Origin of the sequence: Ktedonobacter racemifer DSM 44963 (genome assembly GCF_000178855.1) — a bacterium.
Classification (GTDB): domain Bacteria; phylum Chloroflexota; class Ktedonobacteria; order Ktedonobacterales; family Ktedonobacteraceae; genus Ktedonobacter; species Ktedonobacter racemifer.
This window is the reverse complement of the sequence record NZ_ADVG01000002.1, coordinates 864,896-922,566: the sequence shown is the minus strand read 5'-3', so window position 1 is coordinate 922,566 and position 57,671 is coordinate 864,896. Positions and strand designations below refer to the sequence as shown.

Annotated in this window: 52 protein-coding genes and 6 pseudogenes (2 of these 58 running past the window's edge); 28 read left to right on the top strand and 30 right to left on the bottom strand. The window is 52.9% G+C overall.

Annotated features, from left to right (window positions below):
- Positions 1–1,064, top strand: partial view of an aminoglycoside phosphotransferase family protein gene (locus KRAC_RS20335; protein ID WP_157506859.1) — the 3' portion only. 115 nt of this gene lie to the left of the window's left edge; the window shows 1,064 of its 1,179 coding nt (coding positions 116–1,179); its start codon lies beyond the left edge, outside the window; its stop codon occupies positions 1,062–1,064.
- Positions 1,065–1,248: 184 nt separating this feature from the next.
- Here KRAC_RS20335 and KRAC_RS20330 read toward each other — a convergent pair whose 3' ends face one another.
- The gene (locus KRAC_RS20330; protein ID WP_157506856.1) at positions 1,249–2,151 is read right to left on the bottom strand and encodes an alpha/beta hydrolase; all 903 of its coding nucleotides are present in this window, start codon (positions 2,149–2,151) and stop codon (positions 1,249–1,251) included.
- A gap of 554 nt (positions 2,152–2,705) precedes the next feature.
- On the opposite strand from KRAC_RS20330, the gene KRAC_RS71460 reads away from it, so the two are divergent.
- A complete protein-coding gene (locus tag KRAC_RS71460) occupies positions 2,706–2,861 on the top strand; it encodes a hypothetical protein (protein ID WP_007910251.1) in 156 nt (51 codons plus the stop codon).
- Positions 2,862–2,942: 81 nt separating this feature from the next.
- Here the strand turns inward: KRAC_RS71460 and KRAC_RS20325 are convergent, their stop codons facing one another.
- Positions 2,943–3,659 carry an IS6 family transposase gene (locus KRAC_RS20325; protein ID WP_007910245.1) on the bottom strand — a complete coding sequence of 239 codons (717 nt, stop codon included), beginning with the start codon at positions 3,657–3,659 and terminating at the stop codon, positions 2,943–2,945.
- A 73-nt stretch (positions 3,660–3,732) separates the two neighbouring features.
- On the opposite strand from KRAC_RS20325, the gene KRAC_RS79595 reads away from it, so the two are divergent.
- The gene (locus KRAC_RS79595; RefSeq protein ID WP_052568457.1) at positions 3,733–4,350 is read left to right on the top strand and encodes a hypothetical protein; all 618 of its coding nucleotides are present in this window, start codon (positions 3,733–3,735) and stop codon (positions 4,348–4,350) included.
- Between the two features lie 354 nt (positions 4,351–4,704).
- Here the strand turns inward: KRAC_RS79595 and KRAC_RS20315 are convergent, their stop codons facing one another.
- The gene (locus KRAC_RS20315) at positions 4,705–5,172 is read right to left on the bottom strand and encodes an SRPBCC family protein (RefSeq protein ID WP_007910237.1); all 468 of its coding nucleotides are present in this window, start codon (positions 5,170–5,172) and stop codon (positions 4,705–4,707) included.
- A 483-nt stretch (positions 5,173–5,655) separates the two neighbouring features.
- Here KRAC_RS20315 and KRAC_RS79590 point away from each other — a divergent pair, with 483 nt between their 5' ends.
- Positions 5,656–5,856, top strand: coding sequence for a transposase (locus KRAC_RS79590; RefSeq protein ID WP_420795826.1), 201 nt, complete (start codon positions 5,656–5,658; stop codon positions 5,854–5,856).
- A 722-nt stretch (positions 5,857–6,578) separates the two neighbouring features.
- Positions 6,579–7,037: pseudogene (locus tag KRAC_RS66270) on the top strand (reverse transcriptase N-terminal domain-containing protein); the annotation flags it as partial.
- Between the two features lie 60 nt (positions 7,038–7,097).
- Here the strand turns inward: KRAC_RS66270 and KRAC_RS20305 are convergent.
- Genes KRAC_RS20305 through KRAC_RS20295 form a run of 3 tightly spaced genes read right to left on the bottom strand, consistent with a single transcriptional unit; the run spans position 7,098 to position 9,731 of the window.
- Positions 7,098–9,215 carry a recombinase family protein gene (locus KRAC_RS20305; protein WP_007910233.1) on the bottom strand — a complete coding sequence of 706 codons (2,118 nt, stop codon included), beginning with the start codon at positions 9,213–9,215 and terminating at the stop codon, positions 7,098–7,100.
- A complete protein-coding gene (locus KRAC_RS20300; RefSeq protein WP_007910231.1) occupies positions 9,178–9,444 on the bottom strand; it encodes a hypothetical protein in 267 nt (88 codons plus the stop codon). The genes KRAC_RS20305 and KRAC_RS20300 overlap by 38 nt, the downstream gene beginning before the upstream one ends.
- Entirely contained in the window at positions 9,441–9,731 is a 291-nt protein-coding gene (locus tag KRAC_RS20295; protein ID WP_157506850.1) for a DUF5372 family protein, read from the bottom strand. Before KRAC_RS20295 ends, KRAC_RS20300 begins: the two co-directional genes overlap by 4 nt.
- A 113-nt stretch (positions 9,732–9,844) precedes the next feature.
- On the opposite strand from KRAC_RS20295, the gene KRAC_RS20290 reads away from it, so the two are divergent.
- Both KRAC_RS20290 and KRAC_RS20285 read left to right on the top strand, forming a co-directional pair.
- Positions 9,845–11,155 carry a group II intron reverse transcriptase gene (locus tag KRAC_RS20290; protein ID WP_052568455.1) on the top strand — a complete coding sequence of 437 codons (1,311 nt, stop codon included), beginning with the start codon at positions 9,845–9,847 and terminating at the stop codon, positions 11,153–11,155.
- Complete coding sequence (locus KRAC_RS20285) at positions 11,110–12,297, top strand: RNA-guided endonuclease InsQ/TnpB family protein (protein ID WP_052568453.1); 1,188 nt, start codon at positions 11,110–11,112, stop codon at positions 12,295–12,297. The genes KRAC_RS20290 and KRAC_RS20285 overlap by 46 nt, the downstream gene beginning before the upstream one ends.
- A 265-nt stretch (positions 12,298–12,562) precedes the next feature.
- Here KRAC_RS20285 and abc-f read toward each other — a convergent pair whose 3' ends face one another.
- The 9 genes from abc-f to KRAC_RS20235 form a co-directional block, all read right to left on the bottom strand.
- Positions 12,563–14,266: a ribosomal protection-like ABC-F family protein gene (gene abc-f, locus KRAC_RS20280; RefSeq protein WP_007910228.1), complete on the bottom strand. Its 1,704-nt coding sequence runs from the start codon at positions 14,264–14,266 to the stop codon at positions 12,563–12,565.
- 474 nt (positions 14,267–14,740) lie between these two features.
- Positions 14,741–15,073: a hypothetical protein gene (locus tag KRAC_RS20275; RefSeq protein ID WP_007910227.1), complete on the bottom strand. Its 333-nt coding sequence runs from the start codon at positions 15,071–15,073 to the stop codon at positions 14,741–14,743.
- A 63-nt stretch (positions 15,074–15,136) separates the two neighbouring features.
- A complete protein-coding gene (locus KRAC_RS20270; RefSeq protein WP_007910225.1) occupies positions 15,137–15,535 on the bottom strand; it encodes an alpha/beta fold hydrolase in 399 nt (132 codons plus the stop codon).
- A 111-nt stretch (positions 15,536–15,646) separates the two neighbouring features.
- Complete coding sequence (locus KRAC_RS20265) at positions 15,647–16,216, bottom strand: VOC family protein (protein ID WP_007910223.1); 570 nt, start codon at positions 16,214–16,216, stop codon at positions 15,647–15,649.
- Positions 16,217–16,234: 18 nt separating this feature from the next.
- Entirely contained in the window at positions 16,235–17,119 is an 885-nt protein-coding gene (locus KRAC_RS20260) for a sugar phosphate isomerase/epimerase family protein (RefSeq protein ID WP_007910220.1), read from the bottom strand.
- A gap of 292 nt (positions 17,120–17,411) precedes the next feature.
- On the bottom strand, positions 17,412–18,809 hold the full coding sequence (locus KRAC_RS20255; RefSeq protein ID WP_007910216.1) for an MFS transporter: 1,398 nt from the start codon (positions 18,807–18,809) through the stop codon (positions 17,412–17,414).
- A 182-nt stretch (positions 18,810–18,991) separates the two neighbouring features.
- Positions 18,992–21,571: a beta-mannosidase gene (locus KRAC_RS20250; RefSeq protein WP_007910212.1), complete on the bottom strand. Its 2,580-nt coding sequence runs from the start codon at positions 21,569–21,571 to the stop codon at positions 18,992–18,994.
- Positions 21,572–21,878: 307 nt separating this feature from the next.
- The gene (locus tag KRAC_RS20240) at positions 21,879–25,109 is read right to left on the bottom strand and encodes a winged helix-turn-helix domain-containing protein (protein ID WP_007910210.1); all 3,231 of its coding nucleotides are present in this window, start codon (positions 25,107–25,109) and stop codon (positions 21,879–21,881) included.
- 238 nt (positions 25,110–25,347) lie between these two features.
- On the bottom strand, positions 25,348–25,701 hold the full coding sequence (locus tag KRAC_RS20235; RefSeq protein ID WP_083814756.1) for a thiamine pyrophosphate-dependent enzyme: 354 nt from the start codon (positions 25,699–25,701) through the stop codon (positions 25,348–25,350).
- Between KRAC_RS20235 and KRAC_RS71455 the strand changes: the two genes are divergently transcribed.
- The 4 genes from KRAC_RS71455 (at position 25,676) to KRAC_RS76130 (ending at position 27,721) form a co-directional block, all read left to right on the top strand.
- On the top strand, positions 25,676–26,089 hold the full coding sequence (locus KRAC_RS71455; protein WP_052568452.1) for an alpha/beta fold hydrolase: 414 nt from the start codon (positions 25,676–25,678) through the stop codon (positions 26,087–26,089). The two genes, KRAC_RS20235 and KRAC_RS71455, sit on opposite strands and share 26 nt — an antisense overlap.
- Positions 26,090–26,390: 301 nt before the next feature.
- Positions 26,391–26,696 carry a hypothetical protein gene (locus tag KRAC_RS76140; RefSeq protein ID WP_040441687.1) on the top strand — a complete coding sequence of 102 codons (306 nt, stop codon included), beginning with the start codon at positions 26,391–26,393 and terminating at the stop codon, positions 26,694–26,696.
- Positions 26,671–27,063: a hypothetical protein gene (locus KRAC_RS76135; RefSeq protein WP_244422215.1), complete on the top strand. Its 393-nt coding sequence runs from the start codon at positions 26,671–26,673 to the stop codon at positions 27,061–27,063. Before KRAC_RS76140 ends, KRAC_RS76135 begins: the two co-directional genes overlap by 26 nt.
- Positions 27,064–27,076: 13 nt before the next feature.
- A complete protein-coding gene (locus KRAC_RS76130; protein WP_040441691.1) occupies positions 27,077–27,721 on the top strand; it encodes a transposase in 645 nt (214 codons plus the stop codon).
- Between the two features lie 114 nt (positions 27,722–27,835).
- Here the strand turns inward: KRAC_RS76130 and fes are convergent, their stop codons facing one another.
- Positions 27,836–29,113 carry an enterochelin esterase gene (gene fes, locus KRAC_RS20210; RefSeq protein ID WP_007910209.1) on the bottom strand — a complete coding sequence of 426 codons (1,278 nt, stop codon included), beginning with the start codon at positions 29,111–29,113 and terminating at the stop codon, positions 27,836–27,838.
- A 522-nt stretch (positions 29,114–29,635) separates the two neighbouring features.
- Here fes and KRAC_RS20205 point away from each other — a divergent pair.
- Positions 29,636–29,815: a hypothetical protein gene (locus tag KRAC_RS20205; protein ID WP_007910207.1), complete on the top strand. Its 180-nt coding sequence runs from the start codon at positions 29,636–29,638 to the stop codon at positions 29,813–29,815.
- A 124-nt stretch (positions 29,816–29,939) separates the two neighbouring features.
- Here the strand turns inward: KRAC_RS20205 and KRAC_RS20200 are convergent, their stop codons facing one another.
- Positions 29,940–30,512 carry a GNAT family N-acetyltransferase gene (locus KRAC_RS20200; protein ID WP_007910205.1) on the bottom strand — a complete coding sequence of 191 codons (573 nt, stop codon included), beginning with the start codon at positions 30,510–30,512 and terminating at the stop codon, positions 29,940–29,942.
- Positions 30,513–30,821: 309 nt separating this feature from the next.
- On the bottom strand, positions 30,822–31,004 hold the full coding sequence (locus KRAC_RS20195; protein ID WP_040443941.1) for a hypothetical protein: 183 nt from the start codon (positions 31,002–31,004) through the stop codon (positions 30,822–30,824).
- 116 nt (positions 31,005–31,120) lie between these two features.
- Between KRAC_RS20195 and KRAC_RS66265 the strand changes: the two are divergent.
- The 4 genes and pseudogenes from KRAC_RS66265 to KRAC_RS79580 form a co-directional block, all read left to right on the top strand.
- Positions 31,121–32,786, top strand: a pseudogene (locus KRAC_RS66265) (IS1182 family transposase).
- Positions 32,787–34,315: 1,529 nt separating this feature from the next.
- A complete protein-coding gene (locus KRAC_RS20175) occupies positions 34,316–35,512 on the top strand; it encodes an MFS transporter (RefSeq protein WP_007910187.1) in 1,197 nt (398 codons plus the stop codon).
- Positions 35,513–35,645: 133 nt separating this feature from the next.
- Positions 35,646–35,849 (top strand): annotated as a pseudogene (locus KRAC_RS79585) (DUF4158 domain-containing protein); the annotation flags it as partial.
- A gap of 77 nt (positions 35,850–35,926) precedes the next feature.
- A pseudogene (locus KRAC_RS79580) lies at positions 35,927–36,142 on the top strand (DUF4158 domain-containing protein); the annotation flags it as partial.
- Positions 36,143–36,302: 160 nt separating this feature from the next.
- On the opposite strand, the gene KRAC_RS73775 reads toward KRAC_RS79580, so the two are convergent.
- On the bottom strand, positions 36,303–36,551 hold the full coding sequence (locus tag KRAC_RS73775) for a hypothetical protein (RefSeq protein ID WP_169460900.1): 249 nt from the start codon (positions 36,549–36,551) through the stop codon (positions 36,303–36,305).
- Positions 36,552–36,750: 199 nt separating this feature from the next.
- Here KRAC_RS73775 and KRAC_RS20160 point away from each other — a divergent pair, with 199 nt between their 5' ends.
- On the top strand, positions 36,751–37,260 hold the full coding sequence (locus tag KRAC_RS20160) for a hypothetical protein (protein WP_040443935.1): 510 nt from the start codon (positions 36,751–36,753) through the stop codon (positions 37,258–37,260).
- Between the two features lie 248 nt (positions 37,261–37,508).
- Here the strand turns inward: KRAC_RS20160 and KRAC_RS20155 are convergent, their stop codons facing one another.
- Together KRAC_RS20155 and KRAC_RS20150 are read right to left on the bottom strand one after the other, a co-directional pair.
- Positions 37,509–38,147, bottom strand: a complete 639-nt coding sequence (locus KRAC_RS20155; protein WP_169460917.1) for an alpha/beta hydrolase family protein — start codon at positions 38,145–38,147, stop codon at positions 37,509–37,511.
- A 795-nt stretch (positions 38,148–38,942) separates the two neighbouring features.
- A complete protein-coding gene (locus KRAC_RS20150) occupies positions 38,943–39,437 on the bottom strand; it encodes a pyridoxamine 5'-phosphate oxidase family protein (RefSeq protein ID WP_007910184.1) in 495 nt (164 codons plus the stop codon).
- 506 nt (positions 39,438–39,943) lie between these two features.
- On the opposite strand from KRAC_RS20150, the gene KRAC_RS20140 reads away from it, so the two are divergent.
- Complete coding sequence (locus KRAC_RS20140) at positions 39,944–40,549, top strand: dihydrofolate reductase family protein (protein WP_007910183.1); 606 nt, start codon at positions 39,944–39,946, stop codon at positions 40,547–40,549.
- Between the two features lie 286 nt (positions 40,550–40,835).
- On the opposite strand, the gene KRAC_RS20135 is transcribed toward KRAC_RS20140, so the two are convergent.
- Together KRAC_RS20135 and KRAC_RS78370 are read right to left on the bottom strand one after the other, a co-directional pair.
- Positions 40,836–41,840 (bottom strand): DUF4158 domain-containing protein, encoded by a 1,005-nt coding sequence (locus KRAC_RS20135; RefSeq protein WP_075164323.1) that lies wholly within the window; start codon positions 41,838–41,840, stop codon positions 40,836–40,838.
- Between the two features lie 29 nt (positions 41,841–41,869).
- Positions 41,870–42,175, bottom strand: coding sequence for a DUF4158 domain-containing protein (locus tag KRAC_RS78370; protein ID WP_052568434.1), 306 nt, complete (start codon positions 42,173–42,175; stop codon positions 41,870–41,872).
- A 287-nt stretch (positions 42,176–42,462) separates the two neighbouring features.
- Between KRAC_RS78370 and KRAC_RS20130 the strand changes: the two genes are divergently transcribed.
- The 6 genes from KRAC_RS20130 (at position 42,463) to KRAC_RS71445 (ending at position 48,488) form a co-directional block, all read left to right on the top strand.
- Positions 42,463–43,092: a recombinase family protein gene (locus tag KRAC_RS20130; protein ID WP_007910181.1), complete on the top strand. Its 630-nt coding sequence runs from the start codon at positions 42,463–42,465 to the stop codon at positions 43,090–43,092.
- A gap of 549 nt (positions 43,093–43,641) precedes the next feature.
- Positions 43,642–44,244: a plasmid pRiA4b ORF-3 family protein gene (locus KRAC_RS20125; RefSeq protein WP_007910180.1), complete on the top strand. Its 603-nt coding sequence runs from the start codon at positions 43,642–43,644 to the stop codon at positions 44,242–44,244.
- A 999-nt stretch (positions 44,245–45,243) separates the two neighbouring features.
- A complete protein-coding gene (locus KRAC_RS20120) occupies positions 45,244–45,816 on the top strand; it encodes a TetR/AcrR family transcriptional regulator (RefSeq protein ID WP_007910175.1) in 573 nt (190 codons plus the stop codon).
- Between the two features lie 59 nt (positions 45,817–45,875).
- Entirely contained in the window at positions 45,876–46,961 is a 1,086-nt protein-coding gene (locus KRAC_RS20115) for an aldo/keto reductase (protein ID WP_007910173.1), read from the top strand.
- Between the two features lie 164 nt (positions 46,962–47,125).
- The gene (locus tag KRAC_RS20110; protein WP_007910172.1) at positions 47,126–48,307 is read left to right on the top strand and encodes an RNA-guided endonuclease InsQ/TnpB family protein; all 1,182 of its coding nucleotides are present in this window, start codon (positions 47,126–47,128) and stop codon (positions 48,305–48,307) included.
- A 37-nt stretch (positions 48,308–48,344) separates the two neighbouring features.
- On the top strand, positions 48,345–48,488 hold the full coding sequence (locus KRAC_RS71445) for a hypothetical protein (protein WP_007910170.1): 144 nt from the start codon (positions 48,345–48,347) through the stop codon (positions 48,486–48,488).
- 119 nt (positions 48,489–48,607) lie between these two features.
- On the opposite strand, the gene KRAC_RS20105 is transcribed toward KRAC_RS71445, so the two are convergent.
- The 3 genes from KRAC_RS20105 to KRAC_RS20095 form a co-directional block, all read right to left on the bottom strand.
- A complete protein-coding gene (locus KRAC_RS20105) occupies positions 48,608–49,315 on the bottom strand; it encodes a cytidylate kinase-like family protein (protein WP_007910168.1) in 708 nt (235 codons plus the stop codon).
- 115 nt (positions 49,316–49,430) lie between these two features.
- Entirely contained in the window at positions 49,431–50,273 is an 843-nt protein-coding gene (locus tag KRAC_RS62035) for a universal stress protein (protein ID WP_007910166.1), read from the bottom strand.
- Between the two features lie 114 nt (positions 50,274–50,387).
- On the bottom strand, positions 50,388–51,614 hold the full coding sequence (locus KRAC_RS20095) for an MFS transporter (protein ID WP_007910165.1): 1,227 nt from the start codon (positions 51,612–51,614) through the stop codon (positions 50,388–50,390).
- A 335-nt stretch (positions 51,615–51,949) separates the two neighbouring features.
- Here KRAC_RS20095 and KRAC_RS20090 point away from each other — a divergent pair, with 335 nt between their 5' ends.
- Positions 51,950–52,423, top strand: coding sequence for a MarR family winged helix-turn-helix transcriptional regulator (locus KRAC_RS20090; RefSeq protein ID WP_007910164.1), 474 nt, complete (start codon positions 51,950–51,952; stop codon positions 52,421–52,423).
- Positions 52,424–52,622: 199 nt separating this feature from the next.
- On the opposite strand, the gene KRAC_RS20085 is transcribed toward KRAC_RS20090, so the two are convergent.
- From KRAC_RS20085 to KRAC_RS20070, 4 genes are read right to left on the bottom strand one after another with little or no spacing between them, the layout of a single operon-like run.
- Positions 52,623–53,930 (bottom strand): RNA-guided endonuclease InsQ/TnpB family protein, encoded by a 1,308-nt coding sequence (locus KRAC_RS20085; protein ID WP_007910163.1) that lies wholly within the window; start codon positions 53,928–53,930, stop codon positions 52,623–52,625.
- A gap of 8 nt (positions 53,931–53,938) precedes the next feature.
- Positions 53,939–54,289 (bottom strand): hypothetical protein, encoded by a 351-nt coding sequence (locus tag KRAC_RS71440; RefSeq protein WP_007910162.1) that lies wholly within the window; start codon positions 54,287–54,289, stop codon positions 53,939–53,941.
- A gap of 51 nt (positions 54,290–54,340) precedes the next feature.
- Positions 54,341–54,619 (bottom strand): hypothetical protein, encoded by a 279-nt coding sequence (locus tag KRAC_RS20075; RefSeq protein WP_040443933.1) that lies wholly within the window; start codon positions 54,617–54,619, stop codon positions 54,341–54,343.
- A 43-nt stretch (positions 54,620–54,662) separates the two neighbouring features.
- On the bottom strand, positions 54,663–55,259 hold the full coding sequence (locus tag KRAC_RS20070) for a TetR/AcrR family transcriptional regulator (protein ID WP_007910160.1): 597 nt from the start codon (positions 55,257–55,259) through the stop codon (positions 54,663–54,665).
- Between the two features lie 124 nt (positions 55,260–55,383).
- On the opposite strand from KRAC_RS20070, the gene KRAC_RS79575 reads away from it, so the two are divergent.
- From KRAC_RS79575 to KRAC_RS20055, 3 genes and pseudogenes are all read left to right on the top strand, one after another.
- Positions 55,384–56,328, top strand: a complete 945-nt coding sequence (locus KRAC_RS79575) for an alpha/beta hydrolase family protein (RefSeq protein WP_007910159.1) — start codon at positions 55,384–55,386, stop codon at positions 56,326–56,328.
- A gap of 178 nt (positions 56,329–56,506) precedes the next feature.
- Positions 56,507–56,701 (top strand): annotated as a pseudogene (locus tag KRAC_RS79570) (RNA-guided endonuclease InsQ/TnpB family protein); the annotation flags it as partial.
- A gap of 739 nt (positions 56,702–57,440) precedes the next feature.
- Positions 57,441–57,671: pseudogene (locus tag KRAC_RS20055) on the top strand (RNA-guided endonuclease InsQ/TnpB family protein); its annotated part runs 939 nt beyond the window's last position; the annotation flags it as partial.

The window sequence follows — 57,671 nt, the reverse complement described above, 5'->3', positions numbered from 1 at the left end:
TTCAGGAGATTTCCGAGACCAATGGTGCTGCGACTGGTGGCGTGTACCGTCTGACGGGAACCGGGCGAGGTCAGGACCGGGAGATGGATTGGTCGCTTATTTTGAAAGTGCTGTGTCGGACACCCGCGGGGAAAGCGCCCGGGGGCCTCGAACAGGAGCATGTCCTCTATTGGAAGCGCGAAGCCCTCGTGTATCAGTCAGGCCTGCTCAATGATTTGCCGGGGGGACTCCGGGGGCCACACTGTTATGCCGTCACGGAGCAAGATGACGAGTCGGTGTGGCTCTGGCTGGAAGACGTGAAAGATCCCCACGGGCCATGCTGGCCACTCTCACAGTATTCACAAGCGGCGCGTTGTCTTGGGCAGATGAATGGAGCTTATCTGGCTGGTCGACCACTGCCCGCGTTTCCGTGGCTGGTGAGAACCAGCTCTCCGCGCGGCCTCCTCGATCACTTCAGCTGGATGTGGAAAGCTGTGCCAGATCCTACGACCTGGCAACACCCGTTCCTGCGTTCCGCCTTCCCTCTGCCCATCGCTGACCGCCTCTGGCGATTGTGGGAGGATCGCGGGGCGATGCTCGACGTGCTTGAGCGGCTCCCACAAACCTTCGGTCATCTGGATGCGTGGCGTGGGAACCTGTTTGCGGTACCGGAGGCAGATGGAGAACAGCGGTTGATCGCTATTGACTGGGCGTATCCTGGCCTGGGAACTATTGCGACGGATATCGGAGACCTGATGGCTCCCAGCTTCGGCTTGTTTAGAGTCGAACCCTGCGATCCACGGACCCTCGATAGAGTGATCTTCGAGAGCTATCTTGAGGGCCTCTCTGCCGCCGGGTGGCAAGGAGATCGCAGTGTAGTGCGCTGTGCCTTTGCGCTTTTTACGGCCCTCAAGTATGGCTGTCTCCTTTTCTGGCTGCACCAGATCACAGATGAGAGCCAGCACTCCTCCTGGGAGCAGAGAAGAGGGCATCCATTAGACGAGTGCCTCCAGCAGCAAGCCACCTTGATCTACTACTTGCTCGATCTCGCCGACGAGGGCCGTGGCTTGATCGATGTCGCATGAGAGCGAGCAAATTGGCTTCGGACTTTTCCTCGTTTGTTTACTGCTTGTCATTACACAATTATCGGGATGGTGTCTTTTTTCTTGCTTCCTTGCTGTCATCTCGTTGCGCATCCCGTGGGCTTTGGCTGTTCATTACACATCTTGGAGGAGGAAACATCTGATCTCTCCCCCATCGGGCTCTTCGTTACTTGCCCAGGACGTTTGAGAGAAACGCAGCAATCTTTTCAAGAGCTTGTTCACCCTCAGGTACTTGATCAGAAAATGAAGGCCAATCATGCCAGAGTTCAGACCATATATCAAGAACAACTTCGACGCCAGCCCCTTTCATTTTCTCAGCCATACGTCTTGAGTCATCTAATAACAACTCTGCCCCAGAGACGAGAAAATAGGTCGGTGGCAGACCAGCAACATCCCCATATAACGGGGAAAGGAACGGTTGGGTCAGGTTCCCTTCAGGACTGTAAACCCTGGCGATCGCTGCTAAAAATGCGGGAGTGATGAGTACATCAGCATCAACATTGGTCGTTATGGATTCGCCAGAACAGGTTAAATCGGTATTTGGTGACAGGCAGACCAACGCCGCAGGCTGTGGCTTGCCTTCTGCCTTGAGCCGAAGAGCAAGTGCCAGTGTCAGATTGCCACCAGCGCTATCACCCGCCACAACAATAGAAGATGCAGGCAACCCTTGCTCTAACAGGGCATCATATGCTTGCACACAATCATCCAATCCCGCTGGATAGGGATGTTCCGGAGCGAGCCGATAAGCGAGAGAATAAACGGTAATCCCAACCTTTTTTGCCAGACGCCAGGTAATCGCACGCACAGCCTGTGCTGATCCAGCACTCCAGGCCCCACCATGAAGATAGAGGATAGCCCCATTAGTATGTGATGACTGGGGTCGAAGCTGCTCAGCAGGTATCCCTCCAAGGTTTGCATCACTGATCTGTATGTCCTCCGGCGCGGGTTGTTGCGAACTTACGATTGCCTCTCCTTGAGCGCGGGTGGCTGAAATATCTAATGTTCCAGTCATATGGGGCTTGAATGTCTGACGAAGGCATTCGCTTAGTTGAGCGGCTTGTTTACTCATGCTCATTCTTTTTCTTCTTCTTTCTCATCAATAATCAGGGTTATAGCTAACGCACAGGAAGTGCGCAAAAACACGTTGGTATGACTCTCACGTAAAATAGAAAAAGCGCTCAAACCACTTCCCTGGCTTTTCCTCCTCAAGTGAGATTCAGTTCGGAGGTTCGCGAAATGCATCCACTCATCCTCACTCTTGCTTTATGCTCTTTGCTGGAAGACAGATACCCTTCATTGAACCCATTCCATCATATTCAGATCCCAGTATCACGAACATGACGATCACAGGGACCACTTGAAGCAAACACATGAAAACAGTGTAGGATTATTTGTGCTCGCCTCTATAGTAAGATGGAGATGAATATGCCACAACGACACAGACATGACAGACACCTGACAGAAAAACGAGAGACGATCACGTTTACACCCCGTGGTTTTCTGGTTTCAGCAGTTTCCGAGACGAAAACAGAACGCTCCACAATCAGCAGTGAATGAACAGATAAACAGTTATTCCCTCAATTGATAGATCATGTTTCCTTTCTGGAGGAGCATCGCGTCTGATTGCAAACCCAATGGCAGCCGCATGTGACGCTAGGGGAAGCCAAACGGGATCTCCAGCAGATCCATCACCGCTTGCTCGCTGCCTGGATCACTGAGCATGTGCTGCAAGGGACGACAAGCGAGCATATTGCTGATTTTTTGGTATTGTCAACTTGATGAAATAAGAGAAGAGCTTTTTAAGGAAGAGACAAGAGAGAGAAAAAAAAGAAGCTGAGTATCAAGGAGGTGGATTCGGGCTTATGCGACTGTTTTCCTTCTAATTACCTCATTCCACATCTGGAATCGTTCCTGCATGATGGTACGATACTTCCCGGCCTGGAAACGATGTCGTTTGGGACGAAAATGATCAGAGATCAAACCAAAAGCAGAGAGAAAGCGTTGCGCGTGACCAGGGGATTTGAAACGGCGCATCGTACGTTCACGTTGCCGTGTTGGCTGGTGCGAGTTCTCCGCTTGGTTATTCAAGCCCTTGTGCTGGCGATGCTCGATGCCTGGCATGATGTCTTTCTTTGCGGCCCCATAGCTGGCCAGTTTGTCGGTGATGATGACTCGCGGAACGTATTGGAGTCCTTTGAGCAGCTTGCGAAAGAAGCGTTTGGCCGCTTGTTTGTTGCGCCGACTCTGCACGAGGATATCCAACACATTGCCATGCTGATCGACGGCTCGCCACAGGTAATGTCTCTTCCCACCAATGGTGAGGTACACCTCGTCCATATGCCGTGTGTCACCACAGCGAGGACGGCGACGTCGCAGTTCATTGGCGTAGGTCTGACCGAATGTGAGGCACCACTGACGCACTGTTTCAAAGCTCACGACGATTCCGCGTTGTGCCAGAAGTTCCTCAACATCGCGAAAACTGAGCGAGAAGCGGAAATAGAGCCATACTGCGTGGCTGATAATCTCCGATGGGAAGCGATCGCCTTTGTAGTCCGGGGAGGTCGGGATTGTTTTCATGACGCTATTCTAGCACATTGTTCAGGTATGTGACCAAGTTGACAATACCCGCATCAGTACGATTCTTGAGAGCGTGTCCCAAGCGGGGCACACCCTGCCCTTTGAGGCCCTCGCTCGCTGTCTGCACCTGCTCAAACATCGTGGCCCTCGACCAGTGCTGCGCTGGTTGCGATGGCTGACATGTTCGTTGCTCACGGTGGGCTCCATCGCAGAAGATCTGGCCTACTTGCACAAACGCGAGGCGTGTATGCAGTATCCAGCCTACCAGGCCGCAGGCTGGCCCATTGGGTCGGGGATGGTAGAAAGTGCCAACAAGCTGGTCATGCAAACGCGCCTCAAAGGACCTGGAATGCATTGGGGGCCAGATCATGTCAATCCCATGCTGGCATTGCGCACCACGGTGTGCAACGACCGGTGGGTTCAAAGCTGGCAAGAAGCCACCTCAGCACGCATGCAGCAACGCCAGCAGAGACGCATTGCTCGTGCGCAGCAACGTCAGCGCGAGGCCACGCAACGCTTTTTCTTGGTGTGGATGCGCTTTGTGTCTCCTCCTCCCCCTCCTCCTGCACCTCAACCAAGCATGCATCCAGCCCAACCTCGTACCATTATTGCTGGTTGCCCAACTGCCAGCCACCCCTGGCGGCGTTCCTGGAGGGCTCGTTCGGCTTCGCTTACGTCTGCAAAAAATTGACGAACACCCTAGAGTAGGGGGCGGTGGGGCGGTGGGGCAAAGATTATCTTCGGCTGGATCGCGACGAGATGCTGATCCGCTTGCATTTGCCTGCCGATCAGCCATTCTCTCGCCCCAAAAGCTATCTGGTACGCACCCTCTACGAGTGTCCTATATGCACCTATATGCAGCGGTAGTGAGCATCCGTAGCTGTCGTTCTTGCCTGCTGCGCGAACAGTGTCAATAGCTCGGGTGTGCTACGGCGAAACCACGTCACATGTGTGTGCTGTTGCATCCGCTCGCCGCTGGCCCTCATCCCATCCTCTGGAAAGATTGGAGCCGCATTGCGCAACTCGTGGGATTTGCATCCACTCATCACGCCTGAGGTGAAGCCACCGAATCCGCTTCCAGGCTCTTCAACGTCTGGGCAAGACTCTGACTAAAGAGATTCCGTCCAGCGAAGCGCAATAGCGTAGCCAGCACATAGCCTTTCAAATTTTTGCCTCTTCGGTCCACATCGAGTTCAACCAGGCTCCCCCCATCTTCAGTACGTGAAATATGGTAATGCCAGTAACCACCAGTAGCAAAGGCATTCGAAGATTGCAGTGTGATGGTAACCTCTCCAGGCCGTGACCAATCGTAGGTAGAGCGTTCCCAGATGCCACCGAGGAAGGCCGAACCCTCCGTTACATCGGCAGAAGTGGCACCAACTGAATGCACCTGATAATGGCCAGGATCAATATTGGACAAGATTTTTACCCTTTGTGGGCCAAAATCAGTCAAAGCCTGAACAACGCGTTCAGGGGAAACAGATGTTTTCGCCATCAAATTAATTTTATTCATGAAATGCTTCTCCATGTTAATGTGACTGGTATACTTGGTCTGGTGCGTACACGAATGGGTTCATCCTTCCGCCCTCTGCTCTTTATGTTACTATATATAGACCTGTATGCAAATGACAATCAGGTGACAGATGTGTACCAAAAGAGAAGCTCGATCAAATTTTTTCAATATCTGCTTGCTCAACGTTCCTTGCTTTTTTCGTAATAGCTGTATCGCTTGAATGAATTACCGACCCCGCGCCCGAAAGCCCCTCTGCTTCAGCCATGGGGATGAAGGGCGCGTTCCTTGTTGGAGAGGGAAATGGGGGTATCGTTCGTCCAGAACAGATGTTCTTGACAGGAGGGAGCTCTTCATTTATACTGTTTTCTATGGGCAAAACCTACAAAAGCAACCGGAACGTGTTCTCTAGTTGCCCTTCTCACGTGGTCTGATATCCGCGCATACCGGCGAAGGGGGCATGTGCAAGGAATCGACGAACGACTCATGCACATGCTCCGTGAGGTCTGCCAGGAACATCAGGCAGAGATCGAAGAACTCGATGTCTGCCTGAACAGGTCCATCTCGCAAGTGAGCGTCGATTCCCAATGTGGCATTCATCGTCTCATGAAGCTGGTCAAAAGTCGTTCTTCCCGCCTACTACGTCAAGGATTTCCTGTCTTGACGCGAACATTGCCAACTCTGTAGACCAAGAGGTATTGTGTTACCACCACGGGAGGAGCACCGCTTGCTGTTATCAAAGAGTGCATTGAGCAACAAAAGCATGTCGAAGAACGCATCAAACAAGCCGAAGAAAGAAGCGAAACCCCGAAAAACCTATCAATTTCGCATCTATCGTGCGACCCGTTTTGCTCCAAACCATGATAAATGGGGGACGAGCAGCGGTGTTTTTTTTTTGAAAGACACTGACAACTGTTTCTCTGACGAGAGGCGCAATTCCTCTCTCATTCGATAGGAATGGATAGCATCATCCCCACTGTAGCGACTGGCCCTCAATCAGTGAAGCGGGATGAAACGGGGGATGCCTCATAAACCTGATATGAGGACACCTTCTAGCTGGCTACTACGGTGGGAAGCCTGTCTAACAAGGCAGATAAAACGAATGCATGACTGAACCATCGTTACGGAAAACTGGCTTACGCAGGATAACAAGCCAGCCCAAAACGGGAACGAGTCGAGTACACAATGGAGATGGTACAGCTCCATTGCCTATCTGTCAGGACTCCGGTGGAGAATGCACACCTACGGTAGCGCAAAACAGAGCAACGGAACGGAGTAACCGCGTGTTTGCTCTCATGGGGGTCGATACCATGAGCAGGTGCCAACCGCAAGCAGCACGACGGAAGGATTGTCCAAGAAGCGAATGCCTCTCGGAAAGCGAGAGGATAGGCTGACGTGGACACAGTTGTATGGAAAGTAGAAGATCAAGTACGATGACAAATAGGAAAGCACCCAGGATCAAGAAGAAAATTGACCCTGAGAGTGAGGCTTGGAACAAGTTGCCCTGGCGCAAGTTTGAGCAGCATGTCTACCGCATCCAAAAGAGAATCTACCGAGCCAGTCAACGTGGCAATCAACGTGCAGTCCAAAAACTTCAAAAGCTCTTGATGAAATCGGAAGCAGCAAGGCTTCTTGCTGTACGCCGCGTCTCACAGGATAACCAGGACAAGAAAACAGCGGGGGTTGATGGAGTGAAGAACTTGAAACCTCAACAGAGGCGACAGGTGGCATCGCTCATTCATCCCAAACAATGGCCGCAGAAAGTAAAACCAGTCCGAAGGGTATTTATCCCCAAGCCTGGAAAAAACGAACAACGGCCTTTAGGGATTCCGATAAGGGCAGCACACTGCCTCTCTTTCCAGGCGATGTTCGGGATTTCATGTGTCCTCCTCCTGGTGGATCAAATCTTCCGATCCACCATCATAGTATTACTTTACCACAGGCTGCTTCCCCCTTTGAGCTTGGTGCCGCTTCCACTTCCGCTTGATGGGCTTGCGTAGCGCGGAGATGATCTCAGGGGTGAGCGTGACCCAGCGCGGTCCCAGAGGGGTAGAACGAACGCTTTCCAACCGCCCCGTCTTACACCACTCGGCAATGGTCGAGACATCCACGTTGAGCAATTCCGCAGCCGCTCGCGCCGAGTAGCGCCCGTCTCCCCGCTGCCCAGTTGGAGCTGCCCTCGGACGTTCTGGACATCCGGTAGGAATGTGATAGGCATAGCGAATCCACTCGATTTTGCTCGTCGTAAACGAGCCTCCCATTCCAGCTCGCTCTCCTTCCTCATTGAGCTTGGCTGCAATCTGCGCATTGGTATGGGGCGGCGACAACTCTCGTACGCGAGCTACCACCTCTTGGCTGGTTTGACGTTCCTCCCACGATTTTTTGTGACGTAGGATGGCTAGACGCGTGAGGGCCTCGGTTTGCCAACGAATAGCTACATCGATGACGTTGCCACGCTTAGAGAGCGTCACATCCTTGATCAACCATCGCAACAGTTGTTTGCGCTGGGCAAAGGTCGTCGTCGGGGCATGCCAGATGGCTGGAAGATCCTGAGCCAAACGACGGATCTGCTCCCGTTGCGAGGCGGTGAGCGAGAGGACCGCGTGTTTGGGCTGCATGGCATATTCTCGCTCCAATTTTTCGACCTCCCCCAGCTTCTCATTCCATTCTCGCTCTAAACTTCGGGCAACCAGACGATTGTCCGGGTCGACTGCGCGATAGCGACGCCGGGCAAGGTCTGCTTCGTACTGTGCTCGCTCAATTTGACGTTGCCACTGCTGTTCTACTTGCCTGGCTTGCGCTTCCACCTGATCGAGTGCCGAGAGGGCCACCTCCAGGTGAGCAGGTTCAATGGCTTGCAGAAAACACTGCACCACGGCTTGATCAATGCGGTCTCCTCGCATGGTCTGGCAGGTTTTGCCGGCGAGTTGTGAGTGGATCTGGTGACATTCGTACATTAACAGCGAGCCATTGCGCTGATAACGAATGGTCATGCGTCGGCCACAGGAGCCACACAAGACAATGCCTTGCAAGAGCGATGGCCCTTCGCGAATCGCTCCTGGGTGCTCTTCGGCGCGCCAGGTACGGTTCTCGTCGAGTTGCCGCTGATGGTGCAGAAATTGTTCCCAGGAGATGTAGCCAGGATGCGCATCCAGCAGCACAATGGGCCAGTCTTCCTGTTTGATTCGGCGCGTTCTTCCTTTGATGCGGGGTTCTTCTCCGGGAAGTGCACGCCGTCGGAACTGAGTACGCCCGTAAACGTAAGCTCCCGCGTACAAAGGGCAATGCAAGATGTTCAAGACCCGTTCATGGGTGAGGCGGCCCCAGATCAGTTCACCGGCCTGCTTGCCTCCCCACCAGCGTGTGGGAAAACGCAAGTGCTGCTCGGCGAGGGCACTGACCACGGCCAGCGCTGAGTGGTAGTGCTCAAAGAGCGCAAAAACCAGGCGAACGGCTTCCTGAACGGCTTCATCCGGATCAAGCACGATGTTGCCCACCGGATCGTAGACCAGACCAAGAGGCAAGCGAAAGCGCAACTGTCCTTGCTCCGCTTTTGCCACCTTCCCTCCTTGCAGCCGTTGATGCAACCAATGGAGTTCGGCCTCGGACATGGTGCCCTTGAAGCCGAGCAGCAAACGATCATTATGGGCTCCTGGATCATAGATGCCTTCTTCGTCGATGACGAGCGTCTCGGAGAGCGCACAGATTTCCAGCAAGCGATACCAATCACTGCAGGAACGAGCCAGGCGCGAGACCTCCAGGCTGAGCACCGCTCCCACGTGCCCCAATCCCACTTCAGCGACCAGCCATTGAAAGCCATCACGGCCCAGAGAAGAGGAGCCCGATTGCCCTTGATCCTGATCCACTACCTGGATGCTCGCGGGCGTCCATCCCAGGTCTTGAGCTCGTTTGACCAGATCATACTGCCGAGTTGTACTGCCGCGATGTTCTCGCACCTGCAATGACGTCGATTGTCTGACGTAGATGACAGCAAGACGGTCAAGGTGGTCAGGACGGATTTTTGGCGATGACGGTCGACTGAACATAATCGACCTCCTTTCCAGTGCTGAGATTGGCAGGATGAGCCACAACGATATGCAACGCGAGCTCAGCCAGTAAAACAACAATACGAGTACGCAGATCATGAGAGAGTGTCGGCCAGACCTGGACTGGCGTTACCTGCAGGTCATGAGAACATGAGTGTGATGACATGGGTACCATATGCACCCCTCCTTGTCGAGCACCGATCAGAGCAAACACGACGAGCACGCTCATATCGTAGGACCTCCTGCAAGTGGATGACACTGGCGACGCTGCTCAATGAATTGAGCCATCTTCCACAACCCTTCAAGCAAGAGCAAGGGCAGTTCAGTCGCGCCAGTCGCGCCAGAATCAGCCTCGGAAGCTCCTGCGTAATCGGTCAAGCTGGCCGCAATCGCTCCGTGGTAGCCATCGGGCAGGCGAATGATGAGGTCAGGATCTGCGCCGCGGCGCACGCGAATGAGTTGCACGCATTGACCATGCAAGGGATGGCATGGATGAGTGACGGTCACCCATTCCACAGATGGCTTGTCAAAGGAGGTAGTGTGCTGTGAAGATGCCTACGATGTATGAGCGTGGACGACAATGTCTTGTAAAATTCGCGCTCGAACCAGAATGAGAAGCTCGCTTTGAAGTGAACAGCTATGGTTTTCGCCCTGGACGATCTTGTCATGATGCTATCGCAGCAATCTTTTCTGATATCGGAAAAAAGGCAAAATATGTCTTTGACGCCGACATCCGGGGTTGTTTCGATAACATTGACCAGGCAGCACTCTTGAAAAAACTTCAGACCTATCCACGTCTGAGACAGACCGTCCAGGCCTGGCTCAAATCGGGAGTCATGACAGAGGGAGAATTCACACCCACACCCAGCGGAACCCCGCAGGGTGGCGTGGTCTCCCCTTTACTCATGAATATAGCGTTGCACGGACTGGAAGAGGCTCTCAAAGGCGTAAAGAGGACCACAAGGGATAAACCCCAAATGGTACGATACGCTGATGATCTGGTGGTCTTTCATTCAACGTTAGAAACCATCCTTGAAGTGAAAACAAGAATCAATGACTGGTTAAAGGACATGGGACTGGAACTGAAGCCAAGTAAAACGAGAATCACCCACACACTCACACCCTATGAAGGAAATGTGGGATTCGAGTTTCTAGGATTTTCCATCCGGCAATATCCGGTAGGAAAGAACCGTACAGGGACCAACTCACAAGGCACCCCACTTGGCTTCAAAACGATCATCAAACCGAGCAAAGAAGCCGTCAAACGACACATAGCCCAGATGAAGCAGCAAATCGACAAACGGAGATCAGCGCCGCAAGGCCAACTGATTAAGGAGCTTTCTGCCATCATCAGGGGATGGTCCAATTACTACAGAACAGTCTGCTCCAAGGCTGAGTACAGTAGATGCGATTACATTCTCCAGCAACAGCTATGGTCGTGGGCAATTCGCAGGCACCCAAACAAAAACAGACATTGGATTAGGCAAAGGTACTGGAAGAGAGGCGAAGGCCAACACGGCATCTTTGCAACCTCCGAAGACTATGACCTGAGAAGGCATGATGCGACGAAGATCCAACGACATGTCAAAGTAAAAGGTGCTGCCAGCCCCTATGACGGAAACCTCTTGTATTGGAGCCAACGACTGAAAAACCACCCAACAACGAGAGGAACACTGGCGATGCTGCTTCTGAAGCAGCAAGGCAAGTGTAGATGGTGCGATTTGCAGTTCCGCGAAGGAGATCAAATCGAGATAGACCACATCACTCCTAAAAGTGAGGGAGGAGGAGAGGAACTGAGTAACAAGTGTGCTCTCCACCGACATTGCCACGACCAAAGACATGGTACCCATAACAAGGGCCATATGACTGAGGAGCCGAGTGAAGAGAAATCTTCATGCTCGGTTTTGCAGACGAGCGGATGGGGCGACCCATGCGCTTAGTTTATCCGACCCACAAGCAAGTGAGCACGCTTCAAGCGTGGCTTGGCTTGTGCTGTGAGGTCTACAATGCGGCGCTCGATGAACGCAAAAGTGCCTATCGCATGGCAGGCGTCTCCCTCTCCTATGAATCTCAATGTGCCGAATTGCCAGGGTGCAAGCGCGTCCGACCGGAACTGGGGGAGGTGCCATCGCAAGTGCTGCAAGATGCGGTGAAACGAGTGGACCGGGCATTCGATGACTTCTTCCGGCGAGTGGAGAACAGAGAGGTGCCAGGATATCCGAGGTTTCGCTCGCGTTCGCGCTATGCTTCTTTGACATTTAAACAGTACGGCAATAGCTTCAACCTTCTCCCAGGGACCAAAGGGAACAAAGGGACGCTTGTCCTCACAAAATTGGGGCATGTCAAGATGATCATGCATCGACCAATCAAAGGAACCCCAAAAACAGCCATTGTCAAACGGACCCAAACGGGAAAGTGGTTTGTCAGTATCAGTGTCGAGATCCCAAAGGAAGAGGCGCTCTCGTCGCGACTTCCAGAAGCGGGGGAAGCCGTTGGGATTGACGTGGGACTCTCTACCTTTGCCTATCTCTCGACCGGAGAAGCGATTGCCAACCCGCGCTTTTTCCGGGCTGAGGAGGCGGCGTTTGCTCGTGTCCAGCGCAAGCTGTCGAAGGCTCCCAAAGGGAGCAAAAAGCGGACGAAGAAGCGCAAAGTGGTGGCTCGGGTGTATGAACGGATTGGGAATCGAAGAAAGAACTTCATTGAGCAAGAGGTCTGCAAGCTCATGAAACGATTCGGGTTGCTTGCGGTGGAAGCGCTGGTGGTACGGAATATGATTCGCAACCCGAAACTGGCAAAAAGCATTGCTGATGTCTCGTGGTCGCAGTTTTTCGGACGGTTGCAAGCCAAAGCGGAAGAGGCTGGGCGGCAAGTCGTGCGAGTGAACCCGGCCTACACGAGCCAAATCTGCTCGGCGTGTGGGCATTGCCAGCCGATGCCGCTCTCTGTCCGGGTCTATGAGTGTCCCCATTGTGGTCTGGTCATCGACCGAGACCACAACGGGAGCAAAAACATCCTTGTAGAAGCCTTCATCGCTGTGGGACGACACAGCCGCGTCATTCCAGAAGCCCCCGGCTTGTAGCCGTGGGGAGTCGTCACCTATGTTACATGTGTATAACAGTCAGGCGTGAACGGCGGGAGACTCCTGTGGCGGTCTGTTGAGTCAATCAAGATGCGACCATACATGGTTCCTCATCTGTTGAGAGGAGCTCTCAGGCGGCTTCAGTTCTCCTCTGAGATGCTGAAGCTGTGAGTCTGGTCCAAGAACGATGGCCGTCTCTCTTGATCGGATAACAACGGGAGAAAAGGTTCTAAAAAAATTCGGGATGACTCATATTGCCTTCCTTTTAGTCGACGTCTTGCCACGTGGAGTGGAGATATCCTGAAGCTCGCTCTGTGTTTATCGAGAGCTGGCCCTGATCCAGCGTCCAGAGCTCTCCGCCATAGCGCTGAATAAACCAGCGATCGTGCGAGATAGCGATGACTGGCCCTGGAAATTGCAAGATGGCCTCTTCAAATGCCTCAAGCACATCCAAGCTGATATAGTTCGTCGGCTCGTCGAGCAGCAATACATTGGGATGTTGTGCCATCAAGCAGGCGATCTCCAGTTTACGCTTCTGTCCATGGCTGAGAGAGCGCACTTTTTTCTGCATATCTTCAAGGCGAAACAGGCCATACCCCAGCAAGCGTCCGATAAACTCTCCTTCAAAGCCTACCTGTTGATGACGATAAGCCTCGAGTACCGTCTTATCTGGATCAATCGTCTCAGCTTCTTGGGAGAGATAGCCGATGCGCACTCCGGAAGCGAGCTGGACCTGACCACTATCGGGCTGCTCCTGTCCCATGATGATCTTGAAGAGCGTTGTTTTGCCCGCTCCGTTGGGTCCTGTGAGCAGGATACGAGCTTCGGGTCGGATGGTATGGGTGATATCTTGAAAGAGTTTTTTTTCGCCAAATTGCTTGCTGACGTTAATCAGAGTGATGACTTCTTGCGAACGGAGAGGCTCTGTGGTGAACTGCGATTTGACGCGTATCAACTCAGGGGGCTTAGGAATGGGATTGGCCTCGATTCGCTCGAGCCGAACCTCGGCGGTGCGTACGATGCTTGAGACGGCATTCTGTTTGCCCTGTGCAAGGAAGTAGCGAACAAATTTGTCATTATCACGTGGCGCAGTTCGGTTGGCATGCCCAACATTGCGTTCCGCATCTTTGATGCGCTTGCGTAATTCTTGCATTTCCTCCTGTTGTCGTTCATAGTCTACCTCCCATTTTGCACGCGCGTTTGCTTGCGTCTGAACATAGGCATCGTAGTTGCCGGTATAGCTGTGCAAGCTGCGATCATTCTCGTTGATCTCGAAAATCTGGTTAACGGCCCGGTTCAGAAACTGGCGATCGTGCGAGACCATCAGGAGCGCGCCGCGATAGTTGGTCAGATAGGACTCTAACCATTCCATGCTGGCGAAATCGAGGTGGTTCGTTGGCTCGTCCAGCAGGAGCACATCGGGAGAGCGCAATAAAAGGGCAGCGAGCCCGACGCGTGCGCGTTCGCCACCAGAAAGAATCTCCACATTTCGTTCTCTCGGCAGTGCATTGATATGGAGGCCTGACATGATCTGTTCTATCCTATAATCAATTTCATAGCCGCCCAGATCCTGAAACCTGCCGGAGACATGGCTATATTCGTTCAGAAGTGGGTCGATATGATCTGCATCGGCCATAGCCATAGCCATTTCGAGTTCATGCATGCGCTCCTCAAGTTGACGCAGATTGCCGGTTGCTTGCAGAAGCAGATCCTGAATACTTGTGCCACCCCCCTGTAGATGGTCGGATGCTTGCTGTGGTTGGTAGCCGACCTCGACGTCGGGTGCGAGAGAGACTTTGCCAGACTCTGGCTCCTCCTGTCCAATGAGTATGCGGAGCAGTGTTGATTTTCCCACACCATTTGGCCCAACAACGCCAATGCGATCGGAGGCATTCAAGACAAAAGAGACATCATGTAGGACAACAATGGCTCCATAAGCCTTCGTAAGCGAGCGCACAGTAATAAGCATAGTAATGTACCCCAATGTTTTTTTGCAAGGTGAGGCCTCTTCTGGCTGCCAGGTGTTGGGGTGCTCGCAACAAATGTGATATGTGAACCCATAGAGGTGCCGTTGACAGCGCTAGGGGGGATGAAGAGGGCGCACGGATATGTAGCGCTTCCAGGAAACATGAGCACCATATGCAAGCAGTCAGTTATTGTCAGAGGCGATATCGTCAATAAAGAAGCGATTCAGCCATCTCAACGTTGCATAACGCGAGATTTTTTGTGACGAAACGAGGTTTTATCTGTGAACTGGGCTCATGTTGAAGGGTCTGCTCCTGAAGAAGTAGAGAATCAAAAGTAATTTCTTGCTCAAGTATAAAGAAGATTTCCGGGGATGTCAATCTCTCCACCGATCAAGGGTGCGGTTCAATGTTTTGCGGATAGGGGAGAAGTGAGCCCCTGAAGATAAATTGACCGGTTCATCTTCAGGGCCTTGGCGCTACTCTCTGAGAGAGGAGACGATCCTACGGATCTCTTCAATGATCAGCTCTGGTTCATCCTTGTTAATCAAATGTCCGCTGTTTTCGGCGATGACGTGTCGGCTGTTGGTTGATAAGGCTGCTTGCTCACATTGGAGTTGCCACCAGATGCGTTCCCACACATCGAGGATCTCTTGAGGCGCGTCCTCTCCAGTATTGGGATCGCGTCCCCTAGTGATAACCACCAAAGGAAGATTTCCCAAACTGGTGCAGATCCGCATCTGTTCAAAGCTGGCAACCTGATCAATGCGTTCGTCATTGATGGGCTGCTTCCATTTCTCGCTCAGGCTCAAACGCCTTTGAGTAATCCAGGGATGCTCACCAGGCTCCGCGGCAGGTAACGCGGCTAACAGCCGCTAGCGTTGGGTCTCATGAGCGGCGTCGATGAGGAGCAGAGCAGCCACATCCTGGGGATAGCAGGCGGCATACAACCTGACCAATTCTCCTCCCATCGAATGCCCAGCCAGCACAAAGGGTCCCGATACCTTCATCCTTTGGAGCAGGGTATGCAAATCCTCGATCCGATCTCGAAAGGTTCGTGGCTCCGGTGCTGGATCGCTCTGCCCTAACCCGCCTCGATCATACCAGATCACTCGCGTCCATTCCGCGATCTTCGGTGCAATATGGTCGAACATCTGGCTTGTTCCCGCCATTCCCATCTCCAGCACCACCACCGGTGTTCCTTGTCCCAGATCTTTCACCGCCAATCTTCTCACGCCAACATCAACAAACTGAGAGTGCAATGCATCGTTCATACATGGCTCCTTTCGTTCACAGGGAAACAGACGCAGGTCGCTTGAGGAATCCTAGCGTATCTCTCTCCAAAAAACACCGTCCTGCTTTCCCCGATAATGCTCAAAGAAGCATTAGGGCTTACCCTTTATCTGCCACGAATCCGCAGTATACTGCATGAACTCAATCGGGTTGCCGTCCGGGTCCAAAGCCCAGAACTGATAAGTTTGTTCCAGCCCCATAGAAACCTCAGACACTACTTTGGCATTCTCAGCCACCAACTCTTCTCTTGCCTTATGAATGTCATCCACTTCAAGCGACAGATGCATGAACCCGTGCTGGTTCGAAAAGGGCATGGGCTTGCCTTTTGAGTCCCCAGGCGTTTCAGCGCCGATCAAGTCCCTGAATTCAGGTGGCACGAACTCCTTGGGCAGAGCCACTTCTTCACCCGGGAACAATTCCAGAAATTGGCCTGGCACAACCTCAAGATACGTCAACCACACATCATCTTTGCGCGCTTCCAGCCTTTCCAGGTATTCTTTCATCCCAGGATTGTCTTTTGCTGCTTTGCTCATGGAAGCAACCAGATCTGAATACAATAATTGAAACTTCTTTTTGAGCCCCAGGCAATCCACATAAAACTCCAGAGATTTGTCCAAATCGGTTACGCGATATGCCAGGTGTGCAATATTTTTAACTTTCAAAATGTACATGCTCCTTTATTAATTAATATTTTCTCTTATCCATTTGAGGTCATCCGCCAGGCACTTGTCGTGCTCGTCATAGAAACCTTCACGCTCGACGACCCAGAAAGCGTCAAAGTCCTGCTCATCAAGCGCTTTTTTTACCTCCTTCCAATCGATATTGGATTCGGGGGCGCCTATTTTGCATTGGAGCTCCATGCCGTTCCCGCTCGCCTCGACCATCTCGCTGAGGTTTTCGAGTATTTTCTGCCGCTCCTCAACAGGCAGTTCCTTGACATTGGCAAAAGCTGCCCATCGATTATCCGGCTGATCGTGGCGTGACGCCGGAACACCACCAGGCCCCACAACCTTGCTGTTCTCCTTGACGTGGATGGAGAGGATGCGGTTCTTGTATTTGCGGATGAAGTACGGAGGATACATGCCGGCGCCCATGGCCCAGCCGCAATCAAGCTGCGAGAAGCATTTGGAACTGTTGTCGAAAAGATGCTCGAGAAGGGATTTGCCTTCGTCAAAGTAGAATTCCTGGCTGTGGTTGTGATACCCAACCTTGATGCCATAGGGTTCTGCCATTTGGGCCATTTCATCGAGCTGATGCGCAACCTCGATCGCCTCAGCCTTGTTGCAAAAGGGTGTTCCTGCCCAGATAACGGCTTTGCCGCCGAGAGCAGCCATCGCTTTGACGATATCCTCTGTCGGTTCGGCGTGAATGGAGGAGACCTCAAGGCCTGTTTCGTCCAGCCATTTTTTGATATCTTCGATATCGTTCTCAAGGTCAACAGTGAGCAGTTCAACGGTGTCAAAGCCAAGAGCCTTGATCGCCTTGAGTTTTTCAGGGAGTGTCGGGCCAAGGCCGAGATAGCTGGCTATTCCACCGAAAGCGTATGAAGCGGCGCCAATTTTCATGAAATGTTCCTCCTTTGAATAGACGGTTTTCAGATCAATAAACAGTACAGTGGGCTCTTGGTCTGTTCATTTAGGCATCGTCAACTTCCTTTCACACCATTGGGTCATGAGTGACTTTATCAAGAGCAACTAGGTAGAAAGCGACCTATTATCCCTGAAGGACTGTCTTCGCGTTTTTGTCGCCTGCCTCCTTATATGAAATGTTCAGCCCTTGGGAATTGGTGTAAAAAGCCATTTTTTCTCTCTCCTTACTTCTCTCGTTTTTTGCAACACAACCCGCATGCGTCCTAGTTCACGGAACGGATCTGGCGCACGGTGAGAGCGCCGAGGACGGCGACCACGATGCCAAAGATGAACAGCGAGTGATAGCCACCCAGGAAGGTAATGATGAGACTGGCGACGAAGGGGCAAGGGCCTGTGGCCCGGAATTGGCGATGTTCAAAATGCCCAGATCCCACGCCGCGTTTTCCACATTGGGCAACACGCGCGACATCAACGCTTGGTCGACCGAGAGGTACATGCCGAAGACGATGCCGCTGATCACCTGGGCCACGATCATCGTGGGCCAACTGGGAATAAAGAGCAATAACGCCGTGGGCACAACGAAGCCGAGGCTGGTCAGGAAGACAAAGGGCTTGATGCGTCCCACCTTGTCAGAGAGCCAGCCTGCCACTGCCATACTGGGCAGGAGGAACAGCGTGAACAGGCCACTGAGGATGACGACGGCTGTCGTGACCGGAAGGGTGGGATTGGTTTGCCCCAGGTGGAGGTAGTCGCTGAGAATGTAAAACTGGTAGGCCGACGCCGACTGCCCACCCAGAATAATCCCGAAGCGCCCGGCAAACGCCCACCAGTAGTCGGCGTTGCGCGGGAGGTCAAGCTTGCTCGACGCTCCTGCCCTCCTGGCTCTCGCGCGGGAGGCCGAAGCCCGCGCGCGAGCCTCTTGCACCTGGATAGGCTCGCGCGCGGTCAGCGCATAGAGAACACCTAGGACCAGGGCCACTCCCCCGACTGTGAGCCAGCCAGCAGTGAGAGAACGGGTTAACCCGCCGATCGCCACCCCGAGAAACGTTCCCAGCAGAGCGCCAATGCCCGTCAGAGCGGAGATGGTCCCGCGCCGCGAGATGGGGAACCGTTCGGGAATGACCGCGGAGAGGGGCGATGAGATCGAGTTGGTGGTGATCTGAACCGCGCACCAGAGCGCAATCACCAGGGGAATGGTCGCGGCCTGCCCCAGGAGCAACAGGAGCAGGGCCGTGGCAATCGCGCCGAAGAGGACCCAGATGTTGCGGCGTCCCAGACAGGAGCGCGTGCGATCCGAAAGCAATCCGGCAATGGGAGCCCACGCCATAGCCACGATGGCTGACATGCCGGTGACCAGGCCCAACACCGTCACCTTCTGCGCATTGCCAACAAGAGCGGCGACCTGTTGGGGCAACAAGACCTGCAGGCCAGCGCCCCACACCGCACTCACCGCGAGGAAGGCCAGGGACAGCCCAAGGTATTGCCAGCGTTCTGGACGGAGCTGTTCCGTCATATCGGCCGAGGTGGCAGTAGTGGCGAGCTCCGTTGCTGCCGCTGCGGCGGCAACGGGCGTGAGAGCCGCAGCCTCAAGCGGCACGGGGGTGTGTTCAACGTGCTTCACATGCTCACGCTCAGGCAGGGAAGCATCTGATTGCCAATGATCCATCGTTGCATCTCCTTTTCACCACGAAGAAATCGGCTGGCCATTCTCCGACGAAGGGACAGCATCATGCACAGAGAACATAAAAAGAAGGCCTCGGGAATCTCCGGCGAGGGTTCGTCTGAAGCGAGCGAATACTCTGCCATAGGATAAAGAGAACCTCCTCTTTGAGATGGACCTGGCGCGTTTTAGCGCCAGGCCACGGATACCTGCTCAGGCGTCAGAGCCTGAGCCTGGTTGACCAGGGTAATGGTGCGTTCTTCGCCAGCGCCCAGGTCGAAGTAGTTGTCACTGATCTTTGTCTGCTCATCGACGCCAGTGAGATGCACAAAGAAGGCATAGGTCCGGGCGCGCAAATGCACCTGCAGCTCATGCTCGCCCTGCCTGGTGATGGTATATTCCACCGCCGCCGGGGCGCGTTCCAGGTCCTTGATGGCCGCGAAGAAGTGCCGGTTGGCGGGGAAGCGGTTCTGCTGAGAGCGCACCTGGAGATACTGCCCAGCCATGTCCGCGCCCTGGAACGGTTCCGATCGCCAGACGGGCTGGCTGCCAGTGGCCGCCATCTGTACCGCCAGGGTCTGCTCCCAGAGGGTCTGGCCCGCAAAGGTGCGCACCTGGAGGGTGATGGTCTCGTGCAGTTCCTGCTGCGTATCGTTGGTCAGCCAGAGCTCAACGCTACCGTCTGGCAGCGCCTTGAACGAGGCCAGCACGGGCGCGTAGGCTCGCCGCACATAGTAATAACTGGCCTTGCCAAAGCCATAGTAGTCCAGCATACTCCAGCTCAAGCCGGGCCAGCAGTCATTGAGCTGCCAGACGAGCGACCCGGAGCAGTGCGGTTTGCGGCGCCGGAAATGCTCGATGCCAAATTTCAACCCCTCAGCCTGGGCAATCATGCTGAAGTCGATATACTCCTCCAGATTCTGCGGCAGGCCAGTGACCGATGACATCAACAAATCGCCCTTATTTTTCGGGTTATCCTTGTTATGATGATCGATCGCGGGACTATGATGATAGAGTTGATCCTCGGGAATCACCCGGCGCAGGGTCTCGGCGGTCGGGGAGGCGTGCATGCCAAATTCGCTGATAAAGCGGGCGCGATCCTCCGCGTAATGGACAAATGAGACGGCTTCAGGTGTAGGCCCGCTGGCTGGCTCCATAAAGAGGGAGAGGTCCAAGCCACCGGCGGGCAGCCCGGTCGAGGAGTCGTCAGGGGGGAGAGGGATGCCATGCCAGACATGCCAGTCGTGATAATCGCCCTCCCGCATGCCATCGCCAAAGGGGCTGCCGGGCCAGTAGGGGGTGTGGCCGTCATATTCCTGGACCAGGCGGGGCATGATCTCATCAAAGTAGAGGAGGCCCGAGAGAGGCGGAACCCCCGGAATGGATGAGGTGAGCAACTGGTGCAGCATCTGGACCTCATTATTACCAGACCAGAGGGCCATGCTTGGATGATTGCGCAGGCGCGTCACCTGGTACTGGATCTCCGCGCTCACCTCTCGCACAAAGTCCGCGTCATTCTCGGGATAGGGCGCGCAGGCAAACATAAAATCATGCCAGAGTAAGAGGCCCAGTCGGTCGCAGAGCGCGTAGAACTGGTCCTGCTCATAGATGCCGCCGCCCCAGATGCGTAGCATATTCATATTGGCATCTCGCGCCGCCGTCAGCAGGGCCGTATAGCGCTCGTCAGAGACCGAGCCGACCAGCGAGCTGGCTGGCAGCCAGTTGGCACCGCGAGCAAAGATAGGCACATTGTTGAGAATAAAGCGGAAGAACGTCGTGCCGGGCTCCTCGGGGTCGGAAGCCTGGTCCAGGCGCAGGGTGCGCAGGCCGACCTGGAGTTCTTGCTCGTTCAGCAGGAGTTCGCCCTGAGAGAGGCTGACGCGCAGCGTATGCAGGACAGGCTCGCCCAGTTCGGGGGTCCACCAGAGCCGGGGATGCTCAATACGCGCCGTAAAGTGGGCCACGGTTGACTCGCCTGGCAACAGCGTCCGGGTGCCAGCGCTGACCTCGGCGCCCTCCGGGTCCAGGAGCTGAAAGGTGACCGTCAGGGGACCCTCGCCGGCGAAGCGTTCCACCTCGGCCTTGAGGGAGATCAGGGCCAGATCCTGTGCTTGATCGATCTGCTCGGTGACAAAATGCACCCCGGCCAGGATGGCCTGGCGCTGGCGCACGAGCCTGACCGGGCGCCAGATGCCGACCGTGGGCAGATCGGGACCAAAATCCCAGCCATAGCCAAATTGCGCCTTGCGCATCAAGGTCCGCTTCCCTCCCAGCCCAGGAATCTCGTCCAGCATAGGCAGGCCCCAGGAGGGCGGAGTCAGGTCTTGAATGCGGTCATGCGGACGATCGAAGCAGAGGACCAGCGTGTTCGTGCCAGCCGGGCGAAGCCGGCTGGTCACGTCAAAAACGGCCTCGCGGAACATATTGAACGAACTGCCCAGTTCCTGGCCATTGAGCCAGATGGTCGCGAAGGTATCCAAGCCCTCAAAGATCAGGTGGAAACGCTCATCGGCCTGGAGCGTCGCCGCCTCGACAGAGGAAAATTCGAGGCGATACCACCATTCGCGCTCACGTACCCAGGCGCAGGCCAGTTCATTCCGGTCATAAAAGGGGTCCTGAATGCGACCTGCCGCAGTCAGTGCCTGGTAGACATCGCCCGGTGCCGAAATAGCAATCCACTCATCGTCCATGGTGAAATGCTCAGTAAACGCCCCCAGCGCTCGTCCCTCGCCCGGGGCAAAATCTTTGAGCTTCCAGCGATCGAACATGACTTTGTTCCTCTTTTCTTCTCTGCTGCTCTGCTTCAATCCGCCTCCATTCATCCCAAAAAGCGCTTGTCTTTTGCGGAAGGAATGGCGGTCCTTTCTTCAGAAGTATAGGTGGCTGATCGGCTGTTGTCATGCTTCCAAAGATACATTTGCTGGGTTTTCTCTTTATATGAAAATAACAGTAAAAGCGGCAAAAATGCAAAAGGAGGTGCCCGTTCTTCTCAACTGGCTGCAGTTTTGGTTACCCAACAAGAGGATGTTCACCCTTGTTGGGTAACCAAAACTGCAGTGGGCGAAAGGGATGGATTTAGAGCAGAGCAAGCTCGCGAGCGCGGGCCACCGCTTGCATGCGATTGCTCACCTGAAGTGCCGCGAGAATCGTGTTCACATGACGCTTCACTGTCCCAAGGGTAATGATGAGTTGGTTGGCGATCTCCTGATTGGAGGCGCCAGTACCCAGCAAAAGTAAGACTTCTCTTTCTCGCGGGCTCAGGATCTGCGCTCCTGCCCTCATACGTTCGCGCAGAAGCGCCAGTTGATCGGGTTGGGGAATGGATAGGGGGTTGAGACTAGCTGCGGCAAGAACGGACTGGAAAGACATACTCAGCGCAGGCGAAGACTCAGCGATCTTGCGCAGGAGCGGCCCAAGGAGCGGCAATTCGCGCACAACACTGCGCAGGTATCCTTCCAGGCGGACAGATTCCAGCACGGTGACGAGAAGATCCTGCGCGCGCGCGTGTTCTCCCAGCAAATCGTGGATCAAAGCCAGCAGCATCAAAAGCTCAAGGCTGTTTCCCGGACGGCTGCGGGCTTTTCCCTCCCGCAGCAACTGATGGAGCACGGGCAGCGCTACTCGCAGCACAGTGCGTTGTGAACGGCCTTGAACCTGCGCGAGCACCAGGCGGAGCTGGACCAGATAGCCGCTCTGTTCGTGTCTTTCAGGGAGGGAGACCAGGGAGATCCCCTGCTGTTCAGCCCAGGTGAGAGCTTCCGTAAGTTGTCCGGCCCTCAGTGAGATGGCTGCCTGCTGCGCCGAGATTTGTGGCAGCAGGGTAGATGCGATAGGAAAGGGCTCGATCAACTGAGCAAAATCGCGCAGGATCGCCTGGGCCCGCTGTGCATCGCCCTGCATACTGGCTATTTCGGCCAGCGTGCTGATGCCCTGCAAGAGAATCTCCTGCTGGATCAGAGGGAGCATTTTATAGAACTGCTTACTAAAGTATTGCCAGGTTGTATCGGCGCTGGTGGGAGAGGCAAATACCTCCTGCAAGATCTGGTATCCACGAGACAGGATCTCCTCAGCCTCTTTGATATTGTTCTGTTCCCAGCGCAAATACCCCAGGCCGAAGGAGAATATAATGTTCAGTGACGCATCTGCAAAAACCTGTTGCTGCTGCTCGAGCAACTGTGCCGCACGCTCATAGAGAGCCTGCGCGCGCCGGAGCTGGCCCTGTTGCTGGCAGGAGAAAGCGCTCTGGACCAGGCGATACAGCGTTGCGGGAAAACGAAACTCTTTCAGCATTGCATTCTCGCGCGAGGGCTCCCCTGAACGCGCCGAGCTATCCGGTGTCGTTTTTTGCATCTGTAATAACGAGCACAGGAGGCGTGCAACGATCTGTTTCTCAGGGAGGGCGGAAAGGAGCCGGACAGCCTGTTGCTCCCAGAAGAGGCTCCGCGCCAAATCGCCCTGGTAGATCGCCAGAAAACCGCGCAAGAAAGCGGTTTCGCCCAGGCGCGTCTCTTGCTCCACCATATGCTCCTCCCTCTCATACACGGAGCGCTCGATGATCTCCAGACGCGCGTCCGCCGCAGGAAACTGGAAGGTGATCAGCAGGAGCGTCGCATAGTGCAGGTGGAGTTCTGGATATTCCAGCAGCAGCGTTTCCGGCAGGGCGCGCACCCACTCCAACATCGTCTGGAGGGGCACTTCCTGGGAAAGTTCATCCTTCTCGGGCAGAATGAGGTGCAGCGCCTGGCGTGTATCAGGAATAGCCAGAGCGTGCCGCACCGCTTCCGGTATGAGCATCTGCCGGGCATACCAGGTACAGGCGCGCCGGTGCAGTTCCGGCACCAGTTCTGGCCTGCTTTGCCGCAGCTGTGCAGAGAGCATCTCAGCAAAAAGCGGATGATATCGATACCAGCGGCGTTCTTCGTCCAGGGAATACAAGAAGAGTCTGGCCTCTTCGAGCGCCTCCAGGGTCTCCTGTCCATGCGATTGGCCTGTCACCGCCTCACAGAGGGAAGCATGCAACCGCGAGAGCAGACTGGTCTGCATCAGAAACGCCTCCCACTCAGGCGGTTGGTGCGCCAGGATCTCTTCAAAGAGGTAGCGATAGACAAAGCGATGCTGGCCGGTAAAAGCGTTGAGAACCTCTCCCATGCTTGTCTGTTTCTGAAGCAGCAGGGCTGCCAATTGCACTCCCGCGACCCATCCTTCGGTACGCTGTTCCAGCAGATGCACCTCCTCGTCACGCAGGGGCCGTTGCAGCAATTCGCTGAAATAGCGGGCGATTTCTTGCGCGTTGAAGCGGAGATCACCCTCGTCAATCTCAAAAAGCTGTCGGTTGACCCGCAAGCGTCCGAGCGTCAGGGGTGGAGTCGTTCTGCTGCTCACCAGCACATGGATCTGGGGCGGCAGATGGGACAACAGGTACTCCAGCGCGTTATTGAGATCGCGTGAGGTGATCAGTTGATAATCATCCAAAACCAGCAGGCAGGCGGGCAAGGAGGCCAAGTCATGGGAAAGCGCGGATAAAACGGTTTTCCACGCCGCGAGCGGTTGGCGCTGGAGTTGTGCGGTGGCAGTCAACCCCAATGCTGGCTCAATCCGCTGGAACGCGGCAATCAGAGCGCTCAGAAAGCGATACCCCTCGTTATCCTCAGCCTCACACGTCAGCCAGGCGACCGGATGGTTATACTCGGCCAGCCATTGTGCCAGGAGCGTCGTTTTGCCAAAACCAGCGGCCGCAGAGAGGATCGTCAGGGGGTACGTCGTGCCTTGCTCTAAAAGCGTCAACAGGCGTTCACGCCTGATCAGAGGATGCTGGAGCGATGGGAGCGAAAGCCTGGTGGTGAGAAAGAGGGGCGCATCTGCTGCCACCAGAGATGCGAAGGGCGTCTGCTGGAATGCTGTGGATTTTTCCGCATGGGTGGCAGAAACAAACTGCATGGCAAAGGGAACAGAAGAGCGCTGTGCAGGTGCTACTTCACCATCTCGTACCTGCTGCAACTGTTGTGCTACTTCTTCCAGGCGCTCGACGGTCAGGTCACGAGAGCGGCCAAGATACTTTTTCACGACTTTCTGGGCACGGTGGCGATAGGCATACCAGTAACTGCCCCCGCGCCGTCGCCGCTCCTGGCAAACGGTCATCGCGCCATGTTTCCCCTGGAAAGTAAAAGAGGAACAAGCGGCAAGCCAGTCAAACCATTCCTGGCTTCCCGGCTCAAAGCTGAGCAGGTGCCTGCGCTGATCCTGGTAGATCTCATAGGCCGCGCGTTCTGAACACCAGATGACACCACAATCAGCAGCTTTGGACATAGCTCCCTCTCCTTCCTTCTCAAGAAACGAATCCTCATTATGCACCGCTTGTTGTTTCCCACCATCCCCACCATCTCGATATACCATAGCAATTGGGAAACAAAAATGCAAACCAAAGACAGAAACTGCGTGCTTCTGGCACCATATCCTCCCATTGGGCAGCCCTTAAAGGGTTCGGGCAAGGTAGCCTTTCCAGCAGAATGTGCGGCGTTCTAAGGCTTTCAAGACCGCATATTCTTCATTGTTCTTCATTGCGCGCTACGATCACGGTGAGAGACAGATGGTGCTGGGTCATCGTATAGAGTGCCTGAATGGAGTATTGAAACGCCCCATCGCCAATCACCGCAATGACCTGCCGGTTCTGGCCCGTCCGCTGTTGCGCCAGTGCCAGCCCAGCGGCAGCGGGAAGGCCGAAGCCCAAACCACTGGCAGCAGTGGTAAAGAAGGATCCCGGACTGGTTGCTTTCACATACTGCTTCAATATGCGGGTGTTCGACGCCGTTTCCGCTACACTGATCGCGTTTTCATGCTTGACCTGCGCGAGCGTAGAGAACAAAAAGTCGGGTGTGATTGGTGTCGTCGCCTTCGGCACGCGTAGCGTACAGTTTTCACCATTTGATACGCTGACCCCTGCCTGGCTGACGGAACAGGATCTCGACTACTACACGCAGCGATTTGAGCAAGCGGGGTTTCGTGGAGCGCTCAACTGGTATCGCGCTATGCAACTGAATTGGGAACTGATGGGAGCCTGGACGGATGCTGCTATTTTGACACCTGCTCTCTACATTATGGGTGAGAGGGACGTCGTGGTTCATTTTCCTGGCTATTCGCAGGTGATTGCAATCATGCTTCGCGCCGTTCCTCAGCCGAAGGAGATGATTCTTCTCCCTGGTTGTGGGCATTGGACCCAGGAGGAACGCCCACAGGAGCTGAATAGCGCATTGATCGATTTCTTGAAGGGCCTGCCGACAGACTCCTAGCCCACATTCCGCAGTGAAATTTTAATTTGGCTTCTCAGGCTACTTCAGAATGCAGAGATAAAGCGTCAGAACCCATCAATATGGAAGAGATCGTCGAAGCCTTAGCGCATCACCCCACCATATCGATGTGGATGAAGGAGATGCCTCAGTGAAGCCGAAGTGAAGCCGAGTGCACCGTTTCGGGGGAGTATGCAAACCCCCCCATACGCACCAACTTAAGAACGGCTGAGGCAAAAAGACGCTCCATCTGCGATGCTAGGAACAAGAAAAACGTGATAATCATCTCAGAAGGAGCAGTGACATGGAAAAGGTATCACCGATTGAGCTATCGCTGAAACAGGTATTGGAAGAGCGAGCCAATGTGTTGGCTTGCGAAACAGGGTGTATTAAACGGCAGAGAAAATTCAGCGGAGCCGATCTGGTTCAGACGTTTGTCTTCGGCTGGCTGACCCATCCCGATGCGAGTTTGGAAACGCTGGCCTCGATGGCGACCATCCGAGAAGTGGAGGTGAGCGATACAGCAGTCCACAAGCGCTTCACGGAGTCTTGTGCTCGGTTCGCGGCTATCGGTGCTCGAAGAAATGGTCGCTGTACTGGTGTGTGCTGAACAGCCAGTGCCACTCGAATTATTGCACCGTTTCAAGAGCGTGGTGCTTGAAGATAGCAGCAGTATTACTCTGCCAAAGGAATTGGCGGACTGTTGGGCAGGCAGCGGTGGAGGCTCGGGAGGAGGAGAGGCAGCTGTCAAACTGCATGTGCGCTGGAACCTGACACGTGGTCAAATCTCAGGTCCTTGCTTGACCGATGGACGGGTGTCCGATCAATGCAGTCCTTTCCATGAGGCGTCCCTGCCCACCGGAAGCTTGTACATCGCTGATCTGGGCTATTTTGATATCGAGGCAGCCATGCGCGCGTCGGCAATCCGGGAGCTTCACCCTCACGCGAGCACGAACGAACACGGCCTTCTTCACTGAGCAAGGTCGGCGCTTGCACTTGCAGACCGTTTTGCCTCCACGAGTGGGACAAACCAAAGAGCTGCATGTGCTGGTTGGGAAGCAGCAGCGGTATCCGATGCGGCTGTTAATGGTTCGTGTGCCTAAAGACGTTGCCGAGCAGCGACGCCAGAATCTGCTCAAGGATGCGTCGCGACGCGCACAGCCAGCATCCGCGCGTGCTCTGACATTGGCGGATTGGACGATCCTGTTAACCGATGTCCCATCCAAACGCTTGCGGCTGGAGGAAGCGTTGGTGCTCCTACGAGAACGCTGGCAAATCGAATGGCTTTTCAAGCTTTGGAAGCAATACGGGCACATTGATGAGTGGCACACGACACACTCCTGGCGGGTGTTGTGCGAACTGTATGCCAAGCTGATCGGCATGCTGATTCAACACTGGCTCATCGTCCTGCTGGCCTGGCAGAATGCGCAGCGCAGCTTGGTTAAACTGGCCCAGGTGATACGCGATACTGCTTGGACGCTGATGGAAGCTCTGGCTGGTCAGCGCGAGTTTGCGGCGGCCTTGCGCTCGATTGCGCAACGCATGCGTGCCGGATGCTCCATGAACACCCGGCACACACATCCGAATGCGGCCCAACTCCTCAAAGATGGGTTAAACTGGTCCATTGGTCCTTAAGTTGGTGCGTATGGGGGAGTATGCAACCCCCCCCACATTACTTGATTGACTATCTTGGTCCTGAATATGCATTAGAAAAAGAAGATATATTTTTACTCCTTCAGATTTCTCCGATCATAGCATCCTTTGACTCAGACGGTATTCAGACCATACCGAGCCCACAAGTGCTACCAATCCATCTGCGAGTGAGCCGCGATGGGAGACGTTATGGTGATACCCGTTAAACTCGGCATAATGTACCTCATACCCTTTGAGGCGTAACACATCGCGCAAATGCCGATTGCAGCCCACCATGAAGATCCATCCCACATCCTCCTTCAAACCGACCTCTAGGTAGAAACGAAGAGGGAAGCGGGGACTCGCGATAAACTGCTGGATAATCCACTCTTGTTGAATACCGTCCTCGGGGTCTTTATCCCACCAGAACGAGCCAGATTGCGAAAGCACATTGCCAAAGGTTTCGGAGGCGCGTAACCCGGCGAAAGCGGCTGCTAATCCGCCATAGCTACAGCCGCCAACAATCGTCTGGGCGGGATCAGCCGTGACATGATAGTGCTCATGAACCCACGGCATCAGTTCCTGGGTGAGAAAATTGACAAAGGGTTGGTGACAGGGTAACTCGCGGTTGCGTGTCTCATCATCTGGGTTATCAAGGAAGACCGTGACCAATGGGGGGATCTTCCCTTCTCGCACAAGATTGTCCAGAATGGTTGGCGTCGGAATGAGGTCAATGTAGGTCCATCCATCAAAGAGGAGCAAGAGACGGTATGGTTGACTCCTCTCCGTGTAGTCAGCAGGCGTATAAACCCAGATGCGGCGTTCATTGTCGAGGATCTGGCTGTGCAAGCGATGGGCGTGAAGCTTGCCTTTCGCTCCGTCCGGGTGAGGCACAATCCAGGTCTGAGCAGGAGCATTGGGTAACTCAAGGATAGAGAAGACGACCTCTTGCGAATCAGGCATCCCTTCGTCTTTGTGAGCCACAAACTGCTTGGGATTGAGTGGATCAGGGATGAAACGGGTACCGAAACCTCCACGTTCCTGACCGGTCAGAGAATCATTGATGGAGAGGGTATAGACCCCGCGCAAATTTGTTTGGAGCCGGTACGTTTTGTACCACAGATCAGTATTCAACAAGCGCGTCATCTGATGATCCTCGGGGTGGTCCAATCCTGCGGGTCCGCCCCAGATCACGACATTGTGTGTGTCTCCCCTGTCACGCCAGAGAAATGTGACCAGAGTATGCTTGCCATCTCCTTCAATGGCTTCCATCAGGGGTACCCTCTGTTGCGTCATTTCTTGCCAAAATGCGAGAAGTGCAGCAGAATTTCCCGAGAGAAGCTGCTGTTGCAACAAGGTGATACGAGGACTGATCTGTGCTTGTTGAGCTTCCATACAAAACCCTTTCACTGTACTATTTCTGCATCAATTGATCATGAGGTAAGTCAACTGCCAGAGACATGAACAGAAAAGCATATGCGTTGCATGAGAAGACAGGTGAGACAACGTGTAGGAAAAGGGCACACGGCATATGGAGGGGGAATGAGAATCTTAAGAGATGGTATGCCTTCATCATGACGTTGCTAACACTCTCGCCAGCATGCTGGACAAAGCAAGAGAACTGTTGTCTGGGTAACAACAACAGCATTGCTTTTCAGTCACATTCACTAGCAGATGTTAGCACTGGTCAGGCATATCTCTCCTTAATTGAAAAAAGCTTTTTGCTTGATGCAATATACAACAAAGCCTAACGGAAGATCAAGACGTTCGCCATATACATGCAGGGCTTGTGAATTATTGCTAAGTGACTTGCTTTCCCACGCGATGCGCAACGAGATACTAACTCCTAGCGAACAAGGATAAAAATGCGCTTTTTTGAGAGGGAAAAACACGACATATTTCCTCAAGGAGGTACATATGACCAGTATCGCCAATGGAGCGGTAATTATCCAGACCGCTGCGGAGTCTGTTCCCCCGACCCCTTCCTTATATGTTAAGATTTTGATAGGCCCTCTCAAACCAGAGCCGAGCAGGGTTGAGCCTGCTCAAGAGTTCTGCTGGGGAAAGGCTCCCCCCTTCACATGGCTCGACCGATAAAACCAGATCGACCTTCCCCTGGCAGTTTTCCTGGGCCTTCCCTGTCTCTGAGTACTCACTCCTCGTCCCTGGCGCGCTCCACGCAAAGGGGGGCAGATCTCTTGCTCTCTCGTGCGGTTGAAAGCTACCAGCCAAGAGCGAAGACTACGTGTTCCGTATCCAGATCAGGGCGTCGGATCAACCCAACTCGTTCGGCAGTGCGGATGGAGGGGATATTCTCTGCTCTCGTGCGAGCAACGACGGGCCACTGGGGGAGATAGGTTCGGGCCAGGCTCACTGCTGTTCGAGCAAGTTCGGTTGCGTACCCTTGCCCCCATGCACTGGGGGTGAACCGGTAGTACAAGTTCAGCACCTCTCGCTCGCACCAGACCCGATGTTCTACACCGCCAAAGCCGATGATCTTCTCCTCCTGCGCAAGGATCACCGCCCAGTACCCGAAGCCATGGAGCTCCCAGTCGTGCAGGCAGGATCGCAACATCTCTTCGCTGGTCGCCAGGTCGGGATGTGGGGCAGCAGGGCTGTAGCGGTAGGTCGCCGGGTCACCATGCACAGCAAACATCGCCGGGCCATCGGTTGGCTGTAGACGGCGCAAGGTGAGTCGCGCCGTTTGCACCCAGGACCAAATGGATGTCAGCTCGCTCAGAGGCTCAACTGGGACATTGCGCGAATCCTGTTCGTCTGTCTCCCGCTTGTTCATTCTCATTCTCCCGGACATTCCTGCTCTGGTTTTCTTTGAGGTATTCTATCCTCTTTCCGCTGTCAGGGCAAGGTGGTTGCTCCGATCCCTCCTGTTGTCCCTTCGGTCATTCACTTCGCAGCTCATTGCGCATCGCGTGGGATTTACCTTCTTGACTGGAAATTTCTCAAATTTGTACGTGTGCGCCGGTGGCTTATACTCCAGTGATTTCTATTCTCGTCGCATTATCGCAACCAATGGCTCTTAGTTGCAATAAAGAGGCGTTTGCTCCTTGCTCTATCCAGCATTAAGAATGTCACAGATCGATGGTTATGACACAACCGCTTCCAGCCAGTCTGTCAGGTCTACAAGCTTGATTTGACGAGGGGCTTCGGAGCGATCAAAGGGGTCACTGATAACAATATCTCGTATCTCGGCCAGTGTGTAAATGTGGCTATACATGCCATAGGTAGAGCAACAATAAGTGGTGAAGGCTTCATTGTTTGAGCTCATTTTCCTCAGCTTTTTTGAGCTCTTCACCGGATAATGATATTGTTGGCGAATTAATATGGAGCAAAATATGAGATACTGAAGTAGCACAAAAAAGACAAGCATTCAGGAGAGAACCTATGTCACTCCATCCCCAAGCGATCCCGCCAGTTCCAGAAGAAACCGTACAGATAGCACGCGCCATTTTGCCCAATGGAAATACGTGTATTCATATGCGAGATGCATTAGGAACGTTTTTTCAGGATGAAGATTTCCTCGATCTGTTTCCAGCAAAAGGGCAACCAGCAGAATCACCTTGGCGACTCGCTTTGGTGATGGTGATGCAATATGCAGAGGGGTTGACGGATCGGCAAGCAGCAGATGCAGTGAAAACGCGCATTGATTGGAAATACGCCTTGAGTTTGGAAATCAAGGATCCAGGATTTGATTTTTCCGTGTTGAGTGAATTTCGCGCTCGTCTCCTCGCTCATCAAGCCGAGCGGCGCCTCTTTGATCTGATGTTATCTCAGTTCCGAGAACGAGGCTGGGTCAAAGCACGAGGCAAACAACGCACCGATTCAACACATGTACTGGCAGCTATTCGAGCTGTGAACCGTCTTGAAAGTGTTGGAGAAACCATGCGCCATGTCCTTAATATCCTGGCAGAAGTAGCTCCCGATTGGCTTCTTGAGCGCGTGCAACCTGAATGGGAAAAACGGTATCGATCACGCTTTAGCGACTTTCGTTTCCCAAAGGAAGAGAAATCGCGCCAAGAGCTCGCAGAGCAGATTGGAGTTGACGGCCGAATGCTCCTAGAGAGCATCTGGGGCAGCACAACCCATGCTTGGTTACAAGAACTCCCAGCAGTAGAGATTCTCCGAAGAATTTGGATCCAGCAGTATCACGCGTGTGAGCAGGGAACGCCTTGGAGAAAAGATCAAGAGCTTCCACCAGCGGCGCTCTTGATCCAATCGCCATATGATATGGAGGCGCGATACAGCAAGAAGAAGCAGACTGGATGGGTTGGAGACATCGGTGCATTTCACTGAAGGATGCGATGCTGATCAGCCTCATTTTGTGCTAGAAGTCACAACGACAGCATCCACGCTCCCAGATGGAGAGGTCATGGAAGATCTTCATGAACGCTTGGCTGACAATCGGCTCCTTCCCAGCCAGCACCTAGTTGATAAAGGCTATGTGGATGCCGAACTGCTTGCCACGAGTCAGCATCGTCATCAGATTGACCTCGTTGGACCGGTTCTTCCTGATACCAGTTGGGCCTCAAAAGAAGCTGGGCGTTTTGATCATAGCCACTTCCACATCGATTGGAAGGCCAAACAGGTCCTGTGTCCGGCTGGACAGACAAGCCGAGATTGGGGACACATCCCTGATCGACATGGGAAGCCACGTCTGCGTATCCGGTTCCCTCTTCCCCTTTGTCGGGTTTGCACGCTTCATGAGAAGTGTTCGTCAACCGCAGCCAAAGTGCTCATTCTGCGACCAGATGAAGCCACCTATGTGGCACTTCAGCAGGCTCGAAAACGTCAGGAAACCGCTGAATTTCGAGCCTTGTATGCAGCGCGAGCGGGCATTGAAGGAACCGTTGCTCAAAGTGTACGTACCTGTGAGATACGGAGGTCCCGATACATTGGCATGAAAAAACTTAATCTCCAGGCGTTTCTTACGGCGACCTCCATCAACATGCTTCGGGCTTGTCATTGGATCGCAGAAGCGAAGCTGGCAACCACCCCAACATCTCGCTTTGCAGAATTGCTCGCTTCTGTCAAGCAAGTAGCTGTTGCGTAGCTTCTGCTCATTCGCCAACAATATCTTAATGTGGCTCTACCGGCAGGACTTACCTTGCCCCAAAATAACGGATTGGTTGAAGGAAAAGTGAACAAATTGAAACTTATTAAGCGTATGATGTTTGGAAGGGCTGAATTTCCTTTGCTACGCCAGAGAGTACTCTATGCTCTGTATGAAGATATTACACATGAAAACTTGACTAATAATTGTAAAATTAGCATCACCAAAAGTGTGTAAGATCGATATTCTGGCAATGCTTGTGAAGCATATCTTGGCAGCGCCTCTGGCTTAGAAGCCGATTTACAGCAAACAAGCAATAAACCATTGTGTAGCATATGTTGGCCGCGATTCCGATTTGTGCAGCATATCGCGGCAGTGAGTCATTTCGTTGCTCGATCATCGGCTTGAGTGCTCCTGCCTCGAATGTTCACGGCCAAAATATGTTTCACAGGAAAAAGGGCAGGTTCACAGATTTGAGCGATGTGGCTCCCCGGGCGGAACACCTGCACCAACTCAACATAGCTCTGTGAAGCATATTTTGGCTCAAACGCACTTTTGGTGAATGTAGCCGAGTCATTGATATAAAGATTATCGCGCCTTGCTTCCTGTGCCCATAGAGCCCTATAATCTGTCAAAAGAATATAATTATTTCTATCTTTCTTTAGAAAGAGATAATCGGTATGGTACACACACTCATTTGCCCTACATGTGGAGCAACCAACGAGCAAACTCGCACCCATTGTTTTGCCTGTGGGCAATTTCTGACGATTGGACAAGGGCTACCGGAAGCTGTACGACAAAACCGGACCTCTGGTTTCGCTCTTGCTGGCTTTGTTTTGGGTCTCTGCAATCTCATTCTGGGACTGATCCCTTTTTATGGACTTATTCCTGCTGCTGTAGGAATCATCTTGTCGTGTTGTGGGTTGGGGTCTGTTTCTCGGAGAGGGTTGGCGATTGCAGGGTTGATACTATCGTGCTTAGCAGTAGTCATGACGTTATGCAGTTGTGCTCTTTGGAGTAACATGACCTATCCAGGTTAGCGCCAGATCTATACTCTCATTATTGTGGAAATTATGAAAGGAATGAATAGCTCAGAGAAAGCCAATAAATGACTTGAAAAGCGGCTCTGAGACTTTCTTAGGGATAGGGGTCTTAATAATCCATAAGAGAGCCAGAATTATAAATACAACAAGAAAGACATCAACATAATAAGCTCTCTCCTTCATCATCAAAACTGCGTTTGAGCCATATTTTGGCAGCAGGTAGGCACGCCTTTGCGCCAGAAGCATCTGGATGAGATGCGTAGCTCTCCAAAGCTGTATTTTCATTCGGTACGCTTCAGAGAAGTCTAGCACTGGCCTGAGCCTCCAATCAGATTCAAACATGGTCTATGAAGCATATTGTGCCGATGCACCTGTGAAGCATATCGTAGGCAGATTTTGCCATATTATGCTTCAACGTTCACCAACTTCTCAACAATACTATTTTTTTCAAATCGAAACTGCGGAATGTGAGTTCTAAGTTAAAATATGAGCAAATCGCTTTGGAAACAACGTAACTTCATGCTTCTGTGGAGTGGACAGCTTGTCTCTTGGGTTGGAACAGAAGTATCCGGTATAGCACTTCCTTTAGTTGTTCTGGCTTTAACAGGCTCCTCCGCACAAGCCGGAGGGGTTGCTGCCATACGGGGCCTTGTCTATGTTTTTTGGGCAATTCCGGCTGGTGGATTAATTGACAGATGGAATAGAAAAATCGTCATGGTTCTAGCAAATCTTGGGAGTGGATTAGCAATGGGAAGTATTACCCTCGCACTCGCATTTCATACTCTTTCTGTAATTCAACTCTACATAATGAGTGCTATTGAGGGATCATTCTTTGTCTTTGCAAATTTAGGAAGGTTTGCATCGTTCCCAAAAGTTGTCTCAAAAGAACAATTTCCAGCAGCCTCTGCACAATCTAGTACAGCAGACCAGATTGCCTTACTTGTAGGGCCACCTTTAGGAGGATTTTTGTATCAGACAGGGGGAGGTTTTATTGCTTTCTTTGTTGATTCGCTTTCTTATTTTATCAATGCGTTTTCCATTTTTTTTATAACTATACCTCTTGACGCAGAAACCCCGACTGAACGAAAGGCAATTCATCATGAAATCAAAGAAGCAATCTTGTGGTTTTGGCATCAGCCGTTACTTCGCTTCTTAAATCTTCTTACAGCAGGAAGAACCATTCTTTCCGCAGGGTTATATTTGCTCATTATTGTTCTTGCAAAAGAGCATCATGCTTCCTCCTTATTTATCGGTGTTATCTTTACTATTGGTGCCGGAGGAGGCATTTGTGGTTCCTTCGTATCTGCAAAAATATATAGTCGCTTTGGCATGAAGCAACTACTTGTCGGTGTATCATTACTTAGTTTCTTCATTTTCAGTTTATATGCAATCGCAATAAATAATGTTCTTTTAGCAGGGATCACAGCACTCTTGTATGCAATAGACCCACTCTATAATGTAACAACGTCTTCCTATTCAGCAAAAATGGTTCCTGATGAAATGAGAGGCAGAGTTACAAGTCTAGCTCGACTAGTTGTACTCGGAGCATATTCGTTTGGCTTCTTTATTACCGGTAATCTGCTACAGTATCTGGGAAGCAGATGGACTATTGGGGTATTCTCTTTTATGCTGCTTTTACTTTTTATTGCGACAGCGAAAAACAGAAATCTCGCTGTGGGGTGATAACATTTTTTCCTCCCATTTTTTCCGCTAAGGCCAGGCACTCTAAAAATGAGCTCAAATATTCCCGCTAAGCCGACTACAGAGCCTTCCAGTCCTGTTCTAGAGCGGTTTCATTGACATCACCTCCGCCCACATGATACGAAAGACGAGAAATGATGTGGATGTGGAGGATAAGGTGCCTTTTACTTCAAAAAGCCCAACCTATTTGACCCCAGAGCAAAGAGATGCCCTCACCCAGATTCCGGTTGATCTGTCTGATCGGGAGATTGCTCGCTACTACACCTTGACGCAAAAAGATCTTGAGCTGATCAACCAGCGGAGGCGACATCATAATCGTCTGGGATTTGCCGTTCAACTTGCCGTGCTCCGTTTCCCTGGGCGTCCGTTAAGGGATTTGGCGGGGGGCCTCCCCGCGTGCTGGCGACGATTGCCGATCAAGTGCAAATTCCCGCTTCCGCCTTTTCCCGGTATGGAGATCGAGATCATACGCTCTATGAGCACCTGGATGAGATCCGGCAGACATACCACTTCCGTGAATGTGGATGGAAGGAGTATCTCTGGCTTGCGCGCGAGTTGTTGCCGCTGGCCTTGGAGAGCGACCGCCCGCTCCTTTTGATCGAACATGCTCTGGAACTGCTCCGAACACAGAGAATCCTTCCTCCAGGATTTCTCCATCTGGAACGCTTCACCTGGATCATCCTCAAGGCAGCAGAGAGGCGATTGTACCGCTTCCTCACGTCCAACCTGACTCTGGAACACCGCGCCAAACTGGACTCCTTGCTTCATTCAGTCAGAGGCTGGGCGACGAGGTACCACCAGGCTCAGTTGGTTGCGAGAACCACCTGGACTCACTTCTCCCAAAAGTGTCAAGCAGATTGTCGAACGATTGCTCTTCTTGAGGGAATGTGGGCTTCCAGCCCTGTCCACAGAAGTACATCAGAACCGGATTCTTCAACTCGCCCGTCGGTGCAGCAAATACCAGGCCCAGCCACTCATGAAGTTCAAAGCAGACCGTCGCCATGCTTTGCTCGTTGCCCACCTCTTTGAGCTTTCACAGGATCTGACCGATCAGGCTCTTGACCAGTTTGATAGGCTCTTAGGGGAACTGATGCGTAAGGGAGAGCGGAAGCAGGAAAAGCATTTTTCGGGCGAATGCACGTCAACTGAATAAGAATCTTGCCACCTTAACGAGAGCGGCAGAAGCCTTTTTGCAAGCGAAAGCCGAAGGAGCAGACCCCGTGACAGCAGTGTTGGCTAGAGTCTCGGAACAGGAACTGACCGCAACGGTCACGTCGGCGAAAACACTTCTGCGCCCGGACGATGGAGATACCCTGGATCTCATCGAAACCCGTTATGCTCCGATGCGTCAAAGCTTGCACTCGTTATACCGAGTGCTCGACTGGTCCCCCGTTCGCGCAACGGAACCGGCTCTCCAGGCGCTCGAACACGTCTCACGCCTGGCGGAGCATCGGAAACGAGTCACCGCCTCCACGCAGAACATTGGGAAGGAGAAAGTCGTCGCCCCACTGGCTCATCTGACAGAGCGATGGCGCAAACACGCTCTGGCGGGGGAAGACATTGCCCCAACCTTTTATGAGGCAGCCGCTTTTGATGCGCTCAAAGGGAGAGTGCGGTCGGGGGATATCGCCGTCAACGGAAGCAGGAGGCATAGAACGTTCGAGGGATATCTCCTCCCTCAGCCACATTTTGACCAGCTTGTTCAGAAACAGCAAAGGAGCCATCCCTGATCCGTCTGGATGATGGGCAGCACACGATCTTTCTCTACGCAATGCTCATCCAGACGGCAATGATACTCAGGCTTTTCACCTGTGTTCACACAGTCACGGCTTCGGTATCGAACGCGAAAGCAAGGTTATGGCTTGTGTGAGGGGGCAATCATGCTGTTGTGAACCCGGCACTCTTCGACAAAAGCGAGTTCACGCAGGTAGAACGCACGCGCCGCTAAGTGGGCACTGAGTTGATGAGCAACGAAGCGTTAGCGACGCACATCCACAAATGGGGCTTGTGGGAAGAGCTGGCTCAGTTCATCCAGCGCAGATGCAGAGGATTCCCAGGTGGTGTCATACTCTCCAAGGATCATCTGGACGGGAACGCGCACATCAGCACTGATCTGGCGAAGACGTTGGGGAAAGCGAAGCACCTCACGCAACTCCGCCATCGGCAAAGGAGCTCGACTCTGCTTCAAGCGTTCTCGGGCCTCATGAACCCAACTGTTGGCAGGCCCAAGGGACCTGGCGTTCTCGTCGAAAGGAAGCTGGACGAATGGGGCCTCGGCCAGCAAGCTTTGAAAGCGTTGGAGGGCACCTGGCAACCAGCGTAATCCCGTCCCATGAGTGCTCACGCCAAGTAAAGGAACATCAGGCTGGCTGGCAGCCAGTCCAAGGACGATGAGTCCCCCGAAGGATTGGCCAAGCAGAACGATTCCTGCCGAGTCGGCTCCATACTGCTCCCAGGCCGCGTCAATGGCGTCTATCGCGTGATCTTGTTCAGCGTCCTCACCATCGGCTCCTCCGCACTCGGGCTGAGCCTGGAGCATCTGGGTGTTTTGCCTACCGTGGGCATCGTGTGGAGTGGCCTGCTTCTGATAACCGGATTTCTGTTTCTGAATCGGCACATGCGGCAAGCGACATTCCCACAAGAGTAAATCCCATCATGCTGCTGCTGATACTCAGATGTGGGGCTTCTCTCCCGTGAACAAGAGAAGCCAAACGAACTACCATGAGGAGCGATACGTGATGCTCGGAGGGTGGTTCTAGCCCGTCGCGCCAAACTCAGGCAAGACGAGTTGCTGCGCCAGAGGAACGATCTTGCCTGGTTTCTTGCGCGCGATGGGTTCTGGTCGCCTCAAAGCTAAAAGCCACTCGGTATCAGATAAGTGTCATTTCAAAAATTAAATGGCGCTGAATTTGAAGAATTAAATGGCTCACACTGCGTGTAAATTCCTCTGGAACTCCTGGATAGCAAGAGCTTTTTGTAGTCTCATCCTCAGTTCCATGCCGGGTGGTGCGGCTGCGACGCATGGTTTCTTTGGAAAATAAGCTGATGGAATCTTGCCAATTATGCTGGTGACTTTTTGTTCACTCTCTCTTCTATTTGCCTCTGGAATGGCTCCACAGGCTAAAAAGGAGAGATGCTTTCAACAGAGTAATTGCAAAGAAATCTCCAGCTTATTTCCCAAATTTACAGACAGAGCGATCTGAGAACAAGCAACGCACGCAAGCAGCATGCGCTGATTTGGAACAGCGCTATCACAAACTGCTGCAAGAACATATGAGTTGTGGGACCACCATCGCGAAGCTCGAAGCTTAGGTCGCTGAGTATCTGGCCCTTCTGGAGCGCTTCCGATCCGCGCTCCAACGGGAGCTGCACAGCTAAAAGCTAGCAAGGAACATCCACCTGATCAAACTTCTCAGGTGGCTTCTGAGGTCCGTTTGATTGCACGCTCAACGGCGCTGGGCAGACGCGTCTCAAAGTCCAGGAGCCCGACCCAGTCTGGATGGATGAAGATGCGCGTCATGCGAGGATAGAGGCGGGCCGATTCAGCGAGGAATGCCTGTGCGTCTTCCTCGCTCAGTGTCCGGCGGGCACTGGCGACATACTCCGGGGCAAGACCCTCAACGGTGTCAGTATGCACCGTCCCACGAATTTGGAGGATCTTAGGAGGCGAGGAGTCATGCTCGATGCTTACCGCCACCTTTGCGCCATTCTTGAGTACCTTCGTCTTGGGGGCGTCTGTGGCTGTCGCCATCACGATTTCCTGCCCGTTCCAGTAGAAACCGATTGGCACAACACGGGGCGTGCCGTCGTGCCAGTTGTAGGCCAGATGGGCAAGACTCTTCGATTGCAACAATTGCTGGGCGACTGGGTCTTGAAGCAGGTCAACGTCTCCTTGTTTGGAAGGCATCACTGGCTCCTTGCTTTGTTCACTTGACATACTTGCGCGTGTCCTTTCTTTCAACGTCCTTTCTCAGGAGTTCTTCTCACGCCTCACGTATGTGGAAGCTCAAGTGTATCTCTTTGAGGCGACTCTTTCTGAGTGAGTGTTGTTTCTGAATGTTTAAAACAGATGGTATCCAAGCATACATTCTGCTCTTCTGAGGAAAATGAACAACGACTAGAAGAAACATTCGTAGGAGAGCGACTTCCGTCAGCACCCATGCTAGGCTTTCGTCAAGCCAGGTCAGGCGCGTCGGCGGATCTTTCCCAGGCAAGAGTCGGGCCGAGGATTTGAGCAAGATAAGAGAAGTTTTTTTCTTGCTCTGCCAATAGAATAGAGAGACGTGCAACTTGCAAGAAAATCTACGCTCTCCATCAGTCATGCCGAATGCAAACGGGAGAGAAAAGGAAGGAAACATCGATGAACACACATGATCAGCACCAAAGGTCGCCAGATGTTGAAGGAACTCGGTCATGAGAAAAGTGATTGCACTCGAATTCATCACCCTTGATGGTGTCATACAAGCTGGAGGCGGGCCAGAGGAAGATACCAGTGGTGGCTTCGCGTATGGCGGGTGGGTGGCTCCCTATGACGACGATGTTGCTGGAACCGTCATGAATAGGCAGATGAACCTGCCGTTTGATCTGTTGTTAGGGCGCAAAACCTTTGAAATTTGGGCACCGTTCTGGCCGCACCATGCGGACATATGGCCGGGCGTCAATCCAGCGACCAAGTACGTCGCCTCGAATTCCATGACTTCTAGCGAATGGCAGCCCTCCGTGTTTTTAGGCGGAGACATTGCGGAAAAAGTCAGCAAACTCAAGCACCAGCCAGGGCCGGATTTGCACGTGTACGGCAGTGCAAATCTCCTTCAGACGCTGATGAAGCATGATTTGGTCGATGCGTTCTGGCTCAAGATATTTCCGCTGACGTTGGGCAGCGGAAAACGGTTGTTTACCGATGGCACCATCCCGGCGGCGTTCAAGGTGACGGAGAGCCAGGTCTCCCCAAGTGGCATCATTCTCGTGAATTACGAGCGTGCCGGCGCGGTTACAACCGGTTCGCTGTCCGGAAGCTGACATCCCTGAGGTCGCGAGGAGCCTTCCCAAACCCACACGTGCTTCGACCGCGCATCACGTGCGAACGGGGGAAAATCGGCAGAGTGGTGAACAGCAATGCGAGGAGGCGCGCCTGTGCCGATTTTCCACGTCGCTTTTTCGAGCCGTGAGATGCTGGTCAAGCGTAAGATACTCTTTTTGCTGATTGCCTGAATTACCAGAAATGGCGTATCGTCACCCGCTTCTTCAGCCATTTTATGGAGGCCTGCGAGGTCGCTTCCCATGTTTCGCGCCGATTTCCTCCCATTCACCTCAAAAATCGTCGAACATTCACGCTTTTTACCAGTGCGCCTGCCATACTAGGACGTTTTTTCCCCTCCAGGTCCTTGAGAAAGGCCAGCGCCTCCACAACCGGACGCCCAGCCTCATTGCTTGCAAACTCAATGGTACGCAGGAGCGCGGGAAAAAAGCGACGTACCGCAGAATAGCGTGCGACGATTTCCTGGTAGTAGTTATCATCTGTCGGACGTGCCAGTTCATAGATGGTTGAGATCGCCTGCGTGATCCTGGTCTCTTTCTCCATGAGAAAGGCTCGCGCCTGTTCATCCGTCCACGGTGCAGTAATGACTTGCTCGCTAATCTCAGCAAGTGATAAAGCGGCTGCATCCAGATCACGCAATGTCCGCAGTCGTGCTTTTTTCCCTGAGCTCACTGAGCGGGCCAGAAGATCTCTGACGAGCATGTCGAGGACATCGAGTGAATCATCTTGTGCTGTCACGGCAAGTTGACGCACGAACGAGACCAGGGTTGCGATGCGGCGGTGCTCGGTTAAATTCGCAATGTTCTGGGCCTTCGTCGTCACAGCATATTGAGCCAGCGCTTTCATACGCGATGGAGGAACATTGACCAGATCCTGAGGACCAACATCTAACTGCCGCGCTTCTGTGAGGCGCGCGAGGGATTGGACCAGGACTGGCGCGCTGGCATGGGTTGGTGCTCGACGAAGACGTTCAAGATTGCTGGCTCGTGAGACCCCGGCGCGAGCCAGCAGTCCCTGCAAATCCGTTTGTTGTTCGGGGGAGGCAGCCGCGCTAATTCGTTGCCACAAACGCTCTGCCACACGCTCTTGAATGGTAGAAATCAGCCGGGTAAGGGTGGTCACGCCAGGTAAGAGCACTTTTTTCTCTAGAAGCCAGGCGGTTGCCAGATCATAGAGCACGCTTGGCCTCTCCGTTCCAATCCAGACGCGTGCATAGAGAAAACGCATCAAGGCGAAACCTCCACAGCGATGCGAGAACTCTTTATACCACAATAGTGGCGAATTTCCAAGGTATGTTCCCGCTAGGTCTGAACTCGCTCAGCATAGTGAACAATACACTGCGGATCAGCAATTTTCAACTGTGTAGCCATGTAATGAATCACACCAATGGGAATATTGACGGGATCAGCTAGAAAGACGCCAAGAAATCGAAGTGTCCCAATCTGGATGGCAAATCCTAAGCGGTTATGATCTCCGCGACGCTCTCGAATCAGGGCGCGGTCTTCATCATTGAGATGAAAGTAGCGAGCGAGTTGCTCAGCAGATGGCTCGCCAACATAGCGGCCATAGCGTTGCTCTTGTGCCTCGGTTAAATACTCAACAGGCATGTGTTATGCCTCCTCTCATGTGCCTTCATCTATCTATCATGATGGCAAGTAATTGCACCTTAATTGGCAGAAAAGAGGATCACAAGGAAAAAAGCTAGGACTAATATCTCCCAAAAAAGCCAAGCTGTCGGAGCCTGCGGGCGGCAGGCTCAGGAAAGAGGATGGAATGTCTAGGTGATAACGTCCGTTATCACCTAGACAGAATGGCATGCGATAGGTGCATATTGCCTAGACATCCTGTATAGTCTTTACGGGCAGAAAAAGGTTAAGACGCGACGGAGGGACTGATGGTACAAACGCTCGCCTATATTCGGGTCTCAGATGATAAACAGGATGTCAAAAACCAGAGGCACGAGATCCTGGAGGCAGCCCGACTCAAAGATCTCAAGATCGACGATTTTGTTTCTATTAGCATGACCAGTCGGAAGTCTGCTGCGCAGCGGCGCATTGATGAGGTGCTCACCCGTCTGGAACGAGGGGACACGTTAATCGTCACCGAACTATCGAGATTGGGACGCAATACTGCTGAGATCATTCTGCTCGTCAATGAGCTGGTGCAGCGAGGCATTCGGCTGATTGCCTTAAAGCAGCACATTGATCTCACAGATCATGATATGAGTTCTAAAATTATCATCACCGTTTTCTCTCTGCTGGCCGAACTGGAACGCGATTTGATCAGTATGAGGACCAGGGAGGCGCTAGCCGCGAAGAAAAGCCAGGGGATCGCCCTTGGCAAGCCAAAGGGGACTATTCAGAAAAGTAAATTTGATGCGGATAGGGTGCGCATCGAAGAATTGCTGAATATCGGACTCTCCGTCCGCAAGATTGCTAAAATCCTCAACTATCCAAACCATCACTCACTCAACACCTATGTCAACAAACGCAGACTTCGCGAAAACGATACATCACAGAGCTAGTGGAAGAGGCAAATTCCTTAGCGTGCGTTTTCGTTCCATTAATACTCAGAGGCTAGATGCTTACAAAGCACTTCTAGTAGCAGAGACATCGATCCGGCAGAGGATCCTGCAAGTTGTATGAGGTGGCTCAGCCGCGCTCATTGTGTTCGGTAGCAGAGACATCGATCCTGCAGAGGATCCTGCAAGCGGTCTTATTGATCGTAGTAAACGATGTGGACGTTGGGTAGCAGAGAGATCGATCCGTGAGAGGATCCTGCAAGATCTATAAGTAAGCCTTCCTGGATTGCAAGGCGTTGTAGCAGAGAGATCGATCCGTGAGAGGATCCTGCAAGTAGCTTGCGGTACCCCGTATATTTTAAGAAAGGTCACGGCTTTCGGGTCAGTATGGGCTGCAAAGGGATTGTATGTATTCCTAACCTCGTTATTGGCTCAATTCCTTTACATCGTAGCCAGTCAAGCAGAAATAGAAAGAGAACTCTTCTTTTCAGGAGTTCACTTATCCATCTCAGGCTTTACTAGAAAACAACATATGTAGAAGAGGAGGCGCACTTGGGAAGTTATCAGTCAGAGAGCCGCTATTACCTGCATGTCCAGTTAGTTGGCATTGAACCACCTATCTGGCGCAAGGTGGTTGTGCCTGGCGCCATCAGTCTTCATACCCTTCACAAAATGCTTCAGGTGGTCATGGGGTGGGAGAATGCTCATTTGTATTTGTTCAGACTTACCATCAATGAGAAGACAATTGTATATGGGCTTCTTGATCCTGATTGGGAAGATGTAGGCATGCGTATCAGGGATAGCCGACGCACTACGCTCGATGCAACCGTCTGGGCCGAGTGGCTGACGTTGACGTACGAGTATGATCTGGGTGATAGCTGGATGCACCAGGTAACGATTGAAAAGATTGAGCATCTTGCAGATGAAAACCTGGGTGAAGATTCGCTCTGGATCATCCCTCGTTGTTTGGCCGGTGAACGGGCGTGTCCCCCGGAAGATGCTGGTGGCATAGGTGGATACACGTCTTTACTTGAGTTGTTGCAGAATCCAAAGCATCCTGAGCACGAACGTCTGCGCCAGTGGGTCGACGCGTCTTACGATCCTGAGCTCTTTTCAGTTCAGCAGGCCAATTCAGCGCTGGCGATCCTGGAGTGACAGAACTTTTCAACCTGCATTGGATATGTCGTCTTTATTGCCACGAGAAAGCATTTGTTGTGATACGCTGTGTGGCTTGGAAAAGGCTGCCAGGGAGATCGAAGAGGTGAGCGCAAAAAATAGATGCATTCGTGCTCTTTTTTGCATTGCCTTCTTGGCACATCCTGCCTCCCTTGAAATGTGGAATAAACATGTTATAGTGCTTATAACGTCTTCTGAGAGGAGGCATCCTGCTTTCAGAGATGTCTGAAATATCTGTTCCTAGAGCAAGAAAAGCTGTTGTAACATATATGTTCAAAAACGGGGAAAATTTCTTGGAGTATCATGCTTTTGAGCAGAAAAGCTCATACATAAGAGATTTCTCTTTGAAGCCATATGTGTTCTGTTTTTCGAAAAATCATGCATAAGAGGCTAGAGATAGCAAAAAACTCGTAACATACTATGTTGATCAAGCTCATGGGGATATCAACATGGATGGATTGGCTTCTCAGGCTGGTCTACAGCAAGCAGGAGATGTTATTGCGAAGTACTGCCTTCCAAGCAGGCTGTCGCGAGTTCGAGTCTCGTCTCCCGCTTTTCTTGTAAAACCGTCCTTCTCAATGTGCTTCACAAGCTGCTTCGGAGGAAGCGAGCAGTGATGGTAGGTGAGAAGGACGGTTTTCTTTATGGCCAAAGGGCGTTCAACGGACACCTGCCTTCATTTTCTGGGAAACACCTGCCTCGCGTTCCACGTTCTGACAAAAGTGTTCACAAGCCGTTCAATCCATGACCACCTGAGAGCAAATCATAGAGGTACCCAATGCTTTCTTGCTCATGGAGCTTGTTAACCAGGTGCTACGTCAATCCAGCCTTCAAAGATAAAGTAGATGAAATAATTGTATCCACATACTCTTGTTTAGTGCATGCTCACAAACCTCCTTCACATTTGGCCTTGCAAAAAGATTCACCCCGTATTATAATGAGTAAGCAATCAGTCATTTATCTTATTGGTGGGAGAATATGGCGAGACCAAAAAGTCAAGATAAACGCAACGCTATCCTTGTGGCAGCCATTGAACTTATTGCCGGGCAGGGCTTGAGTGTCCCGACGGCCAAAATCGCTCACGCCGCTGGTGTCGCAGAAGGGACCTTGTTCACCTACTTCGAGACCAAAGAGAGGCTGCTCAATGAGCTGTACCTGGAACTGAAGCGCGAAGAGCGGGAGGAAATGACGCGGGATTATCCCGTTCATGCGAGCTTAAAGGCCCGTGCTCGTTATGTCTGGGACAACTATGTTGGTCTGGGCATCGCTCAGCCGCATAAATTCAAAGCCATGACCCAACTAAGCGTCTCGGATCACATCTGGGAACAGACCAAACGTCAGAGCGTGGAAGGATTTGAAGCTATTTCTGCTATGCTTCAAGAATGCCTGACCAGCGGGGCTCTCAAGGACCAGCCCCATGAATTTGGCGTCGCCTTATTCATATCCATGAGGAATATGACGATAGAGTTCATGCTCCACCATCCTTCAGAGGCGGATCGCTTCCGCGATGCTGGCTTTACCGCTTTTTGGAATGCAGTGACCACGACCTAAAATTTTTTCTCTTTTTAATGAGTGCCTACTCACTTATTAAACATGGAAAGGAACGTTCGATGCCTTTAAACGCATATATTACCTTTGGAACATCTGGCCTGCGGGTGAGTCCGTTTGCCCTTGGGACGATGACGTTTGGGGAAGAGTGGGGTTGGGGAAGCAGTGTTGCCGATGCAGAGGCTATTCTTACCCACTACCTTGAGCTTGGCGGCAATTTCATCGATACCGCGAATAGCTATACCGATGGTCATGCCGAAAAGATCATTGGCGACTTCCTCGCGAAGGCTCGCGTGCGCCGAGATCGTCTCGTTCTGGCAACCAAATTCTTCTTCAATCAGTATCCAGGAGATCCGAATGGTGGCGGGGCGAGCCGCAAGGCTATCATGGAGCAGTGTGAACAGTCGCTCCGGCGCTTACAGACCGACTATATCGACCTGTATTGGCTCCATAATTGGGACCGGTTTACCCCGATCGAAGAGACGATGCGCGCACTTGACGATCTGGTGACGGCGGGCAAAATACGCTACATCGGTTTAGATTGCGTACCTGCCTGGAAAGTCGCACAGGCTCAGACTATCGCGCATTTCCGGGGATGGTCACCGATCGTTGCCGTGCAGCTCGAATACTCCCTGCGGGAACGAACCGTCGAGGGGGAGCTGATCCCAATGGCGCAAGAGCTTGGCCTGGCGGTGGCTCCATGGAGTCCTCTGAACAACGGAGTGTTAACGGGAAAATACACCCGCCAGAACGCAGGGACGGCAAAAGGAAGAGGACAAAGGATGCTATCCCTCACAGAGAAAGATTATGAGCTCCTCGATACCTTAGGCGAGATTGCTCATGAATTGGGTACGACAATTGCTGCGGTTGCCCTGGCATGGGTGCAAGGGCGTCCAGGTGTCACCTCAACCATCATCGGAGCCCGCACGCTCAGACAACTGGATGAGAACCTGACCGCACTCGACCTGCAGCTTTCGCCTGCGCACGTGGCCGCGCTCGACAAGCTGTCAGAACCAACCCTCAACTTTCCGAGTCAGAACATCAGGACGCTTTCACTAAACGGATCGCATGCCGGTGCAACGGTCAATGGCATACCATCTACCCTCTTGTTTCCCTCTCTGCTGAACAACGAGAAGAAACGATATTAACAGATCGGTCTAGGAAAAGAGTTTTCAACGGTTCTCAAAAGAGAGGAGAATGGAGGCAAAGCGTGGCAATATGCCCAGAAAGTACATTCTCATAGACAGATGTGAAAAAATGTTCTATACTGGAAGAGATAAGGGGTTTTGACGTCTATCAGGAGCGGTGGGCAATGATTCGCGCGCATAAGATACGTCTCCATCTAACAGAAGAGCAGAAAGGCTATTTTGCCAAAGCTGCAGGAATCTCGCGCTTCGTTTGGAACTGGGCACTCGCTGAGTGGAATCGCCAATACGAGGCTGGTGAAAAACCGACTGCCTTCAAGCTCAAGAAGCAGTTTAACGAGATCCGGAGAGCGCAGTATCCCTGGACCTGGGAGGTCACGAAGAATGCCTCCGATCAGCCCTTCCTCGATCTGGCAAACGCCTGGACCGCGTATTTTGACGGCTTGAAACAGGGAAAAAAGACCGGTCGGCCCACATTCAAGAGCAAGAAGAAAAGCAAACTGAGTTTTTACCTGGCCAACGATCAATTCGAGCTTGGGGACCATCGGATCTGGATCCCCAAGCTCGGCTGGGTGAATATGGCAGAGAACTTGCGCTTTGTGGGCGGGAAGGTGACAGGTGCGCGCATTACCAAAACGGCAGACTGGTGGTTTGTCTCGATTCAAGTCGAACTTCCAGATGCGATCCCGGCGAAGAAACCGGCTGCTTGTGGCATCGATGTCGGACTGAACCGCCTGGCAACCTTGAGTACGGGAGAGGGAGTCGAGAACCAAGCCTTCCTCAAAACGGCGCTCAAAAAGCTCCGTCAGGCCAACAAACGGCTGCATCGCCGCACACTCGGCTCGAAAAACCGGGAGAAAGCACGCAGGCAGGTTGCACACCTGCACTACCGAATCACCTGCATGAGAGATGATGTGCTCCACAAGCTGACCACCCGGCTCGCGAACTGCTACGGGATCATTGGCATTGAAGACCTCAATCTCAAGGGGTTGCTCAAGAATCGCAAGCTCGCGCGTTCGTTCTCGGATGCGGCATTAGGCAAACTCTTGAACGTGCTGAAGGCGAAGGTGGAGCAACGAGGTGGGCACGTCATCAAGGTCAACCGTTTCTTTGCTTCCAGTAAAACCTGTCACGGTTGCGGCTGGAAGTGGGAAGACATGCAACTCTCAGATCGGGTGTTTCTCTGTCAGAACCCGCACTGCGCGTATGCTCAATTCGAGCAGGATAGAGATTATAACGCCTCTCTCAATATCCTGGCGGAAGCCCTGCGCTTGATCGGGCTCATTGATCAAGCCGTCTCCGGTACTGGCTCGGACGAAGACGCAAACTTGGCTGTGGACGCGGGGTAAGACCAAAAATGTGCTGGTCACATTGAGGCACCTACGGATGAAGCAGCAACAACGAACGATGTGGGAGAGCTATGCTCGCATACGTTTTCCTACATTTATCGGAGCAGTTAGTATCCTCGATCAGATCAACAAGGTAGCCGAGATTCTCGACTGCCTTGTTGATCTGATCGAGGAAGTGTGAGAAATAATAATCGCATCGCTGCTTTCGTTCGAGACAGCTTGGCAGACCGTACAGGGATACGAGGCAATGCATAGTGAGGCAATGCACATCCCGTGAGCAGACCCACAGAATTCCCAAATTTACAGCCAGGGATACTGTGGTAACCCTGGTTCATTTGTTTTCGCAAAAAGTCCTTTGGCTTTCTGTTGTAGTGTGAAGCAGATGGTTTCAACAGCGCTCTCCAGGTCAAGCAGAGAAGTGTTTAAAATAATATCGTACAGATGCGCATCTTCCGGCTTTTGATGGTACTCCCTCTGAAGATGCCTCGCTCGATCACGATCTTTCGAGCGGATGCGAGACTCGGCTGCGTGGTAATCTATGCCTTCGCGTTGCATCACACAGGCCGCGCGTTTTTCAAATGGGGCAATAATGCGGACGTGCAAAACGTTCCGCAGTTCGGCCAGGATCACCTGAGAGGCTCTTCCGACGATCACCACTTGCCCTTGTACAATGGCTGCCCTCACAAGCTTGTTCGCTACATTCCGATAATCCTTATCCGAAGGAACTGCTTCTAATGGAATATTTACCATAGAATCTGGATAGAGAGACAGATATTGCAATCTGTTCAGTATCTGTGACGCTCTTCCTTCGGTACATTCATCATAGGCCTCTGCTTCCTCAATACTTGTGCTCATCTCGTTTGCGATGCGTGCAACAATGTTGTGATCGATTAAATGCCAGCCCAGACGTTGAGCAAGACGAAACGCAATCTCACCTCCACCACTGCCATATTCTCGTGAGATGGTGATAGCACGCATTTGATGAATAAAATCAACATCTTCGCTCATGGCATGTATCTCCTGAATAGACATAAAACTCAGGCTTAAGGTGTTTTCACTGGTCTCATTGACGACCGTCAATGAGACCAGTGAAAACACCTTAAGGGGCGTTCACGTCGTGTTCTCAGCCCTGCTTTTTGCTCCTCATAAAGAGTACATCTATAGCGCCATGCTCCACAGCGTCGTCCACCAACGTGTCAAACCAGCGGATCAGGTGTACACGTGTGTGCGCCACCATCACCACGAGTTGCCCCGCTGATATCATGGCCCGGATCTCTGTGGGAGGATCTCCCACCACCACACGACGCTCAGTCACCTGGATACCCTGTTGGACGAGCCGATCGCTGACTGCGGCGAGATACCTTTCAGCCTCCTCCTGCTGTTCCACTGACGCAATCACGCGCAGCAGACTTACTCCATGCACCATCACAGGCATAAGAGCAATCACCGCTTGCAACGCGTCCTCGTGCTCTGCCAACCCATCCAGCGGCACAACAGCATGCTCCAGGGGCGCAGAGGGACCAAAGGCATGCACCATCAGCACGGGCGCGGCTCCGTAGCTTAGCAGGCGTGCGGATATCGAGCCCAGGACAAAGCGGTCGAGGCCGCTGTGGCCGTGAGTACACATGACCACGAGATCAATGCCTTCATCGCGTTCATAGTCGAGCAAGTTCGAAGTAACGTTTCCGGTTGGCTGGGCGGTTCGCGTGGTGATCCCTTGCGCGACGAGACGCTTGCTTACGGTATCCAGGTAGTTCGCTGCCGTTCGCATGTTTGTGCCAGTGATCTTATCAATGATTTCATCGGAAAGTTCCTCTCCCCACTCAAGCCATGGAGTTGCTACAACAGGGACTACGCGGACAAGATGAAGAGTTGCATGAGTCGCGTGAGCTAGCTGCGCGGCGACTGGAAGTGCGCGCTCAGCTAGCATTGAACCATCCAGAGGAACCAGTATCTGCTTGAACATAGAAACCTCCTTAGGACTCCGCCGAAATACGTTGACCATTTTTGTCTCCAAGGAACAGCACAAAGGACAAAACCGGTCAACTTGTTTCAGCGAGCCACCTTAGTGACACCGAGATCAAAGGTGACGCATGACCGCTCTTCCTGAGAAGAGCACAAGAATGCTAATGACGACGGCTCCCGCCCCAACGTAAAAGGGAACCTGAGGTGCGAACCACTCAGCCAGTATTCCTGCCAGCCAGGGCGCAATCGCTCCGCCGATAAAACGTACGAAGCTATAAGCCGCTGATGCGACGGAGCGCTCAACGGGCGCGACCTCCATGACTGCTGTTGTCACTAAAGTATTATTGATGCCCAGGAATATACCAGCAAGAAGGACTGCAACGATGAGCGTCGTCTGCGAAGAGACGCCAAATCCCATCATGAGCAAATCAATCGCGAAAAGGGCAAGGACTATGTACATTGAGCGCAGTGTCCCGATTCGCTTGCTCAGGCGTGGCGCTACAAATACCGAAGTGATCGCGAGGAGGACACCCCACCCAAAATAGACGAGACCCAGACCATGGGCATCAAGACGCAAGGGGAAGGGCGCATACCCCAGGAGCGTGAAGAAGCCAAAGTTGTAGAAGAACGCGGTCAGACCCATCGTGAGTAATCCTCGATGCCGCAATGCGCGGATCGGAGCCAGGATTGAGATACGCTTTTCCGGTCGGGGCATAGAGGGCAGAAGAACGATGATGGCGATCAATGCAATGAGCATGAGGATACCAACGCCGTAGAATGGGTTGCGCCAACTGACCGATCCTAGTGCACCGCCAAGTAAAGGGCCAACTGAGATACCCAACCCGAGCGCAGCCTCATAGAGGATGATGGCGCGTGCCGCGCCACCGCTCGCTACCGCGACAATAACGGCAAGTGCCGTAGAGATAAACAGCGCGTTCCCTAGCCCCCAGCCAGCACGGAAGCCGACGATTTCGTTAATGGTTGAGGACGACCCAGCCGCGACACTGAAGATAATAATCAGTGCCAGGCCGCTGAGAAGCGTCCATTTTTGGCCAATCCAGCTTGAGACTGCCCCAGTAATGAGCATGGCAATACCTGTCACGAGAAGGTAGCTTGTGAAGAGCAACTCGACCTGGGCAGGAGTGGCGTGGAGTTGCTGAGAGATGGCAGGCAAAATCGGATCGACCAGGCCGAGCCCCATGAACGAAACCACACTGGCAAATGCGATGGCCCATACTGCCCTGGGTTGACGTAAAAAGCTGCTCTGCTTGGCGGTCTGAACTGGTTCCGTTGTCTCCCCTTGTGGAGAGGCAACATCCCCTACAGATGTCTTTGATTTCATTAGGTTTTCTCAATTCTTTGGACTTATCAGACGCATACACTCACCCAAAAGGTTGTACAATACAACCTTTTGGGAACGCTTGTATTGTACAACCTTTTTGCTCGTATGTGCAAGTATTTTCTCGCCGGACAGATCCCCTGGTAGCTCCCCACTCCTTGTGATAACCTGTACACAATAGATGCAAAGGCTGGCGCGGATCTGCATAAGCCGTCACATTGCCTGAGAGACGCTTGTCAATGATAGTTGCAGCGCATGACCATACGATGGATAAACTATTCTAGCCACTATAACAGGAAAAACGGTGGTCATCTACATTACAGGAGAATAAGAAAGCTATGGATAGAGAGAACGATAGTGTCGAAGCGGTCGAGCATGCAATCACAATCCTCTCTCGTACGTTAGAATCTGCCCAAAAAGAGCGAACGCTCACCCTCTCTGCCTACCTTCTGCTCGGTGAAATTGTACAAAATGGTGGTCCCTTGGGCATTAATGTTTTGGCTCAGGCGTTACAATTGGATATCTCGACGATTAGCAGGCAAGTGGCTGCCCTCGAATCGAGTGGTCTGGCAGAGCGCTTCCCTGATCCAGTGGATGCGCGGGTGAGCCTTCTCCAGATTACAGACTTAGGCCAAGCAAGGTTCCAAGAGGCCCATAAGATGCGCTATAGCTTGTTTTCTGAGCTCTTTGAGAACTGGCCGGAAGAAGATAGACGCCAGTTCGGGATATACCTTGAACGATTCAACCAGGCTATACGTCAGCGACGCAACAGGCAGACGCATGCATCTCGGGATGGTATTGGCCCGGTCTGATGGCTCTTCCGCATTTTGATACTACTTGTCAACTTTCCTTAGGCGGAAGCATCGTCCTTGGCTGCCACACGTTTCGGCCTTGTTCATCAGCCTCAATGGCTGCCAGCCAGAAAGGAAGGCTGTCATTGGAGTGGGATCGAGTGTTGATGTAGACATAGAGCTCCTGGGATTGCTTATGATAGTGGTCAGTACCCTACGGCTAAAGCCGAGGGCTTGGAGTTGTGTCTGAACTCCACCGCAATCCAGCATACCGTTTCAGGCGTGCTGCTTTGGCTTCATCGTCCGACACATCAGGGCGTACTGACAAGAGGCCCGTTCCTATCCAGTCTTGCCGGATAAGAAGCGTTCGCATCGCAATGTTTCTTGCACCAACCAGATCGGCATGGAGCGTGTACTGACAATTCTGACAGACGAAGAGCAATCCTTTGTTGGGCCTATTCTCTTTGCAGGTGTGCCCACATTTGGGGCACGCTTGCGAGGTATAGTTGGCATCGACCTTGATTGCCATACTTCGATGTAAGAGCGCTTTATAGGCAATCATGCTATGCAACTCAGCGAAGGACCATTTGGAGAAGGTACGATTGGCTTTTCGCTGTTTTGCATTTTTGCCTTTGCGTCGTTTGGTACGCTCTCGAATATCTGTCAGATGCTCCAGTCCAATCAAGCTTTGAGGGTGCTGTTGGACAATCCGCTTACTCACGACATGATTGGTATTCTGCTTCAACCGTCTCTCTCGTCCACTGATGGCAACGAGCCTTCTTGTCGCTGAACGAGTGCCTTTTTTTTGCAGACGTTTTCTCAGTCGTGCGTAGTGGTTTGCCTTGGGGACAATCTGTTTGCCTGAATGGAAGGTGCAATCCCCTTGCATCGTCGCCGTGACGGCAAGGTATCGCATTCCCACATCCACTCCGGCGACCTGCTTGTGCGTTTCAGGTGTAGGATCAGCCGTCTCAATTGCAAGAGAGACAAGGAGGTAAAATTGTTTCCTGGGCTTGTCATACCAGAGTTTCGATGCACCAATCTCCGCTCCACGCTGGATCAATGCCACATGCTTATTGTAGCCAGTATAGGGCACGATAACACGTCCCTCAAGGGTCAGGATGCTCACCTGCTGCTCTTTCTTGAGGGTGTAGTCTTTCTTGTACTGATAGGTCAACGTGGGGGAGATGAACGTGGGAGCCTTATCAAGCCCTTTGTAGCGTTTCTTGGTCTTCCCTTCCTTACGATGAACAGCATTGTTCTTGACCTTTGTCCAGAGGGTTTTATACGAGGCACCAACTTGGCGAGGAACAGAACAGGCCATTTGCGAAGGAAGATGAAAACGGAGGCGGATCTCTTCGTAGGTGGCATCTTGCAAACGAACAGCATTGCTCATCTTGCCATGCGCAAAGGCGTACTGGCTCACATAGTTGAGAGAATCCCGATACGCCAGTTGCGTTGTACGTAATGCCTTGAATTGCTCGGGCGTTGTATTTAATTTGAGTTTCGCTGTTACTACCGTTTGCATACGCTAAATTATACCATAGTTTTCATCTGACTGTCAACAATACATGAGCAGATGAAAGAATGTCTACGGCGTATTCCACCCAAGCCACCGACAAAGGAACGCCGCATTCCTCCCCATGCCTCAAAGGGCAGGGGCATCCTGCGGCGTTTTGGGTGAATATACTCATCCAGCTCGAAGGGGTCAAGTTCCCCTGTGTGGCGCTTCTCCAACGCCTCAAAGAGGTGCTGTTGGAGGCTAGCCAGTTTTTTCGCATAATAGCGTCCGATCTGTTCTCGAGCGATGGCCCGTTCCGCTTTTGTTAAAGCTCTCTGCGTGAGGACTTCTAAAAGCCGCTGTGTTGGCGTCAGATCGTAGGTCATTTTCGCTCTCCCTTCACTTGAAGCTTAACAGGCAGGAGGTTTCACTTCTCCCTATTTGAGCATCTGCCACAGTTCCTCGGTTTGCCCATACTCCATCCTTCCTGTCTCCATGAGGAAGCGCACAAAACGCTTGAAGCTAGTCTTCGCCGTTTTAACACCAGTCGTCTGCAAATAGGCTTCGACCTCATCCGAGGTCATATCCAACAGCCCGTGCGATGGTGCCTGGTTTAACAACATGTTGGAGCCAAAATGCTGGATGGTGCTGGCATGCTGCTCCACCATTTTCAGGCTCAAACCCGTCTGGGCGAGGTGCTTGCGAAAGGCCTGCAAGAGCTTCTCATTGCGCGCCTCTATCTGGATACGCAGCTCATTATCAGGCCGAGCGCGATTGGAGGAGTCCCGCGATGAGCAGCTCGACCATGCGGCGGGCATCATAGCGCGGGTCGTTGTTGGTGCCAACGCAGAGGTTGCCGATGCCACGCATCAGTTCGTAGGCATCAATATCGGCGCTGATCTCGCCGGCTTCAGCGGCGGCGTCGAGCAACTGAGCACAAACGGGCACGAGGCGGTCAAGGAAGTAGGCATGCAGTGCGTCGAAGCCGACGCTGGCGGGTTGCAGGACCGCGGCGAGTCCATGCTTCGTGACCAGGAAATCAACGAAGAGGTTGACCCACTGACCGAGTGCAGCGTGCGGCGATCCACCATTCGCCAGCAGGACCGGACCAGCCTCGGCGCAGGCCTCGACCTGATGGCGGTACACGGCAACAACGAGATCCGCTCGCGTCGGGAAGTGGCGGTAAATTGTCCCCATCCCGACGCCAGCCGCTGCCGCGATGTCACGCACCGGCGCCTCGACACCGGACGTGACGAACACGGCGGCGGCGGCGGCGAGCAACGCCTGCTCGTTGCGCTGCGCGTCGGCCCGCTTCTGCCGGGCTGGTTGCCCGGCTCCCTCGTCGATGGTGGTCATCGCTTCATTCCCTCCCTCAAACACTAGCTTGACAAACGGAACATTGTTCCGTATAATAGTATCGGAGCATTGCTCCGCTTTATTATTATACCATACGCGAAATAGCTGGAAGGAAGATCTTTCTATGAACGAATCAGACATAGCGATTACAGACGTGCCCATGCGTGCGCCCACTCCCGTCGTCTCGGTGAAGCCGGTGGTGCTCTCAGCTCCGGGCCGTGGTGAGGATCTGCACGTGCGAGTGTCTGCACCCGCGATTGGGCGCGAATTGCCTCTTATTGTTTTCTCGCACGGCTTTGGCGGGTCTTTGGACAGCTATGGACCGTTGGTCGACTTCTGGGCAGCTCACGGCTTCGTGGTCATGCAACCCACCCATCTCGACTCGAGGACGCTGAGCCTTCCCCCTGACGATCCCCGTACACTACTAATCTGGCGTTTTCGCGTCGAGGACATGAAGCGCATCCTCGACCAGCTTGACCTTATCGAGGCTTCCGTTCCCGGCCTCAGTGGGCGCCTCGATCGAAGCCGCATCGCCGCAGCCGGACACTCCTGGGGCGCCCAGACGGCGAGCATGCTGCTGGGCGCGCGAGTCCTCGATCCCGAGGGCGGAACGGAAGAGGATCTGTCCGACTCGCGGGTCAAAGCTGGTGTGCTGCTTGCCGCGCCTGGCCAGGGCGGAAATGACCTGACTCCGTTCGCAGCCGAGCACTTCCCGTTTATGAATCCGAGCTTCGCGGACATGACCACGCCGACCCTCGTAATCGCGGGAGATCGAGACCAGTCCGCCCTGTCCGTTCGGGGGCCGGACTGGTTTACTGACCCATACGTCTTGAGTCCAGGAGGCAAGAGCCTCCTTACGCTGTTCGGGGCAGAACACTCGCTTGGTGGGATCTCCGGGTACAACGTCACGGAAACGACGGACGAGAACCCCGAACGTGTTGCCCTGATCCAGCGGCTCACGTGGGCTTACCTTCGCAATGCGCTCGACCCTGAGGATTCCAACTGGCCGGCTGCGCGCACGGCTTTGATGGAGAGTCCCAATCCACTGGGTCGAATTGAATCCAAGTGAAGCTCTCAGAAAGCGCACTGCGCTTTCTGATCAATTCGGTCGCGGACAACCTCCGAAACCGGTTACTGTTTTTGAGGAAAGGAGCGTAAGAGCAGCAATCGAAAATGTGCGCGACTATGCTTAAAGGTGTGCTTGTTGTCCACCTTTGGAGGCGTTGACAGAGAGACGATATCATGGTATGCTACACGCACCAGATAAGAAAAAGTGTTCTAAACCAGAATATCTGGCGTTTCTCGCGAAAGAGGCGACGTCTCTCTCTCAGTGTGGTGTTGAAAGGGAAGGGGTTTTCATGCTCCTCTGCAAAAAGATCAAACTTGACCTCAGCGAGCAAGACATGGCTACCCTTGAGTTCATGCAAGGAAAATGCAGAGGACGTGCGCTATGAGGCGCTTCGTAGTATCCCTGGTTCAACCAGGTAGAACTGAGAAGAAAGTTCTAGGGTCAACAACTTACCTGGACCCTGAAAAGGGTCAAGGGACTGTAGCATGTTGTTAACGCGGTAGATGTCCCAAAGCACTGTAGGATAAGCTCCGCAAGACCCGCGCGATATGGTAAAGGCTAAACTGCTTGAAGCTCAATCTCCATCGGGGTTCGCATTCCCCCACTGGTAGAGTGCTTGTGCACCAGTGTCATATGGTGTAAAGACCTAAGACCTCGATCTTTACAACTTCTCCCATATGAGCGATGGCTAACGAAGTCACCTAAAGAGATGAATGAGCTACCTACGTCGCGCTCGGACGTACTACGATGACGTACCATAGGATCATCTACAGGGGGAGACCCCCACGATGACGGACATCCCATAGTAGTCAGAGGAGGGGAAAGCCCTTTACACGGCGAAGGGGATGAGGTGATGAGATACTCAGTAAAGTGAGGTACTTGAGATGAGGACAGCCGAAACCGCCCTGGGTATCATTCAAGAACGCGGCAAGCAACGGAAAACGCTGATCACTTGTCGCCGATGTCATGAGAACATCCATTATAGGGGAACAAAGGCATCGAGACTTGAACATCACTGGCGAGCCGGATGAGCTGAAAGGTTCAAGTCCGGTTCTGAGGGAGACTGAGAGAAAAGGAGCAAGCAATTGAAACCTCGCTCCCAGTCTACCCTACTCTACAATTGGTGGGTGATGAAATTGCGAGACGGTGAGAAGTGGCGCTTCAACGCCTGCAAGAAAACGCTGGCCGAGAGCCGTGCCCATGACCCTGAACTTAATCAGGTCTATGGGAAATTGCTTGCGGAAGTGTACTATCGCCTGGATGGGGCCATGCGAGCCTTCTTTCGTCGCGTCGCCAATGGGGAAACCCCAGGCTTTCCCCGCGTGCGCCCTCGCCATGGCTTC

Excerpts from the sequence above, each read along its gene's own strand:
- KRAC_RS20090 (WP_007910164.1), top strand. The coding sequence starts at position 51,950 with ATGGATAGAGAGAACGATAGTGTCGAAGCGGTCGAGCATGCAATCACA.
- KRAC_RS76135 (WP_244422215.1), top strand. The coding sequence starts at position 26,671 with ATGGTCGCTGTACTGGTGTGTGCTGAACAGCCAGTGCCACTCGAATTA.
- KRAC_RS62035 (WP_007910166.1), bottom strand. The coding sequence starts at position 50,273 with ATGTTCAAGCAGATACTGGTTCCTCTGGATGGTTCAATGCTAGCTGAG.
- KRAC_RS20250 (WP_007910212.1), bottom strand. The coding sequence starts at position 21,571 with ATGTTCGATCGCTGGAAGCTCAAAGATTTTGCCCCGGGCGAGGGACGA.
- KRAC_RS20270 (WP_007910225.1), bottom strand. The coding sequence starts at position 15,535 with ATGAACGATGCATTGCACTCTCAGTTTGTTGATGTTGGCGTGAGAAGA.
- KRAC_RS20325 (WP_007910245.1), bottom strand. The coding sequence starts at position 3,659 with ATGAAAACAATCCCGACCTCCCCGGACTACAAAGGCGATCGCTTCCCA.
- KRAC_RS71445 (WP_007910170.1), top strand. The coding sequence starts at position 48,345 with ATGAAGCAGCAACAACGAACGATGTGGGAGAGCTATGCTCGCATACGT.
- KRAC_RS20175 (WP_007910187.1), top strand. The coding sequence starts at position 34,316 with ATGAGCAAATCGCTTTGGAAACAACGTAACTTCATGCTTCTGTGGAGT.
- KRAC_RS76140 (WP_040441687.1), top strand. The coding sequence starts at position 26,391 with ATGGAAAAGGTATCACCGATTGAGCTATCGCTGAAACAGGTATTGGAA.
- KRAC_RS20315 (WP_007910237.1), bottom strand. The coding sequence starts at position 5,172 with ATGAATAAAATTAATTTGATGGCGAAAACATCTGTTTCCCCTGAACGC.
- KRAC_RS20240 (WP_007910210.1), bottom strand. The coding sequence starts at position 25,109 with ATGTCCAAAGCTGCTGATTGTGGTGTCATCTGGTGTTCAGAACGCGCG.
- KRAC_RS20285 (WP_052568453.1), top strand. The coding sequence starts at position 11,110 with ATGCTCGGTTTTGCAGACGAGCGGATGGGGCGACCCATGCGCTTAGTT.
- KRAC_RS20300 (WP_007910231.1), bottom strand. The coding sequence starts at position 9,444 with ATGAGCGTGCTCGTCGTGTTTGCTCTGATCGGTGCTCGACAAGGAGGG.
- KRAC_RS20195 (WP_040443941.1), bottom strand. The coding sequence starts at position 31,004 with ATGAGCTCAAACAATGAAGCCTTCACCACTTATTGTTGCTCTACCTAT.
- abc-f (WP_007910228.1), bottom strand. The coding sequence starts at position 14,266 with ATGCTTATTACTGTGCGCTCGCTTACGAAGGCTTATGGAGCCATTGTT.
- KRAC_RS79590 (WP_420795826.1), top strand. The coding sequence starts at position 5,656 with ATGCACATGCTCCGTGAGGTCTGCCAGGAACATCAGGCAGAGATCGAA.
- KRAC_RS79575 (WP_007910159.1), top strand. The coding sequence starts at position 55,384 with ATGAACGAATCAGACATAGCGATTACAGACGTGCCCATGCGTGCGCCC.
- KRAC_RS20305 (WP_007910233.1), bottom strand. The coding sequence starts at position 9,215 with ATGTTCAGTCGACCGTCATCGCCAAAAATCCGTCCTGACCACCTTGAC.
- KRAC_RS20070 (WP_007910160.1), bottom strand. The coding sequence starts at position 55,259 with ATGACCACCATCGACGAGGGAGCCGGGCAACCAGCCCGGCAGAAGCGG.
- KRAC_RS20120 (WP_007910175.1), top strand. The coding sequence starts at position 45,244 with ATGGCGAGACCAAAAAGTCAAGATAAACGCAACGCTATCCTTGTGGCA.
- KRAC_RS20150 (WP_007910184.1), bottom strand. The coding sequence starts at position 39,437 with ATGCCTTCCAAACAAGGAGACGTTGACCTGCTTCAAGACCCAGTCGCC.
- KRAC_RS20110 (WP_007910172.1), top strand. The coding sequence starts at position 47,126 with ATGATTCGCGCGCATAAGATACGTCTCCATCTAACAGAAGAGCAGAAA.
- KRAC_RS20095 (WP_007910165.1), bottom strand. The coding sequence starts at position 51,614 with ATGAAATCAAAGACATCTGTAGGGGATGTTGCCTCTCCACAAGGGGAG.
- KRAC_RS20255 (WP_007910216.1), bottom strand. The coding sequence starts at position 18,809 with ATGGATCATTGGCAATCAGATGCTTCCCTGCCTGAGCGTGAGCATGTG.
- KRAC_RS20330 (WP_157506856.1), bottom strand. The coding sequence starts at position 2,151 with ATGAGTAAACAAGCCGCTCAACTAAGCGAATGCCTTCGTCAGACATTC.
- KRAC_RS71440 (WP_007910162.1), bottom strand. The coding sequence starts at position 54,289 with ATGACCTACGATCTGACGCCAACACAGCGGCTTTTAGAAGTCCTCACG.
- KRAC_RS20260 (WP_007910220.1), bottom strand. The coding sequence starts at position 17,119 with ATGAAAATTGGCGCCGCTTCATACGCTTTCGGTGGAATAGCCAGCTAT.
- KRAC_RS20205 (WP_007910207.1), top strand. The coding sequence starts at position 29,636 with ATGACCAGTATCGCCAATGGAGCGGTAATTATCCAGACCGCTGCGGAG.
- KRAC_RS20130 (WP_007910181.1), top strand. The coding sequence starts at position 42,463 with ATGGTACAAACGCTCGCCTATATTCGGGTCTCAGATGATAAACAGGAT.
- KRAC_RS20115 (WP_007910173.1), top strand. The coding sequence starts at position 45,876 with ATGCCTTTAAACGCATATATTACCTTTGGAACATCTGGCCTGCGGGTG.
- KRAC_RS78370 (WP_052568434.1), bottom strand. The coding sequence starts at position 42,175 with ATGCCTGTTGAGTATTTAACCGAGGCACAAGAGCAACGCTATGGCCGC.
- fes (WP_007910209.1), bottom strand. The coding sequence starts at position 29,113 with ATGGAAGCTCAACAAGCACAGATCAGTCCTCGTATCACCTTGTTGCAA.
- KRAC_RS20085 (WP_007910163.1), bottom strand. The coding sequence starts at position 53,930 with ATGCAAACGGTAGTAACAGCGAAACTCAAATTAAATACAACGCCCGAG.
- KRAC_RS20105 (WP_007910168.1), bottom strand. The coding sequence starts at position 49,315 with ATGAGCGAAGATGTTGATTTTATTCATCAAATGCGTGCTATCACCATC.
- KRAC_RS20200 (WP_007910205.1), bottom strand. The coding sequence starts at position 30,512 with ATGAACAAGCGGGAGACAGACGAACAGGATTCGCGCAATGTCCCAGTT.
- KRAC_RS20140 (WP_007910183.1), top strand. The coding sequence starts at position 39,944 with ATGAGAAAAGTGATTGCACTCGAATTCATCACCCTTGATGGTGTCATA.